Annotated in this window: 53 protein-coding genes, 1 tRNA gene and 2 pseudogenes; 28 read left to right on the top strand and 28 right to left on the bottom strand. The window is 68.6% G+C overall.

Going from position 1 to position 52,448, the window contains the following annotated elements:
• The 4 genes and pseudogenes from SYNGFB01_RS01395 to SYNGFB01_RS01385 form a co-directional block, all read right to left on the bottom strand.
• The coding region (locus tag SYNGFB01_RS01395) for an exodeoxyribonuclease V subunit beta (protein WP_048016608.1) at nucleotides 1-1,962 on the bottom strand (1,962 nt) is incomplete at its 3' end.
• Nucleotides 1,959-3,560, bottom strand: coding sequence for a hypothetical protein (locus tag SYNGFB01_RS15820; RefSeq protein WP_369795441.1), 1,602 nt, complete (start codon nucleotides 3,558-3,560; stop codon nucleotides 1,959-1,961). The genes SYNGFB01_RS15820 and SYNGFB01_RS01395, both read right to left, overlap by 4 nt.
• Entirely contained in the window at nucleotides 3,461-5,323 is a 1,863-nt protein-coding gene (locus tag SYNGFB01_RS01390) for an exodeoxyribonuclease V subunit gamma (protein ID WP_369795440.1), read from the bottom strand. The genes SYNGFB01_RS15820 and SYNGFB01_RS01390 overlap by 100 nt, the downstream gene beginning before the upstream one ends.
• A gap of 6 nt (nucleotides 5,324-5,329) precedes the next feature.
• Nucleotides 5,330-5,994 (bottom strand): annotated as a pseudogene (locus SYNGFB01_RS01385) (metallophosphoesterase).
• A gap of 103 nt (nucleotides 5,995-6,097) precedes the next feature.
• Between SYNGFB01_RS01385 and SYNGFB01_RS01380 the strand changes: the two are divergent.
• Nucleotides 6,098-6,421: a hypothetical protein gene (locus SYNGFB01_RS01380; protein ID WP_048016607.1), complete on the top strand. Its 324-nt coding sequence runs from the start codon at nucleotides 6,098-6,100 to the stop codon at nucleotides 6,419-6,421.
• A 40-nt stretch (nucleotides 6,422-6,461) separates the two neighbouring features.
• Here SYNGFB01_RS01380 and SYNGFB01_RS01375 read toward each other — a convergent pair whose 3' ends face one another.
• Both SYNGFB01_RS01375 and SYNGFB01_RS01370 read right to left on the bottom strand, forming a co-directional pair.
• Nucleotides 6,462-6,782 carry an MgPME-cyclase complex family protein gene (locus SYNGFB01_RS01375; protein ID WP_048016606.1) on the bottom strand — a complete coding sequence of 107 codons (321 nt, stop codon included), beginning with the start codon at nucleotides 6,780-6,782 and terminating at the stop codon, nucleotides 6,462-6,464.
• The gene (locus SYNGFB01_RS01370) at nucleotides 6,779-7,528 is read right to left on the bottom strand and encodes a pyridoxine 5'-phosphate synthase (RefSeq protein WP_048016605.1); all 750 of its coding nucleotides are present in this window, start codon (nucleotides 7,526-7,528) and stop codon (nucleotides 6,779-6,781) included. Before SYNGFB01_RS01370 ends, SYNGFB01_RS01375 begins: the two co-directional genes overlap by 4 nt.
• Before the next feature lie 121 nt (nucleotides 7,529-7,649).
• Here SYNGFB01_RS01370 and SYNGFB01_RS01365 point away from each other — a divergent pair, with 121 nt between their 5' ends.
• From SYNGFB01_RS01365 to grxD, 4 genes are all read left to right on the top strand, one after another.
• A complete protein-coding gene (locus SYNGFB01_RS01365; RefSeq protein ID WP_235299846.1) occupies nucleotides 7,650-8,426 on the top strand; it encodes a 1-acyl-sn-glycerol-3-phosphate acyltransferase in 777 nt (258 codons plus the stop codon).
• A 29-nt stretch (nucleotides 8,427-8,455) separates the two neighbouring features.
• Nucleotides 8,456-9,001 (top strand): hypothetical protein, encoded by a 546-nt coding sequence (locus tag SYNGFB01_RS01360; protein WP_369795439.1) that lies wholly within the window; start codon nucleotides 8,456-8,458, stop codon nucleotides 8,999-9,001.
• Nucleotides 9,002-9,063: 62 nt separating this feature from the next.
• Nucleotides 9,064-9,297: a BolA family protein gene (locus SYNGFB01_RS01355; RefSeq protein WP_048016604.1), complete on the top strand. Its 234-nt coding sequence runs from the start codon at nucleotides 9,064-9,066 to the stop codon at nucleotides 9,295-9,297.
• A 3-nt stretch (nucleotides 9,298-9,300) separates the two neighbouring features.
• Entirely contained in the window at nucleotides 9,301-9,624 is a 324-nt protein-coding gene (gene grxD, locus SYNGFB01_RS01350; protein WP_048016603.1) for a Grx4 family monothiol glutaredoxin, read from the top strand.
• A gap of 20 nt (nucleotides 9,625-9,644) precedes the next feature.
• On the opposite strand, the gene SYNGFB01_RS01345 is transcribed toward grxD, so the two are convergent.
• The gene (locus SYNGFB01_RS01345) at nucleotides 9,645-9,911 is read right to left on the bottom strand and encodes a DUF6761 family protein (protein ID WP_048016621.1); all 267 of its coding nucleotides are present in this window, start codon (nucleotides 9,909-9,911) and stop codon (nucleotides 9,645-9,647) included.
• Nucleotides 9,912-10,068: 157 nt separating this feature from the next.
• Between SYNGFB01_RS01345 and SYNGFB01_RS01340 the strand changes: the two genes are divergently transcribed.
• Nucleotides 10,069-10,839 (top strand): response regulator transcription factor, encoded by a 771-nt coding sequence (locus tag SYNGFB01_RS01340; protein WP_048016620.1) that lies wholly within the window; start codon nucleotides 10,069-10,071, stop codon nucleotides 10,837-10,839.
• Between the two features lie 16 nt (nucleotides 10,840-10,855).
• On the opposite strand, the gene SYNGFB01_RS01335 is transcribed toward SYNGFB01_RS01340, so the two are convergent.
• The 6 genes and pseudogenes from SYNGFB01_RS01335 to SYNGFB01_RS01310 form a co-directional block, all read right to left on the bottom strand.
• Nucleotides 10,856-11,410, bottom strand: a complete 555-nt coding sequence (locus SYNGFB01_RS01335) for a hypothetical protein (RefSeq protein ID WP_235299845.1) — start codon at nucleotides 11,408-11,410, stop codon at nucleotides 10,856-10,858.
• On the bottom strand, nucleotides 11,407-11,724 hold the full coding sequence (locus SYNGFB01_RS01330) for a hypothetical protein (RefSeq protein ID WP_048016602.1): 318 nt from the start codon (nucleotides 11,722-11,724) through the stop codon (nucleotides 11,407-11,409). The genes SYNGFB01_RS01335 and SYNGFB01_RS01330 overlap by 4 nt, the downstream gene beginning before the upstream one ends.
• A 70-nt stretch (nucleotides 11,725-11,794) precedes the next feature.
• Nucleotides 11,795-13,377, bottom strand: a pseudogene (crtH, locus tag SYNGFB01_RS01325) (carotenoid isomerase).
• Between the two features lie 25 nt (nucleotides 13,378-13,402).
• Nucleotides 13,403-14,791: an FADH(2)-oxidizing methylenetetrahydrofolate--tRNA-(uracil(54)-C(5))-methyltransferase TrmFO gene (gene trmFO / locus SYNGFB01_RS01320; protein WP_048016601.1), complete on the bottom strand. Its 1,389-nt coding sequence runs from the start codon at nucleotides 14,789-14,791 to the stop codon at nucleotides 13,403-13,405.
• Nucleotides 14,791-14,916 carry a photosystem II protein Y gene (locus SYNGFB01_RS01315; RefSeq protein WP_048016600.1) on the bottom strand — a complete coding sequence of 42 codons (126 nt, stop codon included), beginning with the start codon at nucleotides 14,914-14,916 and terminating at the stop codon, nucleotides 14,791-14,793. Before SYNGFB01_RS01315 ends, trmFO begins: the two co-directional genes overlap by 1 nt.
• 74 nt (nucleotides 14,917-14,990) lie before the next feature.
• A complete protein-coding gene (locus tag SYNGFB01_RS01310) occupies nucleotides 14,991-15,515 on the bottom strand; it encodes a gamma carbonic anhydrase family protein (protein ID WP_048016618.1) in 525 nt (174 codons plus the stop codon).
• Between the two features lie 102 nt (nucleotides 15,516-15,617).
• Here SYNGFB01_RS01310 and SYNGFB01_RS01305 point away from each other — a divergent pair.
• Nucleotides 15,618-15,689, top strand: a tRNA-Lys gene (locus SYNGFB01_RS01305).
• A 2,264-nt stretch (nucleotides 15,690-17,953) separates the two neighbouring features.
• Here the strand turns inward: SYNGFB01_RS01305 and SYNGFB01_RS01285 are convergent.
• From SYNGFB01_RS01285 to SYNGFB01_RS15090, 8 genes are all read right to left on the bottom strand, one after another.
• A complete protein-coding gene (locus tag SYNGFB01_RS01285; protein ID WP_048016596.1) occupies nucleotides 17,954-18,412 on the bottom strand; it encodes a single-stranded DNA-binding protein in 459 nt (152 codons plus the stop codon).
• Entirely contained in the window at nucleotides 18,409-18,648 is a 240-nt protein-coding gene (locus SYNGFB01_RS01280; protein ID WP_048016595.1) for a hypothetical protein, read from the bottom strand. The genes SYNGFB01_RS01285 and SYNGFB01_RS01280 overlap by 4 nt, the downstream gene beginning before the upstream one ends.
• Nucleotides 18,648-18,860 (bottom strand): hypothetical protein, encoded by a 213-nt coding sequence (locus tag SYNGFB01_RS01275; protein ID WP_048016594.1) that lies wholly within the window; start codon nucleotides 18,858-18,860, stop codon nucleotides 18,648-18,650. The genes SYNGFB01_RS01280 and SYNGFB01_RS01275 overlap by 1 nt, the downstream gene beginning before the upstream one ends.
• A 1,284-nt stretch (nucleotides 18,861-20,144) precedes the next feature.
• The gene (locus SYNGFB01_RS01265; RefSeq protein ID WP_048016593.1) at nucleotides 20,145-20,972 is read right to left on the bottom strand and encodes a PD-(D/E)XK nuclease-like domain-containing protein; all 828 of its coding nucleotides are present in this window, start codon (nucleotides 20,970-20,972) and stop codon (nucleotides 20,145-20,147) included.
• On the bottom strand, nucleotides 20,969-21,280 hold the full coding sequence (locus tag SYNGFB01_RS01260; RefSeq protein ID WP_152669457.1) for a hypothetical protein: 312 nt from the start codon (nucleotides 21,278-21,280) through the stop codon (nucleotides 20,969-20,971). The genes SYNGFB01_RS01265 and SYNGFB01_RS01260 overlap by 4 nt, the downstream gene beginning before the upstream one ends.
• A 926-nt stretch (nucleotides 21,281-22,206) precedes the next feature.
• A complete protein-coding gene (locus SYNGFB01_RS01250) occupies nucleotides 22,207-22,554 on the bottom strand; it encodes a VRR-NUC domain-containing protein (protein ID WP_048016590.1) in 348 nt (115 codons plus the stop codon).
• Nucleotides 22,551-23,159: a DEAD/DEAH box helicase gene (locus SYNGFB01_RS15095; protein ID WP_053068249.1), complete on the bottom strand. Its 609-nt coding sequence runs from the start codon at nucleotides 23,157-23,159 to the stop codon at nucleotides 22,551-22,553. Before SYNGFB01_RS15095 ends, SYNGFB01_RS01250 begins: the two co-directional genes overlap by 4 nt.
• Complete coding sequence (locus tag SYNGFB01_RS15090; RefSeq protein ID WP_053068248.1) at nucleotides 23,105-23,977, bottom strand: DEAD/DEAH box helicase; 873 nt, start codon at nucleotides 23,975-23,977, stop codon at nucleotides 23,105-23,107. Before SYNGFB01_RS15090 ends, SYNGFB01_RS15095 begins: the two co-directional genes overlap by 55 nt.
• Before the next feature lie 73 nt (nucleotides 23,978-24,050).
• Here SYNGFB01_RS15090 and SYNGFB01_RS01240 point away from each other — a divergent pair, with 73 nt between their 5' ends.
• From SYNGFB01_RS01240 to SYNGFB01_RS01220, 5 genes are all read left to right on the top strand, one after another.
• On the top strand, nucleotides 24,051-24,269 hold the full coding sequence (locus SYNGFB01_RS01240; RefSeq protein ID WP_048016589.1) for a hypothetical protein: 219 nt from the start codon (nucleotides 24,051-24,053) through the stop codon (nucleotides 24,267-24,269).
• Complete coding sequence (locus SYNGFB01_RS01235; RefSeq protein WP_048016588.1) at nucleotides 24,269-26,995, top strand: primase-helicase zinc-binding domain-containing protein; 2,727 nt, start codon at nucleotides 24,269-24,271, stop codon at nucleotides 26,993-26,995. Before SYNGFB01_RS01240 ends, SYNGFB01_RS01235 begins: the two co-directional genes overlap by 1 nt.
• Nucleotides 26,996-27,503: 508 nt before the next feature.
• Complete coding sequence (locus tag SYNGFB01_RS01230) at nucleotides 27,504-28,043, top strand: hypothetical protein (protein WP_048016587.1); 540 nt, start codon at nucleotides 27,504-27,506, stop codon at nucleotides 28,041-28,043.
• Entirely contained in the window at nucleotides 28,043-29,695 is a 1,653-nt protein-coding gene (locus SYNGFB01_RS01225) for a terminase (protein WP_152669456.1), read from the top strand. The genes SYNGFB01_RS01230 and SYNGFB01_RS01225 overlap by 1 nt, the downstream gene beginning before the upstream one ends.
• Nucleotides 29,695-30,255 (top strand): sigma-70 family RNA polymerase sigma factor, encoded by a 561-nt coding sequence (locus SYNGFB01_RS01220; RefSeq protein WP_053068247.1) that lies wholly within the window; start codon nucleotides 29,695-29,697, stop codon nucleotides 30,253-30,255. The genes SYNGFB01_RS01225 and SYNGFB01_RS01220 overlap by 1 nt, the downstream gene beginning before the upstream one ends.
• Before the next feature lie 74 nt (nucleotides 30,256-30,329).
• Here SYNGFB01_RS01220 and SYNGFB01_RS13940 read toward each other — a convergent pair whose 3' ends face one another.
• Nucleotides 30,330-31,331, bottom strand: a complete 1,002-nt coding sequence (locus SYNGFB01_RS13940) for a hypothetical protein (RefSeq protein ID WP_152669455.1) — start codon at nucleotides 31,329-31,331, stop codon at nucleotides 30,330-30,332.
• A 414-nt stretch (nucleotides 31,332-31,745) separates the two neighbouring features.
• On the opposite strand from SYNGFB01_RS13940, the gene SYNGFB01_RS01215 reads away from it, so the two are divergent.
• The 6 genes from SYNGFB01_RS01215 (at nucleotide 31,746) to SYNGFB01_RS01185 (ending at nucleotide 38,144) form a co-directional block, all read left to right on the top strand.
• Nucleotides 31,746-33,329, top strand: coding sequence for a DUF4055 domain-containing protein (locus SYNGFB01_RS01215; protein ID WP_072061508.1), 1,584 nt, complete (start codon nucleotides 31,746-31,748; stop codon nucleotides 33,327-33,329).
• Entirely contained in the window at nucleotides 33,326-33,832 is a 507-nt protein-coding gene (locus SYNGFB01_RS01210; RefSeq protein WP_048016586.1) for a hypothetical protein, read from the top strand. The genes SYNGFB01_RS01215 and SYNGFB01_RS01210 overlap by 4 nt, the downstream gene beginning before the upstream one ends.
• The gene (locus SYNGFB01_RS01205) at nucleotides 33,825-34,367 is read left to right on the top strand and encodes a hypothetical protein (RefSeq protein WP_048016585.1); all 543 of its coding nucleotides are present in this window, start codon (nucleotides 33,825-33,827) and stop codon (nucleotides 34,365-34,367) included. Before SYNGFB01_RS01210 ends, SYNGFB01_RS01205 begins: the two co-directional genes overlap by 8 nt.
• Nucleotides 34,348-34,947 (top strand): LysM peptidoglycan-binding domain-containing protein, encoded by a 600-nt coding sequence (locus SYNGFB01_RS01200; RefSeq protein WP_048016584.1) that lies wholly within the window; start codon nucleotides 34,348-34,350, stop codon nucleotides 34,945-34,947. The genes SYNGFB01_RS01205 and SYNGFB01_RS01200 overlap by 20 nt, the downstream gene beginning before the upstream one ends.
• 90 nt (nucleotides 34,948-35,037) lie before the next feature.
• A complete protein-coding gene (locus tag SYNGFB01_RS01195; protein WP_161795827.1) occupies nucleotides 35,038-35,688 on the top strand; it encodes a CatA-like O-acetyltransferase in 651 nt (216 codons plus the stop codon).
• Between the two features lie 1,832 nt (nucleotides 35,689-37,520).
• On the top strand, nucleotides 37,521-38,144 hold the full coding sequence (locus tag SYNGFB01_RS01185; RefSeq protein ID WP_048016581.1) for a DUF1295 domain-containing protein: 624 nt from the start codon (nucleotides 37,521-37,523) through the stop codon (nucleotides 38,142-38,144).
• 243 nt (nucleotides 38,145-38,387) lie between these two features.
• On the opposite strand, the gene SYNGFB01_RS01180 is transcribed toward SYNGFB01_RS01185, so the two are convergent.
• Nucleotides 38,388-38,717, bottom strand: coding sequence for a hypothetical protein (locus SYNGFB01_RS01180; RefSeq protein WP_235299844.1), 330 nt, complete (start codon nucleotides 38,715-38,717; stop codon nucleotides 38,388-38,390).
• A 618-nt stretch (nucleotides 38,718-39,335) separates the two neighbouring features.
• On the opposite strand from SYNGFB01_RS01180, the gene SYNGFB01_RS12795 reads away from it, so the two are divergent.
• On the top strand, nucleotides 39,336-41,123 hold the full coding sequence (locus tag SYNGFB01_RS12795) for an alpha-amylase family glycosyl hydrolase (RefSeq protein ID WP_152669454.1): 1,788 nt from the start codon (nucleotides 39,336-39,338) through the stop codon (nucleotides 41,121-41,123).
• Between the two features lie 260 nt (nucleotides 41,124-41,383).
• Nucleotides 41,384-41,680 (top strand): hypothetical protein, encoded by a 297-nt coding sequence (locus SYNGFB01_RS01165; protein WP_048016579.1) that lies wholly within the window; start codon nucleotides 41,384-41,386, stop codon nucleotides 41,678-41,680.
• A 414-nt stretch (nucleotides 41,681-42,094) separates the two neighbouring features.
• Here the strand turns inward: SYNGFB01_RS01165 and SYNGFB01_RS01155 are convergent, their stop codons facing one another.
• Complete coding sequence (locus SYNGFB01_RS01155; protein ID WP_048016577.1) at nucleotides 42,095-42,679, bottom strand: sigma-70 family RNA polymerase sigma factor; 585 nt, start codon at nucleotides 42,677-42,679, stop codon at nucleotides 42,095-42,097.
• A gap of 370 nt (nucleotides 42,680-43,049) precedes the next feature.
• Here SYNGFB01_RS01155 and SYNGFB01_RS01150 point away from each other — a divergent pair, with 370 nt between their 5' ends.
• On the top strand, nucleotides 43,050-43,736 hold the full coding sequence (locus SYNGFB01_RS01150; protein WP_048016576.1) for a hypothetical protein: 687 nt from the start codon (nucleotides 43,050-43,052) through the stop codon (nucleotides 43,734-43,736).
• A 55-nt stretch (nucleotides 43,737-43,791) separates the two neighbouring features.
• Here SYNGFB01_RS01150 and SYNGFB01_RS01145 read toward each other — a convergent pair whose 3' ends face one another.
• The 4 genes from SYNGFB01_RS01145 to SYNGFB01_RS01125 form a co-directional block, all read right to left on the bottom strand.
• Nucleotides 43,792-44,322: an ecotin gene (locus SYNGFB01_RS01145; protein WP_053068244.1), complete on the bottom strand. Its 531-nt coding sequence runs from the start codon at nucleotides 44,320-44,322 to the stop codon at nucleotides 43,792-43,794.
• Nucleotides 44,323-44,446: 124 nt separating this feature from the next.
• A complete protein-coding gene (locus tag SYNGFB01_RS01140) occupies nucleotides 44,447-45,037 on the bottom strand; it encodes a phage tail tip lysozyme (RefSeq protein ID WP_053068243.1) in 591 nt (196 codons plus the stop codon).
• Between the two features lie 828 nt (nucleotides 45,038-45,865).
• Nucleotides 45,866-46,072, bottom strand: coding sequence for a hypothetical protein (locus SYNGFB01_RS01130; RefSeq protein WP_048016575.1), 207 nt, complete (start codon nucleotides 46,070-46,072; stop codon nucleotides 45,866-45,868).
• 158 nt (nucleotides 46,073-46,230) lie between these two features.
• A complete protein-coding gene (locus tag SYNGFB01_RS01125) occupies nucleotides 46,231-46,623 on the bottom strand; it encodes a hypothetical protein (protein ID WP_053068240.1) in 393 nt (130 codons plus the stop codon).
• 120 nt (nucleotides 46,624-46,743) lie between these two features.
• Here SYNGFB01_RS01125 and SYNGFB01_RS01120 point away from each other — a divergent pair, with 120 nt between their 5' ends.
• The 7 genes from SYNGFB01_RS01120 (at nucleotide 46,744) to SYNGFB01_RS14465 (ending at nucleotide 52,353) form a co-directional block, all read left to right on the top strand.
• On the top strand, nucleotides 46,744-47,661 hold the full coding sequence (locus SYNGFB01_RS01120; protein WP_235299843.1) for a major capsid protein: 918 nt from the start codon (nucleotides 46,744-46,746) through the stop codon (nucleotides 47,659-47,661).
• 65 nt (nucleotides 47,662-47,726) lie between these two features.
• Complete coding sequence (locus SYNGFB01_RS01115; RefSeq protein WP_048016573.1) at nucleotides 47,727-48,140, top strand: hypothetical protein; 414 nt, start codon at nucleotides 47,727-47,729, stop codon at nucleotides 48,138-48,140.
• A gap of 704 nt (nucleotides 48,141-48,844) precedes the next feature.
• Entirely contained in the window at nucleotides 48,845-49,624 is a 780-nt protein-coding gene (locus tag SYNGFB01_RS01105) for a hypothetical protein (protein ID WP_048016571.1), read from the top strand.
• A 63-nt stretch (nucleotides 49,625-49,687) separates the two neighbouring features.
• A complete protein-coding gene (locus SYNGFB01_RS01100) occupies nucleotides 49,688-49,924 on the top strand; it encodes a hypothetical protein (RefSeq protein WP_048016570.1) in 237 nt (78 codons plus the stop codon).
• A gap of 2 nt (nucleotides 49,925-49,926) precedes the next feature.
• Nucleotides 49,927-50,739 carry a hypothetical protein gene (locus tag SYNGFB01_RS01095; RefSeq protein ID WP_048016569.1) on the top strand — a complete coding sequence of 271 codons (813 nt, stop codon included), beginning with the start codon at nucleotides 49,927-49,929 and terminating at the stop codon, nucleotides 50,737-50,739.
• 3 nt (nucleotides 50,740-50,742) lie between these two features.
• Complete coding sequence (locus SYNGFB01_RS01090; RefSeq protein WP_048016568.1) at nucleotides 50,743-50,991, top strand: hypothetical protein; 249 nt, start codon at nucleotides 50,743-50,745, stop codon at nucleotides 50,989-50,991.
• 684 nt (nucleotides 50,992-51,675) lie between these two features.
• Nucleotides 51,676-52,353, top strand: coding sequence for a hypothetical protein (locus SYNGFB01_RS14465; RefSeq protein ID WP_053068239.1), 678 nt, complete (start codon nucleotides 51,676-51,678; stop codon nucleotides 52,351-52,353).
• Nucleotides 52,354-52,448 lie beyond the last annotated feature (95 nt).

Genomic DNA, 52,448 nt, shown 5'->3' with positions numbered 1-52,448 from the left:
GCCAGTCGATCGGCCAGCTGCTCCAGGCCCGGGCAGGGCCCGGGCCAGCTGCCCGGCGCTCCAGCCCAGCAGCGGCGAGGCGGCGAGCAGGCGCTGGCGGCCGGGGTGTCCCGGATCGGCGAGGGCATCGAGCAGCCGCTGCAGGGCCGCTGCCGCTTCGCTGGCGAACACATCGCCACGGCTCAACAGTCGGCTGGGCAGCCGCCGCTGCTCGAGGGCATGGCGCAGCTGCTCGGCCTGGGTGTGGGTGGACACCAGCAGGCACAGATCGCCGGGGTTGAGGGGCCGCTCGCTCCTGCCGGCGGGAGTGGGGGTACGGAGCAGCAGCTGCCGCTGCAGCAGGTGCAGGCAGAGGCCCGCCACCAGGCCCGGCAGCTGCTCCTCGTCGTCGAGGGGCAGCAGCTGGAGCGGCGATTCACCCGGCTCCAGGTGCAGCTCCCCCTTCTCCGCCCTGGCCAGCACCGCTGGCACCGGCAGCTGGGACAGCACCAGGCCGGGCTCCATCAGCCGGTTGAGCGCTGCCACCAGCCCAGCGGAGGAGCGGCGGTTCTCACGCAGCCCGTGGATCGCATCGGCCCGCAGGCTCGCCTGGCGGTAGGTGGCGAGCTCGCCGCCGCGGAAACGGTAGATGGCCTGCTTGGGATCCCCCACCATCACGAGCAGGTGATGGGCCTTCTCGCCCCGGGGTGCCACGAAGGCACGCTCCAGGATGCGCCACTGGATCGGATCGGTGTCCTGGAACTCATCGATCAGCGCCACCCGGTAGCGGCGCCCCACGGCGGCCAGCAGGGCCTGGTGGCGATCGCCCTGGGGCCCGGGATCGAGCGCCTTCAGCAGATCGCCGAAGCCCATCCGGCCGCTGGCGGCGCGGCGCCGCGTCAGTTCGCGGCGACCCTGGTGCAGGGCGTGGCCGAGCAGCAGTTCGGCCGGCCCATCCACCAGGGCGGCGATGGCCTCCAGCAGCGGCCGCTCCGGCAGCGAGACGCCCTCGCCATCCAAGCCGGCGGCCACCTTGGTGAAGGGACCGGGGTGGAAGTACTCCCGCAGGAGCGATTGGTCCAGCACCTCCCGGTAGCTGGGCACCGCGCCGGCCTGCTCGAAGCCATCGATCCAGGCGGTGAGCTCCGCCACCCGATCGCGGCTGGGTCGGGCCGCATAGGGGCTCACGGAGCTGGCGCCACGGGCCCGCAGGTCGGCGGCGGCGTGGCGGAAGGCCTCCTCCAGGGTCGCTCCCCGTTCGGCCCATGCCGATCGGAAGCCGTGCCAGCGTCGCTCCAGTTCGGCGGGCAGCTGCTCCGCCAGCGGCCGGTCGGCGGAGCACCCCGCCGGCAGAGGATCCAGTTCCAGGGCGGGATCGTCATCCAGCCGAGCCAGCAGCCGCTCCAGCAGCTCCGGTGTGAGGCCCTGCCCCTCCAGGCCCGCCAGCAGCCCGGCGGGAAGGGCCAGCACCTGCCGCTGCCAGTAGTCGTGGACCACCTGGCTGGCGCGTTCCCCGTCGTCGCGCTCCAGCTCCAGCGCTGGACCGAGGCCGGCCTCCAGGGCCTGGCGCTGCAGGGTGCGGCGGCAGAAGCCGTGGATGGTGGTGATGTCGGCACGATCCAGGGCCTCCAGCGCCAGCAGCAGCTGCCCCCGCAGGCGCCGTTGCGCCACCGGCTCGTCGGACTGGGCCTCGCGCCAGGCGAGCAGCACCCCGTCGGTCGCGGGGGCGTCGCTCTCCAGAGCTGCCAGGCCCTGCTGCAGCCGCAGGGCGATGCGGTCGCGCAGTTCGGCTGCGGCCGCCTCGGTGAACGTCACCACGAGCAATCCGTCCAGGGGCAGGGGATCGACCGGCTGTGTCACCAGCCGCAGCACCAGGTGGGCCAGGGCGAAGGTCTTGCCGGTGCCGGCGCTGGCCTCCAGCAGCCGCACCCCCGGCTCCAGGCAGAAGCCGTTGGGGTCAAACTCCAGCAGCGGCCTGCTCATCGCCGTCGGCCTCCGCCCTGCTCCGTGCTGCGACGCTCCAAGACGGGCTGCAGCAGCTCCAGCGCCGCCGCGCAGCAGGGTTCGTCGAGCAGCTCGCGGGTGGTGAGCTGGGCTCCGAAGCACAGCGCCATCACCTCGTCCTCCCGTTCCGCGGACCTGCCGAAACCCCCTTCCCAGGCTCCGATGGCCGCCTTCAGGCCGCTGCCCGGCCTGTGCAGCTCCGCCTCAGCCCAGGCCCAGCCCGTGCGCGGCGGTACCGGCCAGCAGCTCTGGCGGTGGCGCTCCCGCAGCTGCCGCAGCTGCTCCAGCCTGACGGTCGCCTCGGCGGGAGGGAGCGGTTGCTGGGTTTCCAGGATGCGGAAGCTGGCATCGTCGCGGGCCACCAGCACGGCGCGGCTGGGTCGCTGCCCGGCCGCGCAGGCCAGCAGCAGTGCCAGCCACAGCTCCAGCCGATGGCCCGGCCCGGCCTTGGCGGTGTGGGCCACCACGAGCTGCTCACCACGCCAGGGCAGCTGCGCTTCCAGGCCCCCAGCCGTTGCGGCCTCCAGGCGCTCCTCCCCCAAGCCCGCCAGGACCGCCGCCAGGGAGCTGAATCGCCCGCTCAGCCGGCTGGCTTCCAGGGCCCCGGCCGCTCCGGGGGGGAGCCTTCCCCGACCGCGCTGCTCCACCAGCCAGTCGGGTGCCGCCTCCGGCTGCCCCCGGGGCGTCTGCAGGGCCTCGCGCAGCAACCGGGCTCGCTCCCGCTCCTCCAGGGCGAGCGGTTCGAGATCGAGCACCTGCCGGCCCCATTCCTTCGGCCGCAGGCCCAGGCTCTCCAGCCACACCTCCTGGGGGGCCCGAAGCCACGCCAGCAGGTCGGCATGGCAGGCCGCCGGGCTGGTCGCCCGGGTGATGGCGGGCTCGGGGCTCGTCGTGGTGGCGCCGGCGGCCAGAGGCCGGGGCGGCCGGGGCTGCCGATCCTCCAGCAGGCGGCGCGCCTGCAGCAGGCGGCGGTCGCAGCAGATCGGCGGCCAGTGCTCCTCCGGCAGGAAGTTGCGTCGCTCCAGCGGATTGGCGGCCGGCTCCCGCACCAGCCGCCCCATCGCCTGCTTGCCCAGATCCTGCTCCAGCAGGTCCAGCCACTGGCGCACCGGAGTGCTGGGCATCAGGGACTCGCCGGTGCGGTTGTCGCGGTTGCTCCAGGTGATCAGCAGGTGCTGGCGCGCCGAGAGCAGGCTCTCGAGCAGCACGTAGCGATCCTGATCGGCCGGGCTGGGATCGCCAAGCCTCCGCTGGCGCTCCATCAGGTGAAAGCCGGGTCGCTCGGGCTGGCGCGGGAAGGCTTCGCCATCCAGCCCCATCAGCACGATCACCCGGTGAGGAATGGCCCGCATCGGTTCCAGGCCGCTGATCGTGAGCGCTCCGGAGCGGTGGCCGAAGCGGCCGCTGTCGGCCGACAGCCGTTCCCCCAGAACCTCCGCCACCACGGGAGCGGGCAGCTGCAGGGCGCTGTCGCCCGTCACGGCTTGCCAGTCGGCCAGGGCGGCCTGGATCGCCGGCAGTTCCCAGGCTCGCTCGCCGCCGTCGCCGAACAGCTCGCCCAGCAGCGAGCGCAGCAACGCGACCCACCGCGCCGGCGAGCGAGCGGTCTCCAGCTGCTCGAGGCTGCGTTGCAGCCCCAGCAGCAGGGCCAGCCAGCGCGACTGATGTTCGAGGCTGGTGCCCATCGCCAGGGCGCCGTATCGCCCGGCGCCAGACCCGGCCGCTCCGGCAGCACCAGCCCCAGCACCAGCCGGTCGATCGCCCACCCGAGGCTGTGGCTGGGATCGCCGCCGCGGGCACGCCCATCCAGACCCCAGCGGAAGCCGGCCTCCTGCAGCAGGGCCGTGATCGCCCCGACCTCGCCGGGGTCGATGCCGTGGCGGGTGAGCAGTGGTGCGCAGGCCAGCAGTTCCTCCAGGCTCGAGGCCGTGAGCCGCTCGCCGCCAAGCCTCAGCAGACCCAGCAGCCCCTGGGTGATGCCGGGGTCACTCTGCTGGCTGCGGTCTGTGAGCCGCCAGGGCAGTCCCACCCCGGTGGCGCCGCCGTCACCGAACACCGCCGCCACCAGGGGTGCGAAGGCGTCCACCTCGGGGGTCATCACCAGCACGTCGCGGGGGGCCAGGCTGGGATCGGCCGCCATCAGCTGCAGCACCCGGTCACGCACGATCTGCACCTGCCGCAGGCGACCCGGACAGGCCAGGAACTCGAGGGAGTGATCCCCCGGCCGGAGCGTGAGGCCGCAGCGCTGGCCGGGATCCACCATCTGCTCCTGGAGCTGCTCAAGAAGGCTTGGAGCGCGTCCGGCGTTCTCCGCCGCTGTGGCCGGGGCGAGAAACAGATCGCCCTCCTGCCAGTGGCCGAGCTGGGCCGATCCCGTGCCCTCCAGCAGCTGCTGGAATTCCGCCCCCAGCCGGCCGAAGCGCGCCTCCAGCCGTGGCACGTCGAGCAACCAGTCCTCCCCCAGGGGCGTGGCGGCGGCCTGGTCGCGGCGGCGCCACAGCTCGCGGCAGGGGGTGAGGATGTAGAGCTCGACCTCCACGAGGCCGGAGAGGGCCTGCAGCAGCTCCACCAGCGGCGGAGCCAGGCTGCTCAGGCCGAAGAGGCGCAGGGGATCGGGCAGCGGCAGGCGATTCCCCTCGGCCGCGGCCTGCTTCAGCCGCTCGATCGCGGCCTGGACCCGCAGGCCGAATGGCGGCCGCTCCAGCCGTTCGGCGAGTTGCCGGAACAGCAGTGGTTGCCAGTGCTGTTCCTGGGGCAGCGGCTGTCCGGCCCCGTCAAGGGCCTGGCCCCTGAGCCAGGCCGCCAGCATCTCCGGCCGGTAGAGCGTGTAGTCGTCGAAGGCGTCGGCGATCGCCCGGCCGAGCTGCCAGAGAGGCTGATCCAGCTGCCAGGCATCCTCTCGCTTCGGTCCGTCCGGCGACCCCCNACCTGCTCTGGCGCCGCGCTGGGCCAGCCACTGGCGCAGCAGCCCGGCCTGCGGCTGCCCGATCAGTTCCTGCAGTTGCTCGAGCACAGGCCACACCAGCTCCCGGGCCCGCCAGGGATCGTGGCTTTGTGGAGGCGGCGGTGCACCCTCCTCATCGCTCAGCAGCTGATCCACCAGCTCCCGCAGATGACTGCCCGGGAAGGGGAAGCGGAGATTGGCCGCCACGCCATCGGCGCAGCGGGCGTCGGGATCCCCCAGACCCAGGGCGAGCTGCTCGCCGAGCCAGCGGCTCGTGGGCCAGGTGTTGACCACCACCTGCACCTGATCCAGGGGCTCAGGGGGGCTAAGGCGCAGCTGGCAGGCCAGCAGTTGGGCCAGCCATTCGGCCCGGTTGCTGCGGTAGACCGTCAGCAAGGCCGCTCAGGGCAGGCAGCCGGCGAGCTGCTGGGTGAAGCCGCTGCTGTCATGGGCGCGCCGACCGGCAACCGAACACACCGCATCGCTTTCCGGGCAATAGGCCGAGAGCTCGCCGCCGTAGCAGGCGCCGGTGTCGACCATCACGATCACGATCCCGCCGCGACGGCGCACGCCGGACCCGGGGGTGTGGCCGATCACCACGGTGCCGAACCGACCGTCGTAGGCATTCCAGAAGGGTCGCCGGATGGTGAGATCCGGCTGCCAGGTGGCGGGATCGAAGCCCGCGTGGGTGGCCACCAGCCTTGGCCCCGGTAGGTGAGCGGCAGCTGTTCGAGACGCTCCAGCCATCGGCGGCAGAGCCGGTCACCGAGCTGGCGGTAGGTGTCGCAGCCGGCAAGGGCCTGCTGGGCCATCCAGTTGCCCTGATGCAGACCCCGCACCAGATCGGCCTCGTGGTTGCCCTGGAGCCACACGGCCCGGCCACTGGCCACCAGGGTCCAGGCCAGCTCCATGGTTTCGAGAATGCGTGGACCGCGGTTGATCACATCGCCGCAGAGCACCACGCGGTCATCCCCCGGTAGTCGGGCCAGAAGCTCGCGGAGGGAATCGGCACAGCCGTGAACGTCTCCAATCACCCAATGGCGGCTGGGACGTGAGAGGGACGTCATCGGTCCGTCGCGTTGCACCCAGTCTTGCCTTTCGATGCGGGGCTTGTCAGCCCCGCGGCCACGATCGCGCTGGTACGGTCATGGCAACGGCCCGGCGAGCGGCATGGATCTTCAGTCGCTGCCGGTGGGTCAGCGGATCAACGCCCTGGTGAAAGCGCTCAATGGCGCCAAGCGCACCAACGAGGCCCTGGCCCGCTGCCGCAACGGCGAAGAGATGCTCGACGTGCTGCTCGACGCCTCCGCCAAGCTGGGCCTCGGCCTGACGCGCGAGCAGCTGGCCAGCACCCCGCCGATCCGCGACTGGGTGTGGTGGAAGAACAAGGAAGCGGTGTTCACCATCGGTGACAACAAACCCCGCTACCAGCAGGACGGTGGCCAGGGCCAGCAGCCGTCGGGGGAACGGCGACGGTTTCTGGGGCTGTTCTGAGCGGCCTTCCCTCCGTCAGTGCCGATCCGGGGGTGAGTCGCTAGCCCGCGAGGCTGGCGAGCGGGTCGGCGATTGCGCCGGGCACCTCGACGCTGCCCTTGGCCACGAATTCCAGCCGCAGCTTCAGGAAGGTGATGAAGGTCTCGTCGGTGGAGACCACCGCCGCGGCGGGACGGGGCACGCTGGCCGCCACGGCGGCCAGTTCGGCGGCTTCGAGAAAGGCCGGCCGGCGCACCAGCCAGAAATCGATCGCCTTGCCCGTTTCGCCGTAATGGCGCGTCCGCTCCCTGAGCACTTCCTCGAGCGGCTCCTCCTCGGTGAGGAAGGCCTCGCTGGCGGCCACGAAGTGATAGGTGGTCATGGGCGGGTGCTGCCGAAGAGGGGATCGCGGCGCGGATTCTGAACCAGCGCCTTCATCTCCCGCACCGCCTGCTCCAGGCCCACGGCCAGGGCGCGGGCCACGATCGTGTGGCCGATGTTGAGCTCCTCCATCCCCTCGATCGCCGCCACCGGTTCCACGTTCTGATAGGTGAGGCCGTGACCGGCGTTCACCCGCAGGCCGAGGCTGCGGGCGATGAAGCTGCCTTCGCTCAGCCGGGCCAACTCGTCGGGCTGGGCGCTCCAGGCCGCCTCGGCGTAGCTGCCCGTGTGCAGCTCCACCCAGCTGGCACCGGTGGCGGCACTGGCCTCCAGCTGGGGTGTGTCGGCATCGACGAACAGGCTGACGCCGATGCCGTCGTCCTGGAGCCGGCCCACCAGGCTCCGCAGGGTGTCCAGCTGGCCGGCCACGTCGAGTCCACCCTCGGTGGTCACCTCCTCGCGCCGCTCCGGCACCAGGGTCACCATGTCGGGCCGGAGCCGTCGCGCGATCGCCGCCATCTCGGGCGTGGCGGCCATCTCCAGGTTGAGGCGGCTGCGCACCGTGGCCCTCAGCAGCTCCACGTCGCGATCCTGAATGTGGCGCCGGTCCTCGCGCAGGTGCACGGTGATGCCGTCGGCTCCGCCCAGCTCGGCCAGCAGGGCGTAGGTGACCGGGTCGGGCTCCACGGTGCGGCGGGCCTGGCGCACATTGGCGATGTGATCGATGTTGACCCCGAGGCTGGCCATGGCGGCGGGCTAGCTGCGCGGATCCTATGGAGCGACCCCGCCTGCGCCGCTCCGCCAACTGCCCCGGTTGGCAGGCGCGAGCAGCCCGCGCTTCCTAGCGTTCAGTGCTGTGAGAACTCCCGTGCTGTTGGGGTCGCCCTCGACCCGATCGATCCCTGCCGCGGCGGACCGGGCTGATCTGGCGCGGCGGCAGCGCGGTCTCGGTACCGGCATCAGCCCCTGGCTGGCGCCGCTGGCCATGCTGGTCACCCAGGACCTGGCCCTGCCGACCTATTTCCGCCGCATCACCGTCCTCGGGGCGGAACGGTTGCCGCGGTCAGGTCCGGTGCTGCTGGCTCCCACCCACAAGGCCCGCTGGGATGCGCTGGTGCTGCCCCACGCTGCCGGCCGTCGCGTCACCGGCCGCGATTGCCGGTTCATGGTCACCGTGGACGAGATGCGCGGCCTGCAGGGCTGGTTGCTGCATCGCCTGGGCTGTTTTCCTGTGGACCAGTCCCGCCCCTCGCTGCTCAGCCTGCGCTACGCCCTCGACCTGCTGACCGCAGGCGAACAGCTGGTGGTGTTTCCTGAAGGTCAGATCCGCCGCAGACATGCCGCTGCTGGCGACGCCCTGCGGCTCCATCAGGGACTGGCCCGACTGGCGCTGATGGCTGCCAGCAAGGGCGTGCTGGTGCCGGTCTTCCCGGTGGGCATCGCCTACGGCCATGCCTGGCCGCGGCCGTTTGACACGGCCGCGGTGAGTTTCGGTGAGCCGCTCACGATCGAGCCCCCACCCGAGGGCCAGGGCCGCCGCACCGCCGTCGACTTCACCCACCGACTGGCGGCGGCGATGGCCGCCGAGGAGCACCGGGCCCGCCAGGCCCTGTCAGGACGGGTCGTTCCGGGAGGCCAGCCCTAGAGTCGCGCAGCCAGCCGACTGCCCATTCCGTGTCCAGGCCCCCCTTCCTGATCCGATCAGCGGCCCTGGGCTGCATCCTGGCCCTGTCGNCGTCCCTGCATCCCGCACTCAGCACGGCGGTGAGAGCTCAGGAGGATGCCCAGCGGGCCATGGAGGCGAGCAGCAGCCCCCTCAACCTCGGAGCGGTGCGCAATCTGCTGGCCCGGGGCGATGCCGCTGCCGCCAGCGGCGACCTCACCGCGGCGCGTCGTTACTACGACCAGGCCCGCGACTACTGCCGCAGATTGCTGGGCTTCTACCGGGATCTGAGCGGCTCCTTCCGGGGCCTCGATGCCCGCATCCCGCGCGAGATGGACCAGAAGGGCCGTGAGGCCCTCGAACTCCTCTCCGAGACCAACCTGCGCCTGGCGGCCGTCTTCCGGCGGCAGAACCAGCCGGAGGTGGCGGTTCCCCTGCTGGTGGAGGTGGTCAAGGTCATGACCCCCGCCAGCGAGCTCGGCCGCAAGGCCTACCAGAACCTGGTGGAGATCGGCTTCGCCTCCACTCCCTACACGGCCGGGGCTCCCGGCAGCTGAGCCGGGGACCCCGGGACCACCTCCCGGCTTCTAGATTCCGCCCACCAGCCCGTGCCCTGCCGATGGTGCACCCCGATGCCGTGAGAGCGGCGATCAGCCGCGCTCTTCCCGACGCCACCGTGGAGGTTGAGGACCTCACCGGGGGAGGCGATCACCTTCAGGTCAAGGTGGTCTCGTCGGCCTTCGACGGCCTCAGTCGCATCCGTCAGCACCAGCTGGTCTATGGCGCCCTGCGCCAGGAACTGGCCAGCGAGGCGATTCACGCCCTGGCCCTGCAAACCTCCACTCCTGTCTGATCCATGGATGCCAGCACCCGCGAGCGCATCGAGGCGCTGATCTCCAGCAGCCCGATCTTCGTGTTCATGAAGGGCAGCAAGCTGATGCCCCAGTGCGGCTTCTCCAACAACGTGGTGCAGATTCTGCACGCCCTGGGAGTGCCGTTCGAAACCTTCGACGTGCTCTCGGACATGGAGATCCGTCAGGCCATCAAGGACTTCTCCGAGTGGCCCACGATTCCCCAGGTGTATGTCAAGGGGGAGTTCATCGGTGGGTCCGACATCCTGATCGAGATGTATAACTCCGGTGAGCTGCGCGAGAAGCTGGAAGTGGCGCTGGCCAGCTGACCTCGGTCGGTTGGCTGACCTCAGTTGCGGCCGGTCTCGTAGAGACGGCTGGGGTCTCCGCCGGGGCCGAGGAAGCTGGAGGGATCGAGGATCCAGCGGTCCACCAGCTCCTCCAGGCGGCGCTGGCTGATCGGATCCAGCACGGCGGTGCGGCGCAGCGCGTGCAGATAGCCATCGGCGTAGAGCCTCAGTTCGGCAGGGCCGTGATAGCGGTCAGCCAGTTGCTGACAGGCATCGCAGAGCGACTGGAAGTGGCGGATCGCTTCAGGGTTCTGGAGCGCAGTCATGTCCGGACTCACCATGAGCCCATTCTGACCGCCGAGGCGAGCCGACGCGACCCTTTCAGCCAGACCCCTGCGGCATCCCGACCGTTGCAAAGGCAGCAGCGGATACGCGCCATCCGGAGCGTGCCTCTTAGTTTGGGCCTGTCCTGGGTCCGTGCCCATGGTCCATGCCACCTCAGCTCAGTCCGGTCATCCGCCCAAGCGGGTGCTGGTGGTGGACCCCCATGCCACCCTGCGGACGGTGCTGGCCCAGCGGCTGCGGCAGGACGGCCACCTGGCGGCGGCTGTGGCCACGGCCCGCGAGGCCCTGGAGGTGTGCCAGGAGCAGGGACCCGATCTGCTGATCAGCGCCGAGCTGCTGGATGAGAGCAGTGCCCTCCGCCTCGGTGCCCAGCTGCGTTGCCCGGTGATGGTTCTCACCGCCCGCACCGGTTCCGAACCGGTGGTGAGCCTCCTCGATGCCGGTGCCGACGACGTGCTGCGCAAGCCCTTCGGGCTGGAGGAGCTGGCTGCTCGGGCCCGCACCCTGCTGCGGCGGACCGGCAGCGGTCTGCAGGAGCGGGTATGCGTGGGGCCTCTCGAGGTGCACCTGCTGCTGCGTCAGGTGACCCTGCGCGATCAGCCGGTGGAACTCAGCCCCCGCGAATTCGCCCTGCTCTGTGCGCTGCTGATGCCCCCTGGTGTGGTGCGCAGCCGCCAGGAGCTGTTGCGGATGGCCTGGCCCCCGTTCAGCGGCGGGCCCCGCTCGGTGGACACCCAGGTGCTCACCCTGCGCCGCAAGCTCGAACAGGCGGGTCTGGGCGAGGGTGGCGGCATCGAGACGATGCGTCAGCAGGGCTATCGCTTCAGCCTCGACAACCTCCCGGAAGGGGAGGAAGGCTCTGCCAGCCTCGCCGGTCGGCCGGCTCTCAACGCCCTGTCACGACCCTGATCGGGGCGCTGCCGGCTCAGAGCTGAAGCAGGCCCCAGGCCAGCTCACCCGCCAGCAGGGTGGCGCAAAGGCCCGCCAGGAGCTGGTACGTCCAGGGCGGGCTGATCCGGCCGATGGCGGTGGTGGCCAGCCCCGTGTTGCGGGACAAGCGGCTCAGAAACGCCTCGAAGGCGGCAATGCGCTGGGGCAGCAGATAGGCCCGGTCGCCGCTGCGTAGGTAGAACACGCGGCCTCCCTGGCTGGTGACCACCGGCGTGATCGCCTCGATCGCGCTCCAGTCGAGCTGCCATCCGCGCCGCAGCAGCCAGGCGCACCAGGCTGGATGGCCGACGCGGAGGCCGCGCTCATCGACCAGCACCTGCTCACTGGTGGCGGCCAGCACCAGCAGCAGACCGAGGATCAGTGCCAGCCAGAGCGACAGCTCTAGCGCCGGTGGTGCCCGCCACGGCAGCGGCGCCGCCAGAGCCAGGTAGAGGCCGATCAGGGTGAAGCGGATCAGCGGCGCCATCGGGTGGCGCTGAAACTCGGAACTGGCGGCCGGCTCAACCACCCCGGCCGTCTGGGGCGTCATCGGTCTTCGGGGGAGCCGGGCAGGGGTTCGACCAGCAGAGAGGGTTGGTAGCGGCCGCCGAACACCTCCGGCTCCCTCCCCTTCCAGAACTCGCCCAGCCGCATCAGATCGGCGTGGGCCTCCTGCAGCTTCTGGAGATACTCCTGCGGGTCCATCGCCTCCTTCGTCTCCTTGAGCTTGGTGAGCCGTAGCAGCTGCAGCATCCAGGGCTTGCCAAGCTCGCCACGCTGCTCGAGGTAGTGGGCCAGCGCGGCGGCGCTGAGCTGGTCGTCGGCCCCGCCACGGGGGCGATCGGAATCGGACGCTGCGGCCATGGCACTCGGCAAGCGGACTGCGGCTTCACCCTATGGAGAGGCCCCTGGCCACTGCGAGTCGCGCGCTGGCTCAGGCCGGCAATGACCATGGGTTGAGCCCCAGGTCTGCGCCGATGCGGTGGGCGCAGGCGAAGCCGCTGAAGGCCACCGCGTTGAGCCCCTGGCCGGGGAAGCAGGAATCACCCACGCAGTAGAGGCCACGCACGCCTGTGCGGTTGAAGGGCATCGGCAGCAGGCCGGGCAGGCGCAGCCTCGGGATCGGTCCGTAGCTGCCGCCCATGCGGCCGAGGAAGCGGCGGTGGCTGCGGGGGGTGCCCACCTCGCGGTGGCGGATCGCGCTCCTGAGGCCCGGCAGGATCGCCTCGAGGCGGGCGATCAGCCGATCGGCATCGGCCTCTTTCTTGGCGCGGTAGGCGGCCGGCGACAGCCCTTGCCATGCCTCGATGCTGCTGGGGGTGAAGCTGTGCAGGATGTGGTGTCCGGCCGGCGCCAGGCTGGGATCGAGCAGGGTCGGCATCGACACGAACACCACCCCCTGCTCGGCCACCATCTCCTGCCAGCGCTCCAGCAGCAGATGGTGGCAGTGGAAACCGCCGGGCACCACGTCGGCGTCGATGCCAGGTGCAGCGACAGGAAGGAGGCTGACGGGCGGTAGCGGCGCCGCCAGGTGGCTTCGGCCTTCGGGGTGTGGGCGGCATCCACCAGCGGATGGGCCACCGCCCCCTCGCTGCCGGGGGGGCCTGCGAACGTGTCCCAGCGGGTGGCGTTGCTCACCACCCGGCGGGCGTGGATCGTCTCACCGCTGGCCAGCTTCACGCCCACGGCGCGGGCCGAGGGACCCTGCCCCTCGAGCACCACGTCGNTGACGCGGGCCTTGTAGCGAATCGCACCGCCGTGCGCCTCGAGGCCTGCCACCAGCTGCTCGGCGATCACCCCCACGCCTCCTTTGGGGTAGTTGATGCCTCCGGCATGGCGATCGGAGAACACCATGCCGGCGTTGATCATCGGCGTGCGATCGGCCGGCATCACGCTCCAGCAGAAGCACTCCATGTCGATGAACTTCAGCAGCTGTTCATCGCGGATGTGTCTGCGCGCCACGTCGCCCACGTTCACCGGCAGCCAGCGGGCCAGACCCAGACAGGCCAGAGGCGCCCGGGCAAACACCTTGGCCAGGTAGGCCGGATCCTCGAGCGAGAGCAGCGGCATCGCATCGAGGCAGCGGAACACCTGCCAGCAGGTGTCGTAGAAGGCGCGGATGCCCGCGGCCTCATGCGGGAACAGCGCAGTCAGGTCGNCGATGAAACGCTCGTAGTCGCGGTTCACCGCCACGGTGAGGCCGCCGGGCAGGTGGTACTCCAGCTGGGCCGGATCGGGGATGGTGGCGCAGCGCTGACCCACATCCGCCAGGGCGCGGGTGAGCAGGTTGGTGTGGCCCCTCTCGCCGAACCCGAAGATCATCGAGGCCCCCACGTCGAACGTGTAGCCCTTCCGGCGGAAGCTGCCGCCGCTGCCGCCGGGGATCAGATAGCGCTCCAGCACCAGCACCTTCGCCCCCTTGGCGGCCAGCTGGGTGGCGGTGACCAGCCCGCCGATGCCGGCGCCGATCACGATCACATCCCAGCTCTGCGTTGGGGCTTGGCTGCTGGCGCTCAAGGGTCCAGGGCGATTGGCGCTGACCCTAGGAAGCTGCGCCGACCAGCCTGGTGGCGGCAATCGACTCCGGCATCGTCGCGTCCAGATCCGACAGGGCCCGGTCGCGGTAGGCGCCGTAGCGGTCCCTCTTGCCTCGGATCCGTTGCGGCAGCTCAGGAAGAAGACCGAAGTTGGGTGGCATCGGCTGGAAGCCGCCGTGTCCGCCGGTGCCGCCGCAGGGGGCCTCGGCGATGAAATGGGTGAGTGCGCCGATCATGGTGGTGCGCGGCAGCGTGATCGGCTCCAGGTCCTGTGCCAGGCGCGCCGCGTTGGTGCCGGCCAGCCAGCCGCCAGCCACGGCCGCGGCGTAGCCCTCGGTGCCGGTGATCTGCCCGGCCGCCAGCAGGGTGGGCCGGCGCCGGAACTGCAGGGTGGGATCGAGCAGCTGCGGCGATTCCAGGAAGGTGTTGCGGTGCATCACCCCGAAGCGCACGAACTCGGCGTTCTCCAGCCCCGGGATCATCCGCAGCACCCGCTTCTGCTCGCCCCACTTCAGGTTGGTCTGGAAGCCCACCAGGTTCCAGAGGCGGCCGTCCCTGTCTTCCTGACGCAGCTGCACCACGGCGTAGGCGCGGTTGGCGCGGCGCACCTCGCGGTCGTTCACGTCGCCCCAGCGCGGGTCCCAGAGGCCGATGGGCTTGAGCGGGCCGTAGCGCATGGTGTCCTCACCGCGTCGGGCCAGCTCCTCGATCGGCAGGCAGCCCTCGAAGAAGGTGGCGCTCTCCTTCTCGAAGTCCTTGAGTTCGGCCTGTCCGGCCTGCAGAAGCTCCTGCCGAAAGGCCAGGTACTGATCCCGGCCCATCGGGCAGTTGATGTAGTCGGCGTCGCCCNTGTCGTAGCGGGACGCCCGGAACGCCACCGAGAGATCGATGCTTTCGCCCTCCACGATCGGGCTGGCGGCATCGAAGAAGTGGCAGTCGGCGCGGCCGGTGAAGGAGCGCAGCTTCTCGGCGAGGGGCTCGCTGGTGAGCGGGCCGGTGGCCAGCACGGTGATCTGCTCGGGAGCAGGCAGCTCGGTTTGCTCTCGCCGCTCCACCGTGATCAGCGGATGCTGCTCGAGGGTGGCGGTGAGGGCGGCGCTGTAGCGGCCGCGGTCCACCGCCAGGGCCCCACCGGCAGGCACGGCATGCTGATCGGCGGTGCGGATTACCAGGGAGCCCAGGCGTCGCAGTTCCTCCTGCAGCAGCCCGGCGGCCCTGTCGCTGCTGAGTGCTCCGAAGCTGTTGCTGCACACCAGCTCGGCGAACTCAGCACTGTGATGGGCCGGGGAGCGTCGCACCGGACGCATCTCCACCAGCGTCACGGGGATGCCCGCCTGGGCGATCTGCCAGGCCGCTTCGGTGCCGGCCAGGCCGGCACCGATCACCAGGACCATCAGGCGGCCCGGCCGCGCTTGATGAACATCTGCAGCTGACCCACGGCTGCCCGACCGATGTGGAACACGGCCCAGGCGGCGGCCAGAAGGATCGGAGCGGCAACCAGCACCAGCCGTGCGTCCATGGGAGGGCAAGAAAGGATTGACCGAATCTTACGGACTGCCGACCTGGGCAGCGCCCACCTGCAGGGATTGGCAATCAACCCGGATGGAAGCCCGGATCAAGGCTGCGGCCGGCATGAGCCATCGCCAGCTGGCGGTAGCGGCGGGCGTGGCGGCGCTGCTCGGTGATCGCCGCCCTGTCGAGCTGGCGCTTCACCGCCGCCGGTGCTCCCATCACCAGCGCTCCGGCAGGCACATCCCTGGTCACCACGNCTCCGGCCGCGACCAGCGCCCCGGACCCCACGGTCACCCCGTTGAGCACCACGGCGCCGATCCCGATCAGGCAGCCGTCTTCGAGGGTGGCTCCGTGCACCACCGCTTTGTGGCCGATGGTCACATCGGCTCCGATCCTCACCGGCTGCCCGGGGTCGCCATGGAGTACGGCGCCATCTTGCACATTGCTGCCCTCGCCGATCACGATCGGACACACATCACCGCGCGCCACGGCCGTGGGCCAGAGACTGGCGCCGGCTTCGAGCCGCACATCCCCGATCACCACAGCCGATTCGGCCACCCAGGCATCCGGATGCACCCAGGGCTCGGGCCAGGGGAAGGGATGCATCGCAGCCATGCCGCTGCTGCCATTCTGATGCCCAGCCTGCCGGGGGGCCCCTTGGAGGGGGCACCCGTCGGGTGATACCTTCCCAGGGTGCCCAACGGGCGCGGGTCGCTAGCTCAGCGGTAGAGCACTCGGCTTTTAACCGATTGGTCCTGAGTTCGAATCTCAGGCGACCCATTCTTGTCAGAGACTGGAATCCTGGGCAGATCCCAGGCCCAGCAAGGAGTCTCATTTGTCTTCTCATCACTGAGAATAGGGACAGATGAGGACCATCTGGGCCCGTCGTGGACCGTTTCTTGAAACTTTTTTGAAACTGTTTCAAGAGGCCGGGTGAGACTGGAGCCGGCGATGGGTCCCGGCGATGCGTGCCGTCCAAGGCTTTCACAAGGCACAGGCGCGGCTGCGCATGGAAGGCTGCTGCTACCGGATCCGGGCGGTCTCCCGCAGTCCCTTCGTCTACGTCTATGAGCTCGATCCCCCGCACCGGCAGCAGGTCGCACGGGGCTGCAGGATTCAGGACGACCAGGCCTGCGAGCGCCTGACCGATGTGCTTCTGGATGCGAGCAAGGATCGAAGTGACGGTGGTCCCGGCTTGGATTGGAGCTGCCTCGGCCAGGACCTCGACCAGCCGCAGGCCGCGCCATCGAATCCATCCCTGACCTGGGGTGAGATCCGGCAGGTCATCCAGGCTGACATTGCTCCGGGTGGACCCAAAGCCCGTGACCGCAACCCATTTGTCTGCTTTCGCGATAGGGGATTCTTCGGGGTGATGTACCCCGACTCCGAGCCGGCTCTGCCGGAGCACCTCGAGCTCTTCAGCCTCTACACCCCTGCTTCCATCCAGGCCCACCGGGCAGACCCCGAGGTTCCGCTGGTGCCGCGGGAATACAACTCCAAGGTGTTCTACCAGGTGATTCAGATGGTGAATTACCTCGCCAAGAAGGGCATCAGCATCGCCACGCCTGAACTGCAGGAGCGCCTGATCGGGCTCAAGACCACGGCCGGCAAGGCCAAGGCAGCCAAGCCGCGCTTCATCCCCAGGACAGACGACATCGAGTCTTGGCTGGATCAGCTGGTGGTGCTCGACCCCTTCCGGGGCTGGGTGATGGCAATGGTGGCCACCTACGGCCTGCGGAACCATGAGATCTGGCATCTCGATGCCCTGCCGGGGGAGATCGAGGCCAACCCGCGCCTGATCAGCGTCGGCTCCTTCATCTCTTCAGGTGATGGCAGCGAGACCAAGACCGGCCACCGCTTCGCGCTGGCCCTCCCGGACGTCTGGCTGGAGCGTTACCGACTCAACGACCTCCACCATGCAAGGGCAATGCTCGACGAGCTGCGGCGGCGCTATCCGATCCGCACCACCGAGCGCTCCGATGGATGCATCCAGTTCCACAACAACGAAAGCCTGAGCCGGGTGCTCAGCCATTGGTTCCGCAACAGCGCCCGGGAGGACCGCGAGCTGCCGGTGAAGCTCTATGGCTGGCATCAGCCACGCCAGATCCCTGGCAGGTCCAAGCCGCGGGCGATCCGCGACTGCTGCAAGGTCTATGACCTGCGCCATGCCTGGGCGCTGCGGGCCAAGGAGACCACCACCTGGTCCACCACCCTCAAGGCGATGGCGATGGGCCACAGCGAAGCCGTCCATACCCGCCGCTATCTGGTCGAGGAGCAGGCATTGCATCGGCTGGAGGGCATGAACCGCTTGCTGGCGCTCGATGAAGGCCGCGAGCATGTGGCTCCACCGCGCCGTCGCCCTGTCCGCCGCGCTGCGTCTTCCCCTGCGCAGCCGTCTCCTCCGGCCGCGTCCACCCCTGCGCTGCCCGCTGGCATCACCCCGGAGCTGATCGAGATGGCTCGCAAGCTCAAAGCCGCAGGCNTGGGTTGAGCGCCGTCTTGCCCTGCTGCCGAGCGCTCAGATGCGGCCCAGGNCCAGCTGACAGCGCTGGATGTGCCAGAGCAGATCTGAGCAGCGGCGGCCGGGATTCTTGCGCGCCCAGTGGCGCTCCGGCTTGAGGATCCCCTGTGCCTTGAGCCGGAAGAGCGTCTTGCGGCTGATGCCGAGCTGGATGCTGGCCTGAGCGGTCGGGATCCAGAGCGGCTCGGGCGTGGGCCCACTGCTCAAGCCCCGCCGGTGCCCCACTGTGCCGGGCGTGCCGGTGCTCCCTGCTTGAGGGGAGGCGGTTGTCATGGTCGTTGCTGCTCCTGCTCCTGGTTGCCTGAGTTGCTGCTGCTGCTGATCGGTGCAGGCGACGGCAGCAGGGTCAGCACCAGCAACAGGGTGCTGAGCTGAACCAGCAGCACCAGCAGAAGCAGGCGCTGCAGGTGGCGCAGGCTGGTGAGGCTGACCAAGGTGGTCGGGCGACGGGTGCGGCAGAAGGCCGGCAGCTCGGGGCGGCGCCCGATGCCGCCGATGCNGCCGTGGGGAGGTAGAGGAGCCATCAGAACGGCACCTCCTCGTCGCTGATCGGGGTGCCGGCCCAGCTCTGCAGTTCCGACGAGGCTGCTGGTGCTGCTGCGGGCGGAGGAGCCATGACTGTCTGGGCTGCGCTTCGACCATCAAGGCCCTGGCCCCTGGCGCTGTCGGCCCTGCTGCCGAGCAGGGCCAGGCGATCGACCTTGACCACCGGCTTGCTGCGCCGCTCGCCGGTATTGCGGTCGGTCCACTGCTCGCTGGTCATCCGGCCCACCACACCGAGCAGCGAGCCCTTGCGCACGTAGTCGGCCGCCACCTGGGCCTGCTTGCCCCAGATCTCGAGGTTGAACCAGTCCGGCTCCTCACACCGGCTGGGCCTGTTCACCGCCAGCGAGAGGTTGGTGACCACCGATCCGCTCTCCAAGAAGCGGGTTTCGGGATCACGGCCGGCGCGGCCGACCAGGGTGATCGTGTTGATGCTCATGAGTCGGTACCGAAGGTCTGGGTTGCAGCGGCCTTGCGTGCCTGCAGCAGGGAGGGGAGGCCAATGGCGGGGTTGGTGCGAAGCAGCTCATGGATGGCGCCGCTCCAGCTGAGCTCGTGCTGCTGGGCAAAGGCACGCAGCTTCAGGTAGGTGTCGGTGTGCAGAGCCACGCACTTCTTGTGGCGTCCCAGGGGCAGACGCAGCGGCCGTGGTCTGACAGAAAGGACGTGCTCCATCACCGCACCCGCCGCAGGCCGGCTGTGTTGCTCCAGCGCCGCTGCAGTGGCGCCGAGCTCACCCCGTTGAGTGGCACCAGCCGGCAGTGCTCACGGCAGCTCGTGCAGGACTCCACCCGGTAGAGCACCTCCCCGTCACACCAGATCTGGTGGCGGCCAAAGCCCTCGTCGGCCGCAGCGTTCTGCAGAGGCAGGCCATCGCTTGTGCTCATGGCTTGCCCTCCCCGCTGCTGGTCTGCAGCTGCTGAAGGCGGCGCTCGATCAGGGACCAGAGGCGCTCGGCCCCCTCATCGCTGAGCTGGCCTTCGGCCAGCAGTCGGTTGACGCGCTGGCGGGCGTTCTCGAGGGCGGCGGCGGTGGCGAGCTTCGGAATCTCCTGCTGGGCTGTGCTGAGCAGTTCGGCGCTGGCGGGTTCTGATGCGCCAGGGGCTGTCTCAGCTGGTGGGCCCGTGGGCAGCTCGACCTGGTGCGTGCCCTCGCCTGCGTCGGGAGCAGCTGGCACGTCCGGGTCGGCCGGATGTGGGGACGCCTCCGTCGNCTGGCCCTCGTCTGGCGGCTGCAGCTCATCGGTGTCGGTTTGAGCGGCGGGATGTGCCTGGTTCTGTGCTGCGGCCGTACGCCTTGAACTGCGGCGCGGGGCCGGTGCCGCCGTGGCTGTCGCGGCCTGGGTTGTGCCGGTGTTGTCCGGATCCCCGGCCGCGGCGACGGGTTGCCGTGCAGGCTGCCTGGCATGCAGTGGTGCCGGCACGGCCGGACCACCCCTGCTTGGGCCTGGGGTCGCGGCAGCCTCGACCGGCTCGACCACGACGGCCTGCACGTCGGCGGCCTCGTCCTGGGTCATCAGCCCGAGGCTGATCTCCGGGCAGTAGACCTTCACCCAGAAGGCCGCAGCCCTGTAGCGCAGCATCTGGCCGGTCATCGACTGCCACTTGCTGGTCTCCTTGCCGCTGCGGTCAGGGCGGCTCCACCAGCCCTCCCGCTTGGCCATGGCGATGCTGATCGTCTCGCCCTCCAGCACCTCGCCAGTGGCCTTGTCGCTGGCCACCGCGTAGCAGCTGCTGGGGTTGTCCTTGTCGTCGAACACAAAGCGCAGCGGTGTGAACCTGCCGCTGGCATTGACGGTGGCGATCAGAAACGAGCTCGACCAGCTCGGCCTGCCGTGGATCGGCGTCATGTTCTGCATCACCACCAGCGGCGAGAGGCCCATGCGGGCAGCGATCTCCAGGGCGATCAGCGAATTGGAGAGCCCCTGCTGGCCGCGGTATTCGGTGGGGACCATGGAGCTGGTGCAGAGGGCCTGGGCCATGCGCTGGGCGGCCTCGAAAGCGGCGATGCCGGAGAAGACGCCGCTGCTGATGTCGACCGGTGGCGCCGGTGCTGACGGCGGCGCGGTCGTGGTGCGGGCCAGGGCGCTGGAGCCGGAGCTGGAGCTGGGAGGTGGACTGGTCACGTCGGGTGCGGTGTCGGTTGGCGGGTGAGGACGGGCGGCAGGGGCCTCAGAACAGGGCAATGGATTCCGGATTAATCAGCTCGCTCTCGGGAGCGCGAGAGGATGCAGGCAAATGGCGGAACGGCTGGCGGCCGTGGCTGGGCCACTCGCCGCTCGCCTGGCATTCGGCGATGCGCCGGAACGCCTCCTCCCGCCGCTCCAGGCCGATCTCGATGTCCGTCTGGTCCAGGACCAGCAGGGCGCAGTCGTGGGGCTCCTCCCACTCAAAGACGATCAGGCCGCACTCGCTCGGCATGGCGCCGGTGCGATCGGCATGGCCCAGCGCCAGGTGGGCGAGCTGCAGGTCGTAGGCCAGGTCCTTGGCCTGCCAGTAGAAGCGGCGGGGCACGGCTGAACGGGTCTTCTTGAGGTCGAAGAGGCGGCCATCGCGGGTGATCAGATCGGGCAGACAGCGGCAGGGCCGTCCAGCGGCGTCATCCCAGAAGTGGGGCTGCTGGGACTGCTGCTCATCCATGGTGGCCAGCACCTCACCGATCAGCGGATCGCGCCGCAGGGCATCGGCGACCGCCTGGGCCTGATCGAGCATCTCCTGGCTCACCGGCGTCAGGCCGGCGGCCCTGGCTTCGGCGCAGTTGGCGGCGCCGGCCNTGGTGTTGCGGGCGATGGTGCTGTACACCGCAAAGCGTTCGCCAACAGAGAATGGCGGGGTGAGCAGGGCATCGACCAGATCGCCCTTGACCATCTCGGGGCTGGGTTCAAACGGTCTGGCGTCAGGACCAAAGCGATGCCACCAGGCCCGCTTGGTGCCGGTGACAGCCGCCTTGAGCGTGGTGGGCGACCAGGCGGGATGGGCGTGGTAGTCGCTGAGGTTCATCGGATCCACAGGCACTCCGGCCGGACCATGCCCAGCACCAGCCAGTAGGCCTCCAGGGCAGAACTGCAGCAGCCCGATTCCAGGCTCGCGCCCTGCTCATGCAGCAGCGTGGCGCTGTAGAGACCCTCGCTGGAGCGCGAGAAGCTCACCGCCAACCCCACGTCCTGCAAGCTGACGGGTTGGCAGGAAATCTGCCGGCTCCACTGCGCCTGCCAGCGGCCGAGTGCAGAGTTGAGAGCGGCCTGGCAGCGAAACAGATCGTTCAGTGCCGCGACGCCTGTGTGGTCGTCATCGCGGGGGGTGGCCATACCTGAGGTGTGGGTGATCAGGGTCAGCCTTCCCATTCCGCTGGCCCGAGATCACCACAAGGTAATCCTCTCGCGAGTCCGCAACTCCTCTCCATGCAGGACCTGCATCATTTCCGTCGCCGCCGGCTGCTGGGCTGGCCTGCTGCCGTCAGGCTTGCCTCCCAGCTCTCCAGCAACTCCTGCAGCACCGGCAGGGTCCCGGGATCGATGGCGTCGTCCTGAAGCAGAGCCCCCTCGATCTCGAGCTGCTGCGCGGTGCTGAGCTCCTTGCCGCAGCTCAGCAGCTGCACCAGCGCCGTGACCGGCCGCAGGCCATGGCGCTCCACCAGCGCCAGGAAGTGCGTCTTGAGCGGCCCCAGCTGCAATGGCTCCTGCTCATCGCCGCTTTGGGGCCAGAGCTCGGCGGGGCCCTCCAGGTTGCCGATGTAGCAGGCGAACCAGTCCTCCGGGCCCCAGGGGGTTCCATCGGGACGGCAGATCGGCTGGCCGCTGGCCACCCGCTCCTTGAGCAGGGCGTCGCTGATGCGGCCGCGGTTCTTGCTGGCCAGGGCCTGGTTAAGGGCCGCCAGCTGCAGAAAGGTGCTGGGCTGGGCCTGCTTGATCTGAGCGTTCTCGAGGTTGGCCCACTGGCCGCTGGAGACCCGCAGACCGGGCGGAATGATCTCCGGGCAGGCACGGGCCNAGTCCTGGGGGNTGGTGATCACCCAGCCGTTGGCCTTGCGCCAGTTGCGCAGGAAGCGGCCGAAGGTCTCGCGCGCCTGGCCGAGCTGGCGATGCAGATCCGGCATGGGCGTTGCGAGAGATGAAGGCAAGATCTCTGATTCGCGAGAGCCGCATTCTTGCACCGATCCGGCGGCGTCACCATGCCTGGAGGCGCACGCCTGGCGTCATGGCGCAGCAGATTCGGCGCCGGCCTGCTGGCGCGATCAAGGGGTGAGCCGCAGGATGGCTCGCGCTTCCGGCAGTGAGCGCGCCACCCCNGCCAGGCCGCCCAGCTGCTGCACCACCGCCAGAAACCGTTCCTGCTCAGCCGTGGCCCGGCCCCTTTGGGTCTTGAGCTCGATGGCGCAGAACACCGCCAGGTGCTGGCCGAGGTGCTCGGGCCCGATGGTGAGCTGCCGCAGGCCGATCAGGTCGCTGCTGCCGGTGCACAGCCCGTAGGTCACCAACCGGCCCCGTGGATCGCGCAGCGCACCGACGTTGTTGCGCCACAGCCGCACCGGCCCGCTGCCCAGCTCCAGTCGGATGCGCTGCTGCAGTTCCTGCTCGCTCATGCGATGCGGCTCCAGTGGCCCTTGGTCTGCCGGGCGGCCAGCACGTGCCGTGCCCAGCCATGAGGGTTCTTCATGCCGCGGCGCTGGCCGACGGCGATCAGCTCCTCCAGGCTTCTGGCCTCCAGCTGCTCGCGCTTGCGCTCCTGCTTGAGCTCCTGAGATCTCCGTTCCTCGGCCCGCAACTCCTGGGTGCCCAACTCCTGCAGTTCCCCGGCGACAACCTTGAGCGAGCGGCGCTCGGGCCGGAACCGGTGGCCGCACTCCGGGCAACGGCCCGCCGCTGACGCCATGGCGCAGAAGCACTGGGGGCAGGTCTTCACCGACGGGGCCTGCTGGCGCTCACGCCGGCGCACCCCCTCCAGCGACCAGTGCCGCTCCTTGAGGTGATGGCCCAGGCGGGCGATGTTGCCGACGTGATCGAGGATCACCGCCTGCTTGCCGTCCTGGGGCCGCAGGCAGCGGCCGATCATCTGCAGGTGCAGGGCTTCGCTCTGGGTGGGCCGCAGCAGGATGCAGCCCCCCACCGAGGGCACATCCACCCCCTCACCGATCAGGGAGCAGGAGGTGAGCACCTGGATCTCGCCGCTGCCCAGCTGCTCCAGCAACTGCCGGCGGGTGCNTGCATCGAGGGAGCCATCGATGCAGGCGGACCGAATCCCCNTGGCGGTTGAAGGCCTCGGNCGACGGCCTGGGCGTGGGCCACCGAGCAGCAGAAGCCAATCGCCGTTTGCCCTGACAGGTGCTGGCGGTAGTGGCTGACTGCATCGCCCAGGATGCGCATGCCGCCCAGGNCGCTGGCGGCCTGGCGCAGGTCGTAGTCGCCCATCCGCCGCCGCAGCCCCTGGGCGGAGAAGCCGATCGGCGGGGCGAACACCCGCGCCGGCGCCAGATGGTCATTGGCCGTCAGCCAGGCCGCACTCGGCCCCAGCACCAGCTCGGAATAGAACTCCCCCAGGCCGCGGCCATCGCTGCGCACCGGCGTGGCGGTGACCCCCAGCAGGTGCGCAGCCCGACAGTGCTGGATGATCCGGCTCCACTGGCCGGCGTTGCTGTGGTGGGCCTCATCGATCACCAGCAGCTGGAACAGCCCGGCCGGCAGCTGCGGTAGCCGGCGGGCCAGGGTGCCCACCGAGGCCACCTGCACCGGCGCGGCCAGGTTCATGGCCCGCCCGGCGGCGATCAGCCCGTGGCGCACGCCAAGGGCGTCGAGCGAACGCGAGGCCTGCTCCAGCAGTTCTACCCGGTGCACCAGGACGGCGATGCGGTTGCCGCGAATGGCCGCCTGCTGGGCGATGTGGGAGAAGACGACCGTTTTGCCGCCGCCGGTGGGCAGCACGAACAGCACGGCCCGGTGGCCGGCACTGAAGGCCGCGCGCAGGCGCTCAACGGCCTCCTGCTGGTAGGGGCGCAGTGCGGGAGCCACGGCTACCGTCGTTCACGGCACAGTAGCTCTCGCGAGTGCGAGAAGTACAGTCGCGCTGCGTTGCGCCCTCCCCATGAAGCGCGTTCAGCTCCAGCTTCCTGATCCCGTCGTCGCCTGGATCGACGCCCAGGCCGATGGCATCGAAAGCCGGGCCTCCTTCATCCGCCGCTCCATCGTCGGCCTGATGAAGGCCCAGCAGAGGGCCGAACAGCAGCGCCAGCACCACGCCCAGGCGACGCCAGGCCACGCCGGTGATCGCACTGCCGGTGCAGGGGAGGCCAGGGCGCTCTGATGGCCGTTGATGCCCTGGCCGCCGCCGATGGCCAGTGGCCCCGGTTGCTGATCGAGCTGGCGGGGCTCAGCCCTGAGCAGTTGCAGAACCGCCACCAGCCCTGCCCCGCCTGCGGCGGCACCGACCGCTACCGCTGGGACCGGGATGACGGCGCGGGTGGCTGGTTCTGCAACCAGTGCGGCGGCAAGGACCGCAGCGGCGGCGGCGGCAACGGCATGGACCTGCTGTTGCGCCTCACCGGCTGGGACTTTGCGACGGCCGCCCGGCGCATCGAGGCGCACCTGGGCCTGTCGGGGGCGACGCCGGGCTTCGGCCGCCGCGGCGGCGCGGGCCGGCCGGTGCGCCTCCCAGAGCAGCCGCCGCCGCAGGCGCCGCCGCCGGAGCTGGGGCGCGCCACTGCCCAGTGGTGCTACCGCAATGCCGGGGGGGAGCCGCTGTTCTGGGTGCAGCGCTATGACCTCCAGCGCGGCGGCAAGGCCCGCAAGGCGTTCGTGCAGCGCACCTGGCTCGATGGGGGCTGGCACTTCCCCTCCCGCCGCGATCCCTTCCGCTCCGACTGGCCGGCGCCGCGGCCCCTCTACCGGCTGCCTGAGCTGCAACGGCGCATCTGGTCGGAGGTGCTGATCGCCGAGGGGGAGAAGGCCGCCGATGCCGCGGCGCTGCTGTTCCCCGATCACGTGGTGGTGAGCTGGTGCGGCGGCAGCCATGCGCTGCAGAGCGTGGACTGGAGCCCCCTGGCCCAGCGGGCGGTGACGCTCTGGCCCGATGCCGATGCCCCCGGCCGGGAGGCGATGGCCAGCCTCTCGGCCCTGCTGCTGGAGCAGGGCTGCGCCGTGGCGGTGGTGATCCCTCCGGGCTGCAGCGAGGACGACTGGGATCTGGCCGATGCCCCGGGCGCTGATGGCTGGGACCTGGCCGATGCCACGTGGACACCGGCGCAGGCCCAGGCCCATCTCCAGCGGTATCGCCGCCTTTTGAGCAGGCCCGAGGCCGAGCCCAGAGCTGAGGGCTCGCCTCCCGATCCGGCTGCTGCGGCACCGCCCGCAGCCCTTGCTGGCGCACCGGCCACCCCGGGGCCACCAGCGCCGCCAGAGCCGGGCGGCATTGGAATCGCCTCAGGAGGCGAGCCGTTCGCCTGCCTGGGCTACGACAGCGATGGCTACTACTACCAGCCCCACGCCACCGGCCAGGTGGTGCGGCTGGCCTCCTCGGCCCACGGCGGCGTGAACCTCTGCCGTCTGGCGCCCCTGGCCCACTGGGAANCCCTCTACCCCTCCAAGCGGGGCGTGAACTGGACCGCGGCCGCCTCGGACCTGTTCTGCCGGCAGGCCCAGGTGGGGATGTTCGAGCCGGATCAGCTGCGTGGCCGCGGGGTGTGGTGGGACAACGGCCGCTGCGTACTGCACCTGGGGAATCGGTTGGTGATTGATGGCCGCGTCCACCCGGTCACCACACCGCTGGCCAGCCGCTTTCACTACCAGCGGGGTGCCGCCCTGGAGGGCCCCGCCGATGCCATTCCCCTCTCCGATGAAGAAGCGCTCACGGTGCTGACCATCGCCGATCGCTTCTGGTGGGATGTGCCCGCTTCCGCCTTTCTCCTGGCCGGTTGGGTGACGCTGGCGCCGATCTGCGGTGCCCTCAGCTGGCGGCCCCATGTGTGGCTGAGCGCCGCGGCCGGCTCGGGCAAGTCGCAGATCTTCGAGCGGTTCATCGCGGTGCTGCTGGGCGACATGGCGCGGGTGTTCGTCGGCAGCGTCACCGAGGCCGGCATCCGTCAGTCGCTGCGCTCCGATGCCCTGCCGGTGCTGATCGATGAGGCCGAGAGCAATGAGAAGGCCGACCAGCAGCGCATCCAGGGCATCCTGTCGCTGGCGCGGGTGGCGAGTTCCGAATCGCGCGCCGCCATCGTCAAGGGCTCGGCCTCCGGCGAGGTGTCGCGCTATGCGGTGCGCTCGATGTTCCTGCTCTCCTCCATCGCCACTGGCCTCAAGCAAGGGGCCGACCGGCGACGCTTTGCCCAGCTCACCCTGCGCAACCCGGCCGACATCCCGCAGCAGCAGCGCCAGGCCCACTGGGATGCGCTGGCGCGGGATCTCGAGGAGCTGATCACTCCCACCTTCGCCAACCGGCTGATCGCCCGAACCGTGTCTCTGATCCCGGTGATCCGCCGCTCGATCACGGTCTGCTGCCGGGTAGCGGCGCAGCACTTCGACTCCCAGGCGCTGGGGGATCAGTACGGCACCCTGCTGGCTGGTGCCTGGTCGCTGCAGTCGTCTCTGGTGCCCACGGCGGCGGAGGTGCAGGGTCTGATCGAGGGCACCGACTGGAGCAGCTACCGCCAGAGCACCGAAATCGCCGATGAGCGGCGCTGCCTCAACCGGATCCTGCAGCACCAGCTGCGGGTGGAGACCGAGGACCGGGTGCTGACCCGCAGCATCGGCGAGCTGGTGGAGCTGCTCAGCAGCGTCAATCCGCTCGAGCCGGTGAGCAGCCGCCATGCCGATGAGCTGCTCTCCCGCCATGGGCTGCGGATCGCCGACGGCATGCTTCTGGTGAGCAACACCGCAGAAGCGATCGGCCGGATCCTGGCCGACACGCCCTGGGCCAGCAGCTGGAGCACGATCCTCGGCCGCCTGCCCGGCGCCGGACCCCATGGCCATCCGGTGCGCTTCCGCGGCGCGGGCTCCAAGTCCCGGGCCTGTGCCATTCCCCTCGCCATCCTCTGAAGCGGGACGACCCAGGCCAGTGAGCGCAAGGGTTGGGACGATGGGGACGCTGCAGCAGGAGAGTGCCGCTGCGAGCTGATCGGGGCCTTGCTGCTGCCGCTGGCTCAGTGTTCGCTGTCGACTGCCGGGGTACGCCGGAACGGGGCCGCCAAGGGCATGGACCGGCTGAGAACCCATGCGCTGTAAGCGAATCGGGCGACCGGTACTGCGGGTGCGCGGCCAGCCAGATCGACCCCCCCCGATTCACTGATTCCCTCCATCCCTGCATGGGGGGCGCCATCTACCTCCCCCTCTTGGCTCGATCTCTTTCTCTCTCTGATTAAGGACGTAGTCATGTAGCAATAGGGGCAAGAAGGACTGCGCTGCAGGGGATCTGGGCCGGGACGGCTGTCGTGCCCTGAGGGTCCCGCCGTTCCTGGTGCTGATGAATGACCGCAGTGGCCGCTGCCATGGGCAGTCAGTGCAAGCCGGGTTATGGTTTCGCGAGAGCAAAACTGCTGAATGACGTGTGGCGGGCCGCGGCGGTGCTGCTGATGGACTTCTCGATCCGGTGGAGGAGCTCCGGGTTGCAGCCCCTCAGCAGGACGACGACGGCCGGCCCCAGTGGCTGCCGACGCCGCTGGATCCCTCCAGGCCGGTGGGCAAGGGCAACCCACCAAGGAGCCGGCGCAGCAAGAACCACCGTCCGCGCCCGAGCCATATGGAGGTGGAGCAGCGGATCGCCGAGGCCCAGCTGTGGATTGCGCAGCGCCTGCCGCTGGCGGTGATGAGGGAAAAAGCCGCCCAGGACTGGGGGGTCAGCAACATCAAGACCGTCAGCCGCTACCTCGCCATCGCGCGCGAGCGGATGGTGGAGGAGCTGATCACTGACCGGCGCCGCCACCAGGCCGAGCAGATCTTTGCGCTCAATGAGTGCGCGCGCCGCGCCATGGATGCCGAGCAGTTCTCGGCGGCTGTCGGTGCCTTCCGGGTGATCGCCGAGATTGGTGGCCTGCTGCGGGCGCCGATCAAGGCCCCGGATGGCCACGGAGCCGGGCTGCGGGGCTGATGGTGCGCAGCCTCTCCGCCAGCCCCATCGCCAGCCCACCTGCCGGCGGCGTCATCGCCCCGGTGCAGACCGCCGGCCGTGACGGCGGCCTGCTGCTCTCACCTCTGCACGGTGACCCCTGGCGCGACTGCGGCGTGCTTGGGTTCCGCGACCCATCCCTGGCCGCTGCGGCTGCGGCACCGCTGAGCCTGCGGGAGTTCATCGCCGAGGCCTTCCCCGCCTACGGCTTCCACCGTTGGGCGCTGGTGCTGATCGCCCTGCTGCAGCAGATCGCTGATGGCGAGCTCTCGCGCCTGATCGTCACCTGCCCGCCGCGCCTCGGGAAATCGCTGCTGATCTCCAAGTTGTTCCTGGCCTACTTCGTCTACCGCCACCCGCAGCTCTTCGCGGCGGTGGCGAGCTACAGCGGTGAGCTGGCCTACGCCCACTCCCGCGAGGCACGGCATTTCTACCGCGCCACCGGCAACCCGCTCTCCAAGGACTCCGCCGCGGTGGGCAACTGGCTCACCCCCATGCGCGGCGGCTGCATCGCCGCCGGTGTGGATGGCCCCTTCAACGGCAAGGGCTACAGCCTCGGGATCATCGATGACCCCTACAAAGGGCCCCACGACGCCGGCTCGCCCCGGGTGAGGGCGCGGATCGTGGAGTGGCTCAAGTCGGTGTGGTTCCTGCGGGCTGAGCCCTCCTTCATCGATGCGGGTGAGGGGGCGCTGCAGCGCAACCTCTCGGCCCAGGTGATCGTGCTCACCCGCTGGGATGAGGAGGACATGGTGGGCTGGCTCCTCAAACAGGAGCTGGAGGAGGCACCGCAGCACTGGCACGTGCTCGACCTCCCCGCCATTGCCGAGCACCCGTCCGAGCGCCCGCAGTACCCGCCCACCGTCACCGTGGAGCCCGACTGGCGGCCGCCCGGCGAGGCGCTGTGCCCGGAGCGGTTTCCGCTGCAGGAGCTGCTCAAGATTCGCGCCCGCACCGGCAACTTCTGGTGGTCGGCTCTCTACCAGCAGCGGCCCGCTCCAGCCACCGGAGGCATCTTCCAGCGGGCCTGGCTGCGCGGCCCCTTCCCCCGCAACCAGAAGCGCCGTTTCGCGCCGTTGGTGCTCGCCTGCGATCTGACCTTCAAGGACGAGGACGACAGCTGCTACTGCGGCTTCGTGCTGATGGGCCTGCTGGCGCCCGATCCGGGCCAGGCGTCGCACCGGGAGGTGCGCCAGGCAACGCAGAAGCTGGAGATCGAGGTGCTGTGGGCGGTGCGCAAACGCCTGGGCCTGCCCGGCACCATCCACTTCCTGCTGGCCGCCAGCGCGGCGTTACAGCAGCAAGGGCTGCGGCCCAACGCAGTGCTGGTGGAGGACGCGGCCAACGGCCCTGCCGTTCTGCAGATCCTCAGGCGCAAGATCCGCGGCCTGCTGCCGGTGCCGGCCCGCGGCAGCAAGGAACTGCGCGCCCATGCCGTTGCGCCACTGCTGGAAGCCGGGCAGGTGGCGTTCCACCCCCGTGCTGAGCCGCTCAGCGAAGAACTGCCGCGCTTCCCCAAGGGCACGAAAGACCTCACCGACGCCTTCTGCCACGGGGCGCTGTGGCTGGAGGAGCGCTACTGGAAGGGCCTGGGCGTCAAGGACGCGCCCGTTCCGCTGCTGCTGTCGCGCTGATGGGTCAGCAGCTCTCTCTGTTTCACACACAGGCTCCGCAGGACGAGCCAGCCGAGGCGCCGGCACCGGAGCACTCAACGACTGGGCATCTGCCGGCGGCACCGGACACTCCATCGGGTGCCGGTCGCCGCCGGCGGTGCCGTACCCCCCATCCCCGCGCCGCGGCCCACGCCCTGGCGCTGCAGCACCTGGACCTGGCCGATGCGATCGCCGGTAACTTCGCCCGCCGCACCATCCATCCCTTCGAGGATCTGCGGCAGGTGGCGATCATCGGGCTGCTCAAGGCGGCCGAGCGGTTCAATCCCTCAGGCGGTCGGCCGTTCCGTCCCTATGCCCGCACCTACGCCAACGGCGAGATCATTCACTACCTGCGCGATTCGGGCTTTGCGATCAAGGTGCCGCCCACCTGGCGGGATCTCCATGCCAGTGGGCAGAAGCTGCTTCGGCAGGGGGTGCCGCCGGGGATGGTGCCCGAAAGGCTGGGAATCAGCGGCGAGCGCTGGATCGAGATTCAGGAGGCCTGCTCGGTGACGGTTGTGGCGTTGCAGCCTGATACCTGAGATTCAAGTCTTCAATCAAGCGGCAAGGCTGAATCAAGGCACATAATCATCGCCATCCCTAGTGCCTCTAGTTGCTAGATCTCCGCCAGGTCGCTTTCGGAATACTGACGTGAGATATGAAGAAGAGTCTTTGGCCGAACTCGCGACTTCCCAGGCCGCTGTAGGCCCAGTATCTTTTCCGCGGACACTTTGTTGGAAAATTCAATGACTGCACGTTTGGAGACAAAGATCGCAGGGTGCCCCAGTATATTCGCCAAAACATTTAACAGAATATCATCCATGAACAAAAGATCCTTGATTTGTATTTCAGAAAAAGCTCCAGAATGAACGTACAGACACCTCTTTTTGTATGCTTCTCTGAGCCTCTTCTCGTATGCACGGGTATGCCAGTAGCCTACCCAGCCAATAAAAGCCTCAACACGCTCTGGAAGGGCATCCTTCTGCTTGTCTTGCTCTTCTACCAAGAGAACCTCAATAGCAATCATATTTAAAAGAAAAGCATGCGCCACGTCACTAGAAGACTGGCTCTGGCCAACTAGAAGAGCAACTTTGCGCAGTGCCTGCTTCCAGGACGCCTCCACCTTGAGCCTTCCTTCAAGAGTCTCTATCAGATTCTTGAAAAAAACATTCCTGTTGTATGCAATCCAGCGTTCGTCCGTAATTAGATCGTGCAATTTCCCGGCTGTTCTTCCAGAGCATATTCCTCCACTAAGGTTGGTATTAATACAAAGGTGCGCAAAGCGCCTTGCGGTTGTTCCGCCAATGACTGGGTAAGAGTTGTATCGCCTCTTTTTAAATCCAAGCTGAGAGGCGGCTAGGATGAATAATTCTTCGGTGACTATTCTCCGAACTGTTGAATCGATATCGTGGGGCCTTCCAGTTTGCCTTAGCACTGCTACAACTTGATCAGGGCGATTGAGGAACTCAACCATGGAATATCGACTGCGCAAATGCGATATGGGCTCGGGTATTCCAAGGCGCTTTCTTACGCGGACAAGCTTTCTGACTGAGATAAATGTTACTCGATTAATGACGATCTCTTCTTTGACGGCATCCGTGAGGCGCAGGCCGGACACTGGGATCAAGTACACCCAGGTCCCTTTGACTTGTGCAAGCTTTAGAACCATGCCCTTGGTGGTCGCAGATCTTACAATGCTTGGGCTAGTCAACCATTTTCTTTTGCTGAGCACCTTATGGCAGTATAGAGCGTCTTTTCTTGACTGCCATAGACTCAGGCATCATATTACCGGCAGCGCTTGTTAATCTTGTCTGATCTGATACGGCGGCGTGATGCAATGGTCGCATTGCATCTCTGTCAGGATGCTGGACGACGAGCTGTTTGGAAGCTCTTGGGGGACTTCTGACAGCTGCTTCTCTACAGGGATACCGCGCCAGAGTGATCATTTGCACTTCCGCCGGCCTGTCCTTTTGTGACTGCACCTGCTTGCGACGATCGATGGCAATAGCCCGTAGTACTTACTGCTGCCCCNTTGCCCTCTCGCACCCACCAGAGGCGCAACCGCTTCCGCCAGCTCTCCCCAGCTGAGGAAGCCGCCAGGGCCGTCAAGGCGGCGGTGGACACGCCCTGGGCCCACGTGCACCCGACTCTCACGGCCATCAGCGACCGGCTGCAGCTGGTGCTGGATGCCTGGAACCTGCTGAGGGCCCCGGATGGGGCCTGCCGGCGCAAGCCCTATCTGCCGCAGGGGATCAAGGAGCCCGATCCTGTCTACGCCTCCCGCATCCAGCACGCCCAGCCCACCGGCTTCTTCCGCGATGCGCTGCGCACTTACGCGGGGATGCTCAGCTTCCTGCACTGGCGGGCGCTGCCGGCTTCGCTCAAGCGGGTGATCGGTGATGTGGATGGGATGGGCACCGACCTGGCGGTGTTCCTGTTCATCGCCGATCTGCTGGTGCTGCGTGATGGCGGCTGCCTTGTGCTGGTGCTGCCGCCTGTCACCGGCCACGAATCAGAAGGGCACCGCCTGGACGCCATCGCCCGAGGCGACCGCGCCTCCCTGCCCCGGCTGCTGCTGGTGCCCCGCGCTGATCTGCTCGACTGGCGCCTGGCCAGCGACAGCAGAGCGCTGCTTGAGTTCTGGATCCGCCGTGATGAACGGCGTCCGGTCCGCCCGCTGCAGTTCGGCGCCACGCCGGTGCTGCTGGTGGGCCCGGATGGGCAGTTGCTGGAGACACCGCGGATCGAGGACTGGCTCTACACCCGCTTCCTACTCACCACCGAGGGCTTCACCGTTCGCTCTATCACCCCTGAGCGCTCGACGGCGCACCCCAGCGGCTACCAGGCCCGGCCAGCCGGCAAACCCCAGGAGCTCCAGGGCCACAGCCGTCTGCCGGCGGTCTGGTACGCCACCGATGGTGCCCAGTTCGGTGAGGGCGACCTGCCCCATCTGGGCCTGGCGCACCAGTACCTGACGCACTTCCGGCTCAAGACCGAGTACGAGGACCTGCTCAGCCGCTGCGCCCTGCCGGTGGGGGTGCGTACCGGCGTGGTGGATCGCTACGGCACCGTGCCCAGCGAGGAGGGAGAGGCGCGCCAGCCCGAGCAGTTGGTGCTCTCCACCAACTCCTTCCTCGATCTGCCCGAGGGGGCGGACTTCAACTGGAAGGAGATCCGTGCCCGCAGCCTCGCTGAGCACCGCGCCCACCTGCTGCACCTGGAGGACACCATGCGCCGCGACGCGCTGGTGCCGACCGAGAACCGGGGGCCGGGCCGCAGTGAATCGGAGGTGAGCCTCACGGCCGGCCAGGCCTTCGCGCTGCTGCAGTCGCTGGCGGCCCGCAAGACCTCGGTGTTCTCCCTGTTGCTGGAGCACTGGTGCGCGCTGACGGGCGAGAAGCAGAATCCCGAATCCGGCGTGTCGCTCACCGTCTCGCCGCTGACGCCGCCGCCGCGGCCGCTGCCGTCGATCGCGGAGTGGCTGCAGTTGCATGAGCGCGGGATCGTCACCGACGCCGAACTGCGGCACCAGCTGGATCTGGCGGCCATGCCCGGCGTGGTAAACCCCGCTGGCGACGGCAGCAGCGACACCATCCACGTCCCTGAAGGCCAATGAGCGACTCCACTCACACCTGGCGGCCCAGCGATCTGGAGGCACTCCGGGTCGCCCTGCGCATCCCCGTCTCGCCGGCCTCGATCCGCGCGATCAACGACGAGATGGCGGCGCTGGAGCGCCACTACCCCGACGCGATTCCGGCGGCCAGGGCCCACCTGGATGCGATCGCCCTGCTCGACCACCCCCCGCAGCCGGGGGAACCCGGTGCGGTGGTGCCGCAAGAGCCATTGATCCGCAAAGTGACACGCAAGGGCGCCGCCGGGCCGGTGCCAGAGCAGCTGCCGCAGAAGAAGCTGGACGTGATCGAGTACGCCACCGAGCTGCTGCTCGAGGAGGTGTCGACTGAGTACGCGATCCCCGAGCAGGTCACGGCGCCGGCCGCGCCGGATCCGGCCCGCCAGCGGCAGCGGCATGTGGAGGAGCTGCTGCTGATCCTGCCTCGCCTGGAGCAGTGGCGGCCGCAGCAGCGCGAGCGCTTCTCGGGGCCGCTGCTCCGTGGTTGAGCCAACCCCGCTGCCCACACCGCTCCAGCCCCATGCGTCGGTGCGGCTGCTGCTGCCGCTGGTGGATCACCCGCGCGCGCAGATGCCGGTGACCATCGCCTGGCATGTGCTGGAGGCCTTCATCAAGCAGCGCAAGCTGCTCACCAGCCGCGACGGTGGCCCCGGCCAGGACAATGGCGATCTGCTCTGCACCGGCTTCATCACCCGCGGCGCCGAGCTCCCGGCCGGCAGCCCCGATCCCTGGACCTGGCTGGATGCTGATCTCGCCTGGCAGAGCCACGCCCTGCGGCCTGTCCACCAACCGGCGCCGCGCTCCGACCTCACCAACCTGAGCTCACCTGGACGCCGCGGCCGCGGGTGCTCCAGCCCCCGGTGGAGCTTGGCGTTGCCTGGCTGGGTGATCTCTCCGCCCTGCAGAGCCCCGGGGTGCTGCCTCCGCAACCCCGTGCTCAGCTGCTGGGCTGCTCGCTGCTCACCGCCGGCTTCCCGTTCGGCGAGGGCGGTATCGGCGCCTGGTGCAGCCGCAGCTGGGTGAGGCGATCGACTTCGTGCTCAAGCCCCAGCGCGTGATCGCCACCGAACCGGGCGACACCCTGCAGGGCCTGGCCGATCGCTATGGCACCACGGTGCAGACCCTGCGCAGCCTCAACCCGTTCCTGCTGCCCCTGGACACGGTGCTCACCGCTGGGGGCGACACGCTGCTGTCGCTGGCCGGCCAGTACGGCACCACGGTGGAGTGGCTGATGGCGAACAACCCCGACGTGCACCGCTGGGGCGGTCATGTGGTGATCGAGGGCGAGACGCTCAAGTCGTTGGCCGAGCTCTATCTGACGACCCCGGCGACGCTACGGAAGTACAACGCGCCCACCTACGACTTCTGGAGCCAGTCCGAGCCGCTGCCGGTGGGTGCGGAGCTCGTGGTGCCGCTGACCCGGCCCTCGACACCCCTCGATCCGGGGCAGGAGCTGCTGGTGCCCCTGTTTAGACCCTCCACCCCGCTGCCCGAAGGCTGGCTGCACCTGCCGCCCCGGCGCCGCTCCTTTGCGGACCCGGACGATCGCTCCTACCTCGATGTGGATCCGGAGCCTGAACCTGAGCCTGAGCCCGTGCCCTGAACACCGTCCTCAGCCCGCCGCAGCGGAGATGATGCTGCGGCCGCCTGGGGGATGGGTATGGGGGAGCAGACCAGCGAGCACCGGAGAGTGATGCCCTCAGAGGTCGGCACACCGGTGGATCTCAATCGCTACCCCCGGCGTCGGCTGTTCGAGTGTTTCCGCAACCACCAGGTACCCGTCTTCTCCATCAGCAGCCAGATCGACATCAGCGGCTACGGGGAGTTCATCGCGGCCCGTGATCTGCGCTTCTACACCACCCTCTGCTGCCTGATCAGCCGGGCCATCAACGCCAGCTCCTGCTTCCGTCACCGCATCGTCGATGGGGTGCTGCTGGAGTACCCACGGGTGCATCCCTCGATCAATGTGGCCCTGGAGGACGAGAGCTTCTCCTTTGCTGACGCCTTCTACTGCGGGAGCTTCGCTGAGGACTACGCCAGCCTTCGTGATGCCTTCAAGCATGCTCGGCAGCATCCGAACCAGGAGTTCCGGGGAGGTCTGGATGACCGCTTCTTCCTCACCCACCTGCCCTGGCTGAGCTTCACGGGCATCCAGCATCCGTTCACGCCCGCATACGCCTCGATTCCGTTGATCAGCACCGGTCGCAGCTTTAGGCGCGACGGCAAAGAACTGCTGCCGATCGCCGTTCAGGCGCATCACGCCCTGGTGGATGGTGTGCATGTGGCCCGAATGCTCGACCACCTGTCCCATCTCTGCCGGCACCCGCAGGAGGTTGTGGGCTGAGGGATGAATGAGCCGGTGGGAGGGCTCGGGCGGCCAGGCCTGAGCTGAGCCTCATCGCTGATGGACGCCGCGCATCCGTCAGCGGACGTGGCAATAGCTGGCGTGGGCACAGCCTCGATGGGGTGCCCACGCCAACCACAGCCGCGATGGGTGGACCCATGAGCAAGCGTTTCTTCAATCAGCTGCAGGCACCGCAGCAACCGCTGGTGACCTGCAGCCAGCAGCAGCAATGGCCCAACCAGCCCCCTGGCGCTGACGAAGGCGACGACAACGATCCGAATGCCGCCGGTGCCGGCGACGACGATCTGGATGGCGAGGACGACGAACTCGGCGCCGAGTCCGACGACCTCGATGCGGACGACCCGGCCGATGAGCCCGCTGATCAGCCTGCTCCTGCTGATGGCATCAGCGAGGCCCTGAAGGCCGAGCGCCGCCGAACCAACCAGCTTGAGCGGGAGCTGCGCACCATGCGCCGCCAGCTGGCCCAGTTCTCCAAGATCAACCCTGACGAATACGAACGCCTGCAGGAAGCGGAGCGGCAGAAGGTGCAACTGGAGCGGGAGATCGCCCACCGCGAGCGCCAGCTCCAGGCCAATGCCGACCGCAAGGTGCGCACCGTGGCCAAGGAGCGCGACGACGCCCTGCGCCAGATCGAGGAGCTGCGCAAGGAGCGGCTGCTGGAGCGTCTGTTCTTCGATGCCGAGGGCCGCAGCGGCGGCGACAACCGCGGCAGCTTCTTCGACATCTTCAAGCAGCAGGTGGGCGGTGAGTTCCGCCTGGTGAAGGACGGTAACGGCCGCGACCGGCTGGAGCCCATCGACTCCAAGGGCAACGTGCTGCTCGGTGACGGCGGCACCCTCGCCGCCAGTGAGCACGTGGAGAGCCTGCGCACCCACCCGGTGCTGAGCTTCCTGTTCTCCCAGCGCGGCGNCCTCGGCCCGGCGACCTCCATCGCCGAGTTCGACGGCAACGGGCAGATCACCAACCTGCAGGACATGAGCCCGTCGGAGCTCTACCAGGCTTCGTTCGCAGCCAAGCCGGCAGGTGCCCGGCGCTGATCTGTCTGCTCTCGCTCACCCAGAGAGGCGGGGGCAGCCCGCCCCCACGGAGCATCGGCGCGTTCTTGCTGTCGCTCCACGCGGATTCGGTACGCCGGTTCCGGCGATCGCTGCACGTGGACCCGCTTGTCCCCCGCGCCATGTACCAGCGGGGGCGGGCGCAGCGGCCGCGGAGGCAAGCGCAGCGAGGGAGCCAGCCTCAACCGAACACCACCACCCCCAAGCCAGGACATCTCAACCCCGCAGCCAACCCGCAGCCGGGAAACCTGCCGAGCAAGCGATCACCTCACCCCCNTGCCTCAAGAGGGGNTATTACCCCCAAATACCAGAAACGCGGCCCGAGTGCGTCCGAAATTTCCCGAAATCTGGAGATCGACCGTTTCCGTCAGCACACTCTGGCGGGGGCGCCAAGGGCCAGTGCAGCCCTCGGAGGGCTTCCCCTGACTTCGTGGCCACCGCTGCTCCACAACGGGACGCTGGGGGGCAAGGGGCTGCTGGCTCCCCGCTGGATCATGGGAAGGTGTAAGCCGTGTGTCAGGGACCACTGCCTCAGCCCTGCTGCCCGCCGTTCCGCTCACCCCCAACCGCTGGTGGTGCCCCAGGAGTGTTGGACCCTCAGACCTGGGATTCATCAGAGAGCAAGGTTGAAATCACCCCATGGATGATCATTAGGCCCTGATGGGGGATGAAGCTCGGGGCTGATCTGTCAGTCGCTGCGTAGAGCCTGTCGTGCATAGGATTCAACGTCATCACAGCCTTGCCTGAGCGTCTGTCATGCAGTTGCGTCACGTCATCAACCTGCACAAGGGCGCCACGCCTGTAGTGGTGGCAGCCCTGATGGGGATCTATGGCAACGGTTCGGTGGCGGCGTGGGTGTACCTGGCGCTTCACGGCACCTATGGCCTGCTCTGGCTTCTCAAGGACTGGATCTATCCAGACCGGCAATGGCAGCAACCCGTTGGCTGGGGTATGGCCATCGCCGGATTGCTGGTGCTGGCTCTTTATTGGCTGGCGCCGTTCCTTTTGATTTCCTCTGGAGTGGAGGTCCCGGCGCCGATTGTTGCAGGGGCCGTGGCACTCAACATCTTCGGGGTGTTTCTGCATTACGTCAGTGACGCCCAGAAGTATTACACCTTGCGCTATCACAAGGGACTGATTGATGAGGGGCTTTTCGCCCGCTCTCGCAACACCAACTACCTTGGTGAGCTGCTGATCTATGGATCCTTTGCCCTGCTCTCCATGCACTGGCAGCCCTTTGTCGTGTTGGCAGGCTTTTTCTTTGCGGTCTTCCTCCCCAATATGCGCCGGAAGGATGAGTCGTTGTCTCGCTATGACGATTTTGAAGCCTATCGAGAGCGCTCCGGATTGTTGCTTCCAAAGCTCGGCAGCCGTGGGTAACGCTGACGGCCTTGCGCGCGTTCAGTCAGCCGGCCACCACTGATTGCCAGCCAGCCCGGAGCTTGCGGGCGATCCGGCGGGCCGTGATGGTCGGCTCGAAGCACATCGTCTGGACAGGCTCGCCACCCCTGCCGATGAATGGGGTTACCCCAATTTCGTGGACACCGCGTGTCTGTTCAGTTGGGCCGAACCCTGCCGGGAAGCAGGTCCGGCCCCTGCAGGGCCGGACCTGAGCCCGAAGGCTCAGCAGACCGAGACGGTGCAGCCCGGGGTGCCCTGCAGCTTGCGGGCCAGGGCGAACGCCTTCTCGGCGGGGATCAGCCGCATCTTCTTGACGGGCTTGCCGCGCCGGCCGACGTGCTCGACTGCGCAGGGAACACTGCCGCTCTTGCGGGTGCCGGGCTCATAGCGGTGAACCATGAGCAAGCGGATTTCGCAGACGGGGCCTTGGGGTGTGGCCATGGCTGGTGTGGTGCGGAGAACACCGACCACACGCCCCGCAGGCGTAGCGCTGAGCAGCGCGAGCCGCAGGGGCAGGCTGCGGAGGGGTTCCGCGCCGGCCAGCCACCGCACCCACTCGGATGCCGTGCTGTGCCGACCTGATGGCGCACCCATGCTCAGTGCAGTCCGCTGTGGATCGACTGTCCTGGGGCGGCTCGCCCCGGCAGGGGTGCTCCCCTTGAGGTGTCAGTCGCTTCGTGGGGTTCTTCTCCGGTCCCTGGGCGATGGCATCGACATGGTTAAGGCCCTTGATGCGGCTCATGCCGCAGACATCACACAGACCCGCTCACCTGGCGCCCGCCTGTCCGTTGTGCCGGCAACGGCGATCGAGGGCATGCATCGGCAGCGTCTGCTCATGCGCTGGTTGGACACCCTCTAACTCAATCTTTTGCTGACAGAGTGCGGTCATCCATTCCCAAGTGAAGCTCGGCTTCTGCGAATGCTGAAGCCNAGATGTGTGATTCTGTTGATCTTTTCCTTGGCATGGAGTTGCCCTTGCCAGGGTCAGGGATAGATCCTGTCCGTTCCGTCCATGGCTGTCACTCCTGATACTGTTTTTGATCCCCTCGTGCAAGCGGAGATCGAGGCAGCGCGAGCTGCTGCTCGTCCGTCTGCAGCTGGGTCATCTGGGGACGACGTCCCCCCTTCCCCTCACCAGTGGATTGGCGTGATCACTGGATCTATTTCCTGATGATTGACCGTTTTAACAATCCCACAAGAACTCCGGCCAGTGGTCAGCAGGGATGGAACCGTCGATTTGGACGTCATCAAGGTGGCAGCTTCAATGGCATCAAGGATCGTCTGGGGTATCTCAAGGAGCTTGGTGTGGGAGCAATCTGGATCACGCCGGTTGTGAAGAACCCAGCGGCTGATTGGGAGTACAATTACCACGGCTACGCGGCCCAAGATCTGCTGGCCGTGGATTCACGCTTTGCATCAGATGGCACGCGTGATACGGCGGAAAAGGAACTTAGGGAGCTTGTCGATGCCGCTCACGACCACGGCCTGTACGTGATCCTGGATATTGTCCTCAATCACATGGCTCGAGTCTTTGACTATTGGGTCAACGGCCAGCTGGTGGATAACTATAAGAACTGGGATCTCCTGCGCTCTGCCCCATTTGCCGGGATGGAGCCGGAGATCGCCTGGCTGAATGGCCTCGGCCAGCCTCGGGCCGACTGGAGTGGCCCGCCGCCAGATCCCGCCACCTTGCACCCCGATGATGCTGTGCATCCGGCACGCGATTTTCGAAAGGATTTCTTCCGCCGTCGTGGTTCCAAGCTAAGTGATGTACCCGATTGGCCTTCCTCCGAGCGANGCTTTGCTGTCGGCGACTTTGACACCATGAGACAGCTGGTTGTGGAGTATGCCGTGAACCCCGGGGACTCCTTATATGACCTTTGGGGTGCCAATCCCGTCTTGACCTTGCTGGTGCGAGCGTATAGTTATTTGATCGCACGCTATGACTTTGACGCATTCCGAATCGATACCGCTAAGTACGTTGATCCGGTCATGCTGCAGTTCTTTGGAAATGCAATTCGCGAATTCGCTCTTTCGCTAGGGAAGCGCAACTTCTTCACCTTCGGTGAGGTCTGGGATTCTGATGAAACTCTGGCTCGCTTTGTTGGCAGAAATGCTGGCGTGCGCGAAGGCTTCGGTATCGATGCTGCAAAAGACTTCCCCCTCTTTCAGCTTCTCCGAAGGTTACCCAAGGGCATGGAAGAAGTTCAGCGACTGCCTGCGCTATTTGAGATGCGCAAAGATAACGAAGCTGAACTGCTTTCCTCCCATGGAGAGGCCAGTCGCTTTTTCGTGACCTTTCTCGATAACCATGACCAGTCCGAGCGGATTCGTCATCCCCTCACCCCCGACGCTCAAGTCACGCAGGCGATCGGACTGCTGTTCACCCTCCAAGGCATACCCTGTCTGTACTACGGAACCGAGCAGGATCTCAGCGGCACGGTTGATGCCAATGGCAATCCTGATCTGGCCCAGTTTGAAGGAGTTCGTGAAGCCCTTTGGGGGAAGCCTAACGCTTTCGATATGACTGGGTCCACGTTTGGCTGGATTCGTGGTCTTTCCGATCACCGGTTGGACAATCCCGCCTTGCGCTACGGGCGCCAGTACTTCCGTCCAGTCAGTGGAAATGGAAGCGACTTCGGACCGGCCAAGGGTATTGGGCAGCCGATCTGTTTCTCGCGTATTCTGGGTGATCGGGAGGTGCTGGTTCTTTCCAACACCTCAGCAACCAATACATTCAAGGGACATGTCCAGATCGATCGAACCGTCAACTATCGCGTCGTCAACTTCAAAGTGGTCCTTTCAAATCTTGGTTCTTCTGGCGCTATCGTACCGGTAGAGGAAATTGATGCTGCTGTCTTCTGGGACGGGACTGTCCGCAAAGGAGTTGGGCCTGCCGCCAGTCTGGAAGTGACCCTCCAGCCGATGGAGTTCCAGATCCTTACCCAGGTCATCTGACTCCTTGGCAATGCCATCCCGCCACGTTCAAAGCCTGGGGCCGTTTGGGGCAGGCGAGGAACCCCTCCAAACACCAACACCTGGATGGTGAAACTTACGATCAGTCGCTGATCGCCCGCCAGCAGGAGAGCCTGCTCGCGGGCCTGCGAGTAGGTCGAGCCAGTGATCAGGTGAAGGCGTGCCTGCATGGGCACAGGCCCGCCGAGCTGGGGGGACACTGAACCTGGCAACAGGAGGTAGCGCCCTCCTCCGCCGAGGCCATGACCGCCAGCAGGTCCACCAACACCGCGCCGATCCTGGCCCTGGTGGCGGCTGAGATCGGTGTGCTGATGGCCTTTGTGGGCGTCTGCGAGCTGCGTGCGCCGGATCTTCAGACCTGCGAGCACCGCTGGAGCCTGGTGCTGCCGGCGGTGGCGTTGGCGGGCCAGTCAGCGGCCACGTACTTCATGGACAGCGGCCTCGGTCGCGGGGGCACAGGCCCGGCTCCAGCTCAGCCGCGCAATGCACTGGGCCGCTACACCCGCCGCCGCTCTGGGGACGATGAGACTCCTGCCTGATCTCCTGATCGCCTTTCTGCTGCTGGGGCTGATGGAGTCCCTGGTGAAGCCGATCGCCCGGCGGTTCGTGCAGCGCAGGATCCTGCGGGCGGCGCCGCTGGTGATGGCCCAGCTGGATCCCTTCATGCCGGCGCTGCTGCAGCAGTGCAGGGGGNCGGAGCTGGAGCAGANTCGTGCGCACCAAGCTGGAGACCCTGACGGGAGAGAGCTGGGCGGGAGAGGACCTGAGCCTGTTGTTTCGCCTGTTTGATCCGCGCATTGCTGCTGATCGCACGGCACCCGCGCTCCGCCCTGCTCCCCCTGCCGTGCGCACGGGTGCGTCAACTGTCGCTGCCCAGGACCAGAGCCCGGCCTGAGCGGGCAGAGGCCACAGCGTCCGGGGCCTTGGCGCCGGGGCCTCTGGCCCCAGGCCCCTCAGGGCCGGAGCTGCCGCCGCAGCTGGGCGAGCGCTTTGCGCTCATCGCGGCTGATGCTCATGGCGGAGATACCGAGCTGCGCGGCGGCCTCCCGGCAGCTGAGGCCCTGCAGGTGGCGCAGCCGGAGCACGGCCGCCTGCCTTGCCGGCAGCTGATCCAACACCTGCTCCAGCGCTGCCGCCTCATGGCTGAGGCTTTCGCTCAGTGGGGCCAGCGCCGCTTCGGCCACCTGATCGAGCAGGGTGCCTTCGCCGCTGGGGCAGGGCTGATCGAGGGAGGTGAGCACCCAGGGGTGGTGTGCGCCGGGCTTCTCCTGCTCCCGCCGCGGCACGCGGATGGCGCGGCCCAGATCGCGGGCGTGGTGGAGCAGGGCGCCGCGGATGCAGCGCGAGAGATAGGCGGGAGCGGAGATCGGATCCTCGATGCGGCTGGCTGCGAGCCAGAGGGCCATCTGGGCGACCTGGCGGCAATCCTCCAGCTCGATCACACGCCCGCCGCGGATGTGGAAGCCCAGAGCGTGGGATTCGGCGAGAGCGCGGAACTGGTGGAACAGGGCATCGGCCTGGGAGTGGGTGCGGGGCATGCCCGTGCGGCGAAGAACGCGCGCATCCAGGCCATGCGGAACGAGTGGCCAAGCTGAGTGCCNGCCGAGCCGCAGGCTGCCCGCCCCACTCGGCAGAGCCGGCCCCCACGTCCCCGTCGGCCAGGCATGCCCATCCACCGCATAGGGAAGGTGTATCGAGCCGGATCCGCCTGGTTGCTGGTAACCGCTGGTGTGGCGAGCTCAGCTCCGCGGAGTCCGACCGCTCCCCGCCAGTTGCTTGCGCCAGCCGTGCTCCCTGATCCGATGAGCGCCGCGACTCCCGATCCGCCTGCCGCTCAGGAGAGCATCGGGACCGCTGCATCTCCCTCTCCCCGNNNGNCCCGAGGCCCCGCCGCCGCGGCAGGGCCCGTTGCCGCTCTTGCCGAGGACACCGGCGGCGCCGATCAACCTGACCCTCTCGGCCGATGGCCTGCTGCTGATCGGGGTGGCTGGCTGGCTGGTGTGGCGCCGCTTCCTGCGCGAGGCGGTGCTGCGCCGCGTCGGCGCTCTGCTGGGTTCGGAGCAGGACGCCCGCTACCTGGTGGAGCTGCTGGCCCAGGTGGCGGTGCTCACGGGTGCGGCGCGGGTGGCGCTGGGGAGCTTCTACAACCCGCGCATGTCGATCTCGGGATATGGCTTCACCCGGGCGACGATCATCAGCTGCTACGTGGCCCCGGGCCGGCTGCCGCTGGATGTGGAGACGCGGGACATGCCGATCGATCGCATCCGCGATGACGTGGATGACCTGCTGCAGAACAGCCGCCACGGCTGGCGGCTGGTGGAGGCGGGACCGCATCTGCCGACGGGCTGCCGGGATTACCTGCTGCGCAACCGCATCGCCTTTCTCTACGGCCGGCTGGTGATGCTGGAGGAGCTGCCGGTGGGGATCATCAACATGCAGTTCGACGATCCCGACCAGCACCCACCGGATCCGTCGGGCCTGCCCCATGCGGCGCGGCTGGAGCATCTGTATCTGGAGCTGAGCCGGGTGGTGCGGGGGCGGATGCTGCGGCCGCCGATCTGGCGGCGGCTGTTCAACGCCTGGGCGGAGCGCTGAGCGCGCTCGGCAGGGGGGGGNCTGCGATCGGGTGCCCTGACGCAAGGCGGGCTGATCAGCGCTTCTCGNCTTTCTGCTGGCCGGTCTCGGCCTTCCAGAGCCGCCAGCGCACCTGCAGATTCTTGGGGGCGTAGATGACGATCGGCAGACTGGCGTTGTAGCGCACCAGGGTGGGTTCTCCGGCCAGGGGCACGAAGGCGCGGCGCGGGGTCTGATCCGGCGGGCAGGCCATGAGCGTGGACAGCCCCCGCTCAGCGCCGCTCACGCGGTAGACGGTGTAGCCCCAGCCGGGCACGCTCTCCGGGGTGATGCGGCCTTGCAGCAGCTGGCGGTTGCAGTCCACCTCCAGCTCCTTGCCCACGATCAGTTCCACGCGCCAGTCGGCTGGATCGGACGAGATCGCCGGATCAGGACTGGGCCGCAACACCCCCGGCAGCTGGATCACCCAGCGCGTTTCACCGGCTCCAGGTGCCGGGTAGGGCTTGAGGTCGAGCCGGGGAATGGCCCGGACGGGGGCAGCAGCGGCAGCGATCAGAAGGGGCAGGGCCGCAAGCCGAAGAGTCCTGCCACTCGCGCCATTGGCCATGGATCCGCCTGTTGCAGCATGGCCATCCTCCCTGGATGAGCCCCCCCGATCCTGAACGGGTGGACATCTCGAAAGAGTGCCTGAACGAGCACCTCACCATCGCCCTGAATCTGTCGGCGGCTGTTCAACACCTGGAGCTGTCCTTGAGCGAGACGGGCCATTGCAGCTCTCCGGCCTTCAGCAACCCCCACACCCTGCGGGCCTCCTGCTGCCGCCGCTGAAGGTGCGGCACGCTCGGGCGGAAGTAGCCGCTGCCTGCTGCGGCTGAGCCTGTCCAGTAGGCCGCCGCCTCGGCTGCGTTCATGCCTCCTGGCCTCTGCTCGANGACCCGCGACCAGCCGATCAGCGATCCCCCTGGCGGATCGTGCAGGCCGGCGTATTCCTCGGCGAAGTAGCGCTGCTGCCACGCGTTGCTTCCCGTGTCGATGCCGCTCGCCTGCGCCGCGCTGCGCGCCCGCTCATAGGCCGAGCGCCTGACCCCGGTGTATTGCATGGCGCCGCGGCCGCCGCCACTGCCGGTCTCGATCACATCGAGCCGGGCCAGATCTGGGCTGCCTGTCTCCACGACCATGCAGGCCAGGAAGCCGCAGGCCTCAGCTGCGGTGAACGGCTGGATGCGGCCCCGGCTGGCGGTCTCCACGTCCGGGCCGGTGAGGAAGGCGAACCAGCTCTGCAGGTTGGCGTGCTCAGGCCGTGATAGCAGCCCGCTGCTCACTTTTTTTCCTGGAACACCCCCACGTAGACGGTGCCCTGCTCGTAGAGAGGAAGGATCTTGTCGCGCAGGACGATGTTGTGGACGCGGATGCAGCCGAGGGTGGGCAGCAGCGTCTGCCTGGGTGCCCAGNCGCCGGGCCAGCCGCAGCCGGTGCCGCCGCCGTGGAGCATGATCCCGGCGCGGCCGACGGTCTTCTCCTGACCCTCCAGCTCGACCATGTCGAAGCTGTACCAGCCGTAGGCTGCAGGGTCGCATCCCGCGGCGGGTTGGCGCCCACCTTTTCGTAGTCGCGGTGGACGATGCCGAGCCTGTAGAGACCGGGTGGGGTGTCGGTGGCGGTGTGGCGCCACTCGCTGTCGGCCCCNTGGCCGCGGGCCAGTGCCGGCACCTTCCAGAGGAGCCGGCCGGTGTGGTCGTAGGCNTCCATGTCCTGGTCGCGGTCATTGACGAGCAGATAGGAGTCGCCCGCCTTCACAGGCGCCTTGATGGCTGGTCCGGCCATGCCGGCCTCCTCGCTGCCGCGGGGATCGAGGGGTGGCGGGGCCTTGGCGGCGGGCTTGGGCGCCTCGACCTTGCTGCTGAACGCGACGGCCCAGGGCGCCTCCTCGCTCAGGATCGCCGCACCGCCCTCGAGCTGGCTGATGGCCTGGTGGAGGAGCAGCACGCCGCGGCCCTGCTGCTCCTGGCCCTTGAAGGCGCGGAAGCGCTCGAGGAACCGCTGGGGAGACATGGGGGGCATGGCCTCAGGGCTGCTCCCCTCTCTTGCCAGGACTGCGGCTCCAGGCCGGAGCTGCGGGGGCGGACGACCGCCCCCTGCGGGACGGCGGGCTACAGCACCCGCACCTCGGCACTGCTGCCCATCACCAGCTGCTGATTGCTGGCCATCACCAGCGCCTGCTCGCGCGGCAGCCAGTGGGGCTGGCTGCTGAGATGCCCCTCGGCATCGAGCCAGAGGATGCGGGAGATCTCGCCGGCGGCGGAGAGCAGGTGCACTGCCACAAGACGGATCGGGCAGGCCTGGGGAGTGCGGGCCATGGCGGGGAAGGCAAGGAACGCGATCCCGATGGCCGGAGACGCCCGAGCCGCGCCAGGGTGCGAGCACCGCGAGCACCTGCCTCAGCCCTGGCGCGGTGAGGCGAACCGGCCAGAACGGAGCGCGCCGTGCCGCCCGCTATCCCGCTCAGCCTCAGGCGTCAGCTGAGGGAACGGCCCAGCAGCAGATCCCGCGCCCCGTTCACCAGCTGCATGGTGCTGTGCTCGCCGCCGCGGTCCGGATGGTGCTCACCGGCGCAGCGCTTCCAGGCCTGGTTCACCTGCGCCTCGCTGAGCCGGCCGGAGAGCGGCAGGTGCAGCCGCTGGCGGGCGACGATCGCATCGAGGTCGGGATGCTTGCCCAAGGGGCCCCAGTCGGCCTTGCTGATGGCGTGACTGCGTTTGCTGCCCGCCTTGCTCTTTCTCCGCTTGCCGGCGCTGGTGCTGCTGAAACCCCTGGCGCCTGCAGCATCCGCGCTCTGCCGCTGCTGCCTGGGTTCGCTTCTGGGGGCGGCGAGCAGGACGGCCGGCCGCTCCAGGGTCGTTGTGGACATGAAACATCTCACTGAACCCCAGCTTGCTGCAGCGTCCTCTCAGCCCGGGCGGCGGCGGATTGGGTTGGGCGGATTGCGGCCGCTTGCCTGCTGGCAATAGGTGGTGACGTTGCTGGGGCCGTGGCCCCGGGAGTGACCATGGGCCTCACCCTGATCGAGGCGATGAAGCACGAGACGCGGGTGGACCGGCTCGCTGTCACCAAGACCTTCGCGGAAGGGGAACTGCTGCGCCGCCTGCCGTTCCGCAACCTCGCCGGTGGTGCGCTGAAGTTCGCCAAGGAGGTGAAGCTGCCCCGCGTCGNCTTCCGGGCGGTGAACGAGGNCTACCGCCGCAGCCTGGGGGCGATCAAGAACGAGACCGAGTTCGTCCACCTGTTCGGGGGCGATCTGGATGTGGACCGCTCGATCGTGGACCTCAACGGCCCGGAGGCCCGCGCCAGCCAGACCGAGCAGAAGGTGCGCTCGATGCGCCTGACCCTGGAGGCGGCGATCATCAACGGCGACGCCTCCTTTGATCCACGGGCGTTCGATGGTCTGAGCAAGCGGCTGGTGCCGGGCGGCAAGCAGACCATCGACAACGACGGCGGCACCGTGAAGCTCACCCGCCTGGAGCAGCTGGTGGACTCGGTGAATGCCAACGGCGGCGAGAAGGTGCTGCTCACCAGCCGGGCGGGCCGGCGCCAGATCAGCCATGCCAGCCGCGAGGCCGGTGGTGATCTGTATCAGGTGATCGACGGCCGCCACTGGTTCGAGGACACCGAGATCCTGGTGGTGGATGAGGACGCCAACGGCCATCCGGTGCTGGGCTTCGGGGAGGCGGGCAGCACGACGAGCTTCTACTGCTGCGCCCTCGGCGACGAGATGGTGACGGGTCTGCAGGGCCCGTTCGAGGGCCGCTATGGGATTTCGGTGCGCGACTTCGGTGAGGTGCAGGACGCGCCGGTGTTCCGCACGCGGGTGGATTGGTACGTGGGCTTTGCCGTCTGCCACGACCGCTCGGTGGGACGGCTGTTCAACATCGGCCCGGCCGTGAACTGAGGCGAGCTGGCCTCCTGATCTGACCTGCTGTTTCTGCTTCTGCCTTTCTGCTGAGGACACGACCGATGGGCAACCGACTTCTCGATGCCGCCACCACGCTGCTGGGGTGGATCAACCACACCGCCACCGATCAGGACGAGCGGGTGATCGCCGCCGGCACCACGGTGAAACTGAGCACGCCGCTGGATGCGGCCGATGGCTTCACCTTCCTGGCGTCCCACCCCGGCGCCGCCGGCGCGATCACCTTCACGCTGGAGGTGGCGCCGGAGCGCAAGGACGGCACGATGGGCACCTGGGTGCAGGCGGCCGAGGTGGCGATCCCGGCCGGCGGCGGCCAGGTGGAAGCGCCGATCGGCGGCTCGCTGCTGCAGGTGNCTGCCGCCGATGCGCCGAATGTGACTCCGCCCTGCATGGTCTACGCGCGGGTGCTGGCTGCACCGGCCCCTCCGGCCGGCGCTTATGCCGGCCTCACCCACTGACCCTGAGCGGAGAACTCCATGAGCGCGATTGTGGTGCCGAGCGGGATGCTGCGGATCTCCAGGGAGGGCGAGGCGGACCGGGTGGTGTATCCGGTCCATGCCGAGGGCTGGCGCCAGCTGGGCTGGACGGTGCACCCGCCGGAACTGGAGCTGGAGGAGGACGACGAGACCCAGGATGGCGAGCTCCATGGGGATGGCTCTGGGGCGCCGCCTGATGGTGGTGGTGAGGGCGACCACGACGCCGGGCCTGAGCCGGCGGCTGAGCTGAGCGGTGCCAGCGGCGGCGGCGAGCCCGATGGCGAGGGAAGCGCTGACACAGAGGCCGTCGCTGTGGCTCCCATCCGGCTGCCGGCCTTTGAGGCCATGACCAAGGCCGAGATCATCGCCACCGCGGCCGAGCACTACGGCGTGATGCTCGATTCCAGCCAGACCAAGGCCGAACTCGTCGCGGCGGCCCAGGATCTGGCCGCCGCGATGGAGGCCGAGGCTGCAACGGCTACAGGCGATGGTCAGGGCGAGGGCGGAGGTGGCGACACCGAGGCCNTGGTGCCTGGCGGGACCGATGAACTGGCGGTGCCCGATCTGCTGCTCTGAGGGNCCAGGGCGAGCGGCGCCATGGTGAGCCGGCTGGAGGTCAACAGGCTCCGGCCGGCGTTTCCATCCCTGCTCCGGCTGGCAAAGGCCAGTAGCCCGGTGCGCCCCTGATGCCCTACCCCCTGGCCCTGAGCGCGCAGCAGCTGGGCGATCGGGTGCGCGTGCTCCCTCCGATCGGCTGTCCGGGCCGGGGCCAGTGGGTGGTGCCCCATGAGGTGCCGCGCTGGCTGGCGCTGGGCTTCCGGGAGGCGCCGGTGCCGCAGCTGGAGCTGGAGCTCACCTGGATGCCGTCGCGCGCGCGCTGGGACGAGCCGGCCCTGTCGCGGGCGGTGGTGCTGACGATCAACCCGCGGGCGCTGCCGCCCCAGCCGATCCAGGTGAGCTGGGGTGATGGGAGCAGCGAGACCGTGCCGTGGTCGCCCTTTGACTCCCGGGTGCCCGAACCCCGGCATGTGTACCCCATGCCTGAGGACCTGACGGTCACCGTGCAGGTGGGGCTGCTGGTGGCCAGCCTCGAGGTGGCGCTGCTCGGCTGCCCGGTGCCGGTGACGGCCCCGCGGCCCGGGGAGGATCCGCCCACGGTGGGTGTGGGCATGGCCCTTGTGCCTGGCGCGGGCCTGATCGGCAACGCCTTCGACGGCAGCCGCAACGAGCAGTGGCAGCTGCGGCTGCACCCCGACGGCGGGCTGGCGTTCCTGCCGAGCCCGGTGGACGGCCAGCCGGCGCTGGTGGCCATGCACGGCTCCGGTGCCGCCAGCCGGGGGGTGCGCTGGTACGGCGGCGACGGCCCACCGACACACGACTGGCAGGCCACGGCGCAGCCGCCGCCGGCGCCGGGGGACTTCTACCTCGACCGGCTCAGCGGCACCGTCTACGAACTTGTGGGCTGAGTGCACCTGCTGCCCGGCGGGCCCGCCTGCTGGTAAGAGCCAGCAGACGGGGAACGGCTGGGCATGGGCTGGTGGCCCCTGGGGCACTCGATCCGTGGTCCGGCCGGGCCTGCGGGCCCGCCAGGTGCTCAGGGGCCGGCTGGTCCTGAGGCGGCCTGGGGTGCGATCGATGGTGATCTGGCCGATCAGGTCGATCTGCAGCAGGCCCTGACCCTCAAGCTCGATGCCTCCCGGCTCACCGTCGGCCCGACGCCGCCAGTGAGTCCGATCCCCGGCGATCTCTGGATCGACACGAACTGAGCATGGCGATCACGAGCCGCGACCAGCTGATCGCCGCGCTGGCGAACTCCCGGCATGTGCTGTTCGACAAGGCCTCGATCAGCAATGCCGTCGCCGGACGCTTCTACTCGCTGTGGCGGGCCACCGGCCAGCCGGGGCAGGGCGCGATCCCGGCGGCGACGGCGGTCTGCGACCGGACCCTGCTCGGCGCTTTCAACCTGCAGCCGTTCGCCAGCCCCGCCACGAACTACCTGGCCTGGGTGGATGTGGCCACCAGCCTGGCGACCGCCACCCTGGAGATCCATGACAGGCTCTGCCATCAGGGCGGTCTGGTGGGCAATCTGGCGACGCTGCAGACCACCAACCTGCCCCTCACTCTTGCTGGAGTCTCTGCAGAGCGGATCGGTGCGGAGGATTTCAGCCAGCTGCAGTGGTGGCTGGAGTGGTACGCCGACACCGGTTCCACCGCAGTGACGGCCACCGTGACGGTGGTGTGCGACGACGACAGCACCCAGACGGTGGCGGTGCCGCTGGTGGCCACCAGCCGCGCCTCGGGCCTGTATCAGGTCCTGCCGCCGCCGGGGAAGAACGGGATCAAGGCGGTCAACGGCGTGCAGCTGAGCGCGACGACCGGCACGGCAGGAAGCTTCGGTGTGACCTGCACCCGTTACCGCGCCGGGTTCTTCACGGTGGTGGCGAACAAGGCGGAGATGTACGACTGGGCGGCGCTGGGGCTGCCGGAGATCGCCCCGGATGCCTGTCTGAGCCTGATCCAGCTCTGCAGCGCCACCACCACCGGCACCAGCAAGGGAGTGGCGCGGTTCGTGGCGGGCTGATCGATGACCCGTGATGTCCGAGGCACGCGCCTGCCCTGGCGAGGCGGTGCCGATGCCTGGGACCGGGGAGCGGGCGGCGCACTCGTCACAGCCGAGTTCTTTGGCCTCGAGGGCCCGTCGCCGCAGGGTGGCGGGGTAGAGGTCTGGGTTGCCGGTGCCTGGCTGAACCGGCCGGTGCGGGTGTGGCTGGGCGGCGCCTGGGTGGAGAAGCCGGCTCGGCGCTGGAGCGGCAGCGGCTGGGTGCTGTCCTGATCCCGGGCTCTCGGGGTTGCGGATCCGTCAATGGCAATAGGGATCAGGCGGAGCCTGAGACCCGATGAGCTGGCAGAACACCGGATCGATCCGCGGGCCGCAGGGTGTGCCGGGCCCGGCGGGCGTCGCCGGTAGTCCAGGGCCGCAAGGGCCGGCGGGGCCTGCAGGCAGCCCGGGGATTCAAGGGCCGCCGGGTGAGCCCGGAAGCCCCGGCAGCACCGGATCCCAGGGGGCGGCGGGGCCTCAGGGGGCTGCCGGGCCGGCGGGACCTCCGGGACCTGCGGGCACCGGCATCAACATGAAGGGGTCGGTGGCGAGCGAGGCCGCGCTGCCCAGCACGGGCCAGGCCGAGGGCGATGGCTACGTGGTCGTGACCGCCAGCGGCGGCCGCCAGAACGTGCTCTACGTCTGGGACGTCGACAGCAGCGACTGGATCGATCTCGGCGGCATCTCCGGCCCTGCCGGTCCTGCCGGCCCTCAGGGTGCGGCGGGGCCGACGGGCCCACAGGGCGTGCCCGGAGAGCCCGGCAGCCCAGGAACAGCCGGACCTCAGGGGCCTGCGGGTGCTGCCGGGCCACAGGGTGTGGCGGGCCCTGCGGGTGCGCGCGGCACGGGCTGGTTCGTCGCAGCGGTGCTCCCACAGGGCCGATCGAGGGCGCGATCGAGGGTGACCTGTATCTGGACATGGCAACGGGGGAGGTGTACCGGCTCGATCCAGCAGCTGCCGGGATTCCACTGGCCAGCCTGCCGGCTCTGGGTGATGCCCTGGAGGGTGGCTACTACGGAGGCCTCTACTCGCTCGCCGGCACGGGCACCGCGACTCACGCCCTGATCGTGGCGCCACAGAGCGGCGGCCAGACCTCAGGCCTGGCCTGGAAGAGCGCCAACACCGCCTCGGCCGGCACCGAGAGCACGTTCGACGGCCTGGCGGCCACGCAGGCAGCCGCCGACGCAGGCAGCCATGCAGCGGCCGATTGGGCGCGTGCGCTCACGATCGCTGGCCACGACGACTGGTACATCCCCAGCCAGTTCGAGATGCTGGCGCTCTACTGGAACCTCAAGCCGGAGGGCGGCGGCGACTTCCCGAACAGCGAGGGGCCGGGTGCTGGTGTGAACCCCTACGCGGTGCCGCAGCGGGGTGAGTTCGGCTACGACACCAGCCCCGGCCAGACGCCAGCGGCCGCCTTCCGGCTGAACCAGTCGCAGGCGTTCGACATGGGCCAGATCTACGGGGTTGCGACCCAGGGCTCGACCACCACCCAGCAGCGCACCCTGAGCTGGATGGATGGCTTCTGTGGGGCCGGCAACAAGACCACCAACCGCTACTGGCGGGCGATTCGTCGCGTGCCTGTGACGGCCTGAGGCGTGAGCGATGGCGAGCTGGGTGCAGCGCAGTGGTGGAGGGCGGCGACTCCAGATCCAGCAGACCCTGGAGGTTGGTGCGGGTGATCTGGTGA

The sequence above is a fragment of the Synechococcus sp. GFB01 genome (assembly GCF_001039265.1).
Lineage (GTDB): Bacteria > Cyanobacteriota > Cyanobacteriia > PCC-6307 > Cyanobiaceae > NIES-981.
This window is presented reverse-complemented; position numbering and strand designations above follow the sequence as displayed.

What these genes read in the sequence shown, in the direction of transcription:
- SYNGFB01_RS01380 (WP_048016607.1), top strand. Translation starts at nt 6,098, where the DNA reads ATGGATCTTCAGTCGCTGCCGGTGGGTCAGCGGATCAACGCCCTGGTG.
- SYNGFB01_RS01375 (WP_048016606.1), bottom strand. Translation starts at nt 6,782, where the DNA reads ATGACCACCTATCACTTCGTGGCCGCCAGCGAGGCCTTCCTCACCGAG.
- SYNGFB01_RS01370 (WP_048016605.1), bottom strand. Translation starts at nt 7,528, where the DNA reads ATGGCCAGCCTCGGGGTCAACATCGATCACATCGCCAATGTGCGCCAG.
- SYNGFB01_RS01355 (WP_048016604.1), top strand. Translation starts at nt 9,064, where the DNA reads ATGGTGCACCCCGATGCCGTGAGAGCGGCGATCAGCCGCGCTCTTCCC.
- grxD (WP_048016603.1), top strand. Translation starts at nt 9,301, where the DNA reads ATGGATGCCAGCACCCGCGAGCGCATCGAGGCGCTGATCTCCAGCAGC.
- SYNGFB01_RS01345 (WP_048016621.1), bottom strand. Translation starts at nt 9,911, where the DNA reads ATGACTGCGCTCCAGAACCCTGAAGCGATCCGCCACTTCCAGTCGCTC.
- SYNGFB01_RS01340 (WP_048016620.1), top strand. Translation starts at nt 10,069, where the DNA reads ATGGTCCATGCCACCTCAGCTCAGTCCGGTCATCCGCCCAAGCGGGTG.
- SYNGFB01_RS01335 (WP_235299845.1), bottom strand. Translation starts at nt 11,410, where the DNA reads ATGACGCCCCAGACGGCCGGGGTGGTTGAGCCGGCCGCCAGTTCCGAG.
- SYNGFB01_RS01330 (WP_048016602.1), bottom strand. Translation starts at nt 11,724, where the DNA reads ATGGCCGCAGCGTCCGATTCCGATCGCCCCCGTGGCGGGGCCGACGAC.
- SYNGFB01_RS01315 (WP_048016600.1), bottom strand. Translation starts at nt 14,916, where the DNA reads ATGGACGCACGGCTGGTGCTGGTTGCCGCTCCGATCCTTCTGGCCGCC.
- SYNGFB01_RS01285 (WP_048016596.1), bottom strand. Translation starts at nt 18,412, where the DNA reads ATGAGCATCAACACGATCACCCTGGTCGGCCGCGCCGGCCGTGATCCC.
- SYNGFB01_RS01280 (WP_048016595.1), bottom strand. Translation starts at nt 18,648, where the DNA reads ATGGAGCACGTCCTTTCTGTCAGACCACGGCCGCTGCGTCTGCCCCTG.
- SYNGFB01_RS01275 (WP_048016594.1), bottom strand. Translation starts at nt 18,860, where the DNA reads ATGAGCACAAGCGATGGCCTGCCTCTGCAGAACGCTGCGGCCGACGAG.
- SYNGFB01_RS01260 (WP_152669457.1), bottom strand. Translation starts at nt 21,280, where the DNA reads ATGGCCACCCCCCGCGATGACGACCACACAGGCGTCGCGGCACTGAAC.
- SYNGFB01_RS01240 (WP_048016589.1), top strand. Translation starts at nt 24,051, where the DNA reads ATGAAGCGCGTTCAGCTCCAGCTTCCTGATCCCGTCGTCGCCTGGATC.
- SYNGFB01_RS01225 (WP_152669456.1), top strand. Translation starts at nt 28,043, where the DNA reads ATGGTGCGCAGCCTCTCCGCCAGCCCCATCGCCAGCCCACCTGCCGGC.
- SYNGFB01_RS01220 (WP_053068247.1), top strand. Translation starts at nt 29,695, where the DNA reads ATGGGTCAGCAGCTCTCTCTGTTTCACACACAGGCTCCGCAGGACGAG.
- SYNGFB01_RS01210 (WP_048016586.1), top strand. Translation starts at nt 33,326, where the DNA reads ATGAGCGACTCCACTCACACCTGGCGGCCCAGCGATCTGGAGGCACTC.
- SYNGFB01_RS01195 (WP_161795827.1), top strand. Translation starts at nt 35,038, where the DNA reads ATGCCCTCAGAGGTCGGCACACCGGTGGATCTCAATCGCTACCCCCGG.
- SYNGFB01_RS01185 (WP_048016581.1), top strand. Translation starts at nt 37,521, where the DNA reads ATGCAGTTGCGTCACGTCATCAACCTGCACAAGGGCGCCACGCCTGTA.
- SYNGFB01_RS01165 (WP_048016579.1), top strand. Translation starts at nt 41,384, where the DNA reads ATGACCGCCAGCAGGTCCACCAACACCGCGCCGATCCTGGCCCTGGTG.
- SYNGFB01_RS01155 (WP_048016577.1), bottom strand. Translation starts at nt 42,679, where the DNA reads ATGCCCCGCACCCACTCCCAGGCCGATGCCCTGTTCCACCAGTTCCGC.
- SYNGFB01_RS01130 (WP_048016575.1), bottom strand. Translation starts at nt 46,072, where the DNA reads ATGGCCCGCACTCCCCAGGCCTGCCCGATCCGTCTTGTGGCAGTGCAC.
- SYNGFB01_RS01125 (WP_053068240.1), bottom strand. Translation starts at nt 46,623, where the DNA reads ATGTCCACAACGACCCTGGAGCGGCCGGCCGTCCTGCTCGCCGCCCCC.
- SYNGFB01_RS01105 (WP_048016571.1), top strand. Translation starts at nt 48,845, where the DNA reads ATGCCCTACCCCCTGGCCCTGAGCGCGCAGCAGCTGGGCGATCGGGTG.
- SYNGFB01_RS01100 (WP_048016570.1), top strand. Translation starts at nt 49,688, where the DNA reads ATGGGCTGGTGGCCCCTGGGGCACTCGATCCGTGGTCCGGCCGGGCCT.
- SYNGFB01_RS01095 (WP_048016569.1), top strand. Translation starts at nt 49,927, where the DNA reads ATGGCGATCACGAGCCGCGACCAGCTGATCGCCGCGCTGGCGAACTCC.
- SYNGFB01_RS01090 (WP_048016568.1), top strand. Translation starts at nt 50,743, where the DNA reads ATGACCCGTGATGTCCGAGGCACGCGCCTGCCCTGGCGAGGCGGTGCC.
- SYNGFB01_RS14465 (WP_053068239.1), top strand. Translation starts at nt 51,676, where the DNA reads ATGGCAACGGGGGAGGTGTACCGGCTCGATCCAGCAGCTGCCGGGATT.